Annotated in this window: 28 protein-coding genes (1 of these 28 cut by a window edge); 21 read left to right on the top strand and 7 right to left on the bottom strand. The window is 34.5% G+C overall.

Features of this window, described 5'->3' with window-relative positions; genetic code table 11:
• Nucleotides 1–540: 540 nt before the first annotated feature.
• The 3 genes from ACM55M_RS16185 to ACM55M_RS16175 all read left to right on the top strand — a co-directional run bounded on the left by ACM55M_RS16185 (nucleotide 541) and on the right by ACM55M_RS16175 (nucleotide 8,934).
• The gene (locus ACM55M_RS16185; RefSeq protein ID WP_416858723.1) at nucleotides 541–6,066 is read left to right on the top strand and encodes a T9SS type B sorting domain-containing protein; all 5,526 of its coding nucleotides are present in this window, start codon (nucleotides 541–543) and stop codon (nucleotides 6,064–6,066) included.
• Between the two features lie 63 nt (nucleotides 6,067–6,129).
• The gene (locus tag ACM55M_RS16180) at nucleotides 6,130–7,047 is read left to right on the top strand and encodes a PorP/SprF family type IX secretion system membrane protein (protein ID WP_416858722.1); all 918 of its coding nucleotides are present in this window, start codon (nucleotides 6,130–6,132) and stop codon (nucleotides 7,045–7,047) included.
• Between the two features lie 18 nt (nucleotides 7,048–7,065).
• Nucleotides 7,066–8,934 carry an OmpA family protein gene (locus ACM55M_RS16175; RefSeq protein WP_416858721.1) on the top strand — a complete coding sequence of 623 codons (1,869 nt, stop codon included), beginning with the start codon at nucleotides 7,066–7,068 and terminating at the stop codon, nucleotides 8,932–8,934.
• Between the two features lie 82 nt (nucleotides 8,935–9,016).
• Here the strand turns inward: ACM55M_RS16175 and ACM55M_RS16170 are convergent, their stop codons facing one another.
• Nucleotides 9,017–9,598 (bottom strand): MiaE family protein, encoded by a 582-nt coding sequence (locus ACM55M_RS16170; RefSeq protein WP_416858720.1) that lies wholly within the window; start codon nucleotides 9,596–9,598, stop codon nucleotides 9,017–9,019.
• 111 nt (nucleotides 9,599–9,709) lie between these two features.
• Between ACM55M_RS16170 and ACM55M_RS16165 the strand changes: the two genes are divergently transcribed.
• Nucleotides 9,710–10,951, top strand: a complete 1,242-nt coding sequence (locus ACM55M_RS16165) for a glycosyltransferase (RefSeq protein WP_416858719.1) — start codon at nucleotides 9,710–9,712, stop codon at nucleotides 10,949–10,951.
• A gap of 55 nt (nucleotides 10,952–11,006) precedes the next feature.
• On the opposite strand, the gene ACM55M_RS16160 is transcribed toward ACM55M_RS16165, so the two are convergent.
• From ACM55M_RS16160 to porU, 5 genes are all read right to left on the bottom strand, one after another.
• The gene (locus tag ACM55M_RS16160) at nucleotides 11,007–12,662 is read right to left on the bottom strand and encodes a pyruvate dehydrogenase complex dihydrolipoamide acetyltransferase (RefSeq protein WP_416858718.1); all 1,656 of its coding nucleotides are present in this window, start codon (nucleotides 12,660–12,662) and stop codon (nucleotides 11,007–11,009) included.
• 7 nt (nucleotides 12,663–12,669) lie between these two features.
• On the bottom strand, nucleotides 12,670–13,668 hold the full coding sequence (gene pdhA / locus ACM55M_RS16155) for a pyruvate dehydrogenase (acetyl-transferring) E1 component subunit alpha (protein ID WP_416851202.1): 999 nt from the start codon (nucleotides 13,666–13,668) through the stop codon (nucleotides 12,670–12,672).
• A 147-nt stretch (nucleotides 13,669–13,815) separates the two neighbouring features.
• A complete protein-coding gene (gene cdd / locus ACM55M_RS16150; RefSeq protein WP_416858717.1) occupies nucleotides 13,816–14,298 on the bottom strand; it encodes a cytidine deaminase in 483 nt (160 codons plus the stop codon).
• 88 nt (nucleotides 14,299–14,386) lie between these two features.
• Entirely contained in the window at nucleotides 14,387–15,556 is a 1,170-nt protein-coding gene (gene porV, locus ACM55M_RS16145) for a type IX secretion system outer membrane channel protein PorV (RefSeq protein ID WP_416858716.1), read from the bottom strand.
• 38 nt (nucleotides 15,557–15,594) lie between these two features.
• Nucleotides 15,595–19,425 carry a type IX secretion system sortase PorU gene (porU, locus tag ACM55M_RS16140; protein ID WP_416858715.1) on the bottom strand — a complete coding sequence of 1,277 codons (3,831 nt, stop codon included), beginning with the start codon at nucleotides 19,423–19,425 and terminating at the stop codon, nucleotides 15,595–15,597.
• A gap of 198 nt (nucleotides 19,426–19,623) precedes the next feature.
• On the opposite strand from porU, the gene gldJ reads away from it, so the two are divergent.
• Together gldJ and ACM55M_RS16130 are read left to right on the top strand one after the other, a co-directional pair.
• A complete protein-coding gene (gldJ, locus tag ACM55M_RS16135) occupies nucleotides 19,624–21,309 on the top strand; it encodes a gliding motility lipoprotein GldJ (RefSeq protein ID WP_416858714.1) in 1,686 nt (561 codons plus the stop codon).
• A gap of 65 nt (nucleotides 21,310–21,374) precedes the next feature.
• Nucleotides 21,375–22,652: a UDP-N-acetylmuramoyl-tripeptide--D-alanyl-D-alanine ligase gene (locus ACM55M_RS16130; protein ID WP_416858713.1), complete on the top strand. Its 1,278-nt coding sequence runs from the start codon at nucleotides 21,375–21,377 to the stop codon at nucleotides 22,650–22,652.
• Nucleotides 22,653–22,712: 60 nt separating this feature from the next.
• On the opposite strand, the gene ACM55M_RS16125 is transcribed toward ACM55M_RS16130, so the two are convergent.
• A complete protein-coding gene (locus tag ACM55M_RS16125; protein WP_416858712.1) occupies nucleotides 22,713–25,577 on the bottom strand; it encodes a triple tyrosine motif-containing protein in 2,865 nt (954 codons plus the stop codon).
• A 347-nt stretch (nucleotides 25,578–25,924) separates the two neighbouring features.
• Between ACM55M_RS16125 and ACM55M_RS16120 the strand changes: the two genes are divergently transcribed.
• The 15 genes from ACM55M_RS16120 to ACM55M_RS16050 all read left to right on the top strand — a co-directional run.
• Complete coding sequence (locus tag ACM55M_RS16120; protein ID WP_416858711.1) at nucleotides 25,925–29,035, top strand: SusC/RagA family TonB-linked outer membrane protein; 3,111 nt, start codon at nucleotides 25,925–25,927, stop codon at nucleotides 29,033–29,035.
• 14 nt (nucleotides 29,036–29,049) lie between these two features.
• A complete protein-coding gene (locus tag ACM55M_RS16115) occupies nucleotides 29,050–30,558 on the top strand; it encodes a RagB/SusD family nutrient uptake outer membrane protein (RefSeq protein WP_416858710.1) in 1,509 nt (502 codons plus the stop codon).
• A gap of 15 nt (nucleotides 30,559–30,573) precedes the next feature.
• Complete coding sequence (locus ACM55M_RS16110) at nucleotides 30,574–31,659, top strand: hypothetical protein (RefSeq protein ID WP_416858709.1); 1,086 nt, start codon at nucleotides 30,574–30,576, stop codon at nucleotides 31,657–31,659.
• A gap of 9 nt (nucleotides 31,660–31,668) precedes the next feature.
• A complete protein-coding gene (locus ACM55M_RS16105) occupies nucleotides 31,669–32,628 on the top strand; it encodes a hypothetical protein (protein WP_416858708.1) in 960 nt (319 codons plus the stop codon).
• A gap of 81 nt (nucleotides 32,629–32,709) precedes the next feature.
• Nucleotides 32,710–33,816: a glycoside hydrolase family 16 protein gene (locus tag ACM55M_RS16100; protein WP_416858707.1), complete on the top strand. Its 1,107-nt coding sequence runs from the start codon at nucleotides 32,710–32,712 to the stop codon at nucleotides 33,814–33,816.
• Between the two features lie 102 nt (nucleotides 33,817–33,918).
• Nucleotides 33,919–34,764, top strand: coding sequence for an endonuclease/exonuclease/phosphatase family protein (locus ACM55M_RS16095; protein ID WP_416858706.1), 846 nt, complete (start codon nucleotides 33,919–33,921; stop codon nucleotides 34,762–34,764).
• A 4-nt stretch (nucleotides 34,765–34,768) separates the two neighbouring features.
• Nucleotides 34,769–36,223, top strand: a complete 1,455-nt coding sequence (locus ACM55M_RS16090) for a glycoside hydrolase family 30 protein (protein ID WP_416858705.1) — start codon at nucleotides 34,769–34,771, stop codon at nucleotides 36,221–36,223.
• 24 nt (nucleotides 36,224–36,247) lie between these two features.
• On the top strand, nucleotides 36,248–37,705 hold the full coding sequence (locus tag ACM55M_RS16085; protein WP_416858704.1) for a glycoside hydrolase family 30 protein: 1,458 nt from the start codon (nucleotides 36,248–36,250) through the stop codon (nucleotides 37,703–37,705).
• A gap of 33 nt (nucleotides 37,706–37,738) precedes the next feature.
• Entirely contained in the window at nucleotides 37,739–39,478 is a 1,740-nt protein-coding gene (locus ACM55M_RS16080) for a cellulase family glycosylhydrolase (protein ID WP_416858703.1), read from the top strand.
• A gap of 69 nt (nucleotides 39,479–39,547) precedes the next feature.
• Nucleotides 39,548–41,773 carry a glycoside hydrolase family 3 N-terminal domain-containing protein gene (locus tag ACM55M_RS16075; RefSeq protein ID WP_416858702.1) on the top strand — a complete coding sequence of 742 codons (2,226 nt, stop codon included), beginning with the start codon at nucleotides 39,548–39,550 and terminating at the stop codon, nucleotides 41,771–41,773.
• A gap of 1,098 nt (nucleotides 41,774–42,871) precedes the next feature.
• Nucleotides 42,872–43,627, top strand: coding sequence for an NUDIX hydrolase (locus ACM55M_RS16070; protein WP_416858701.1), 756 nt, complete (start codon nucleotides 42,872–42,874; stop codon nucleotides 43,625–43,627).
• Between the two features lie 284 nt (nucleotides 43,628–43,911).
• A complete protein-coding gene (locus ACM55M_RS16065; RefSeq protein WP_416858700.1) occupies nucleotides 43,912–45,828 on the top strand; it encodes an amylosucrase in 1,917 nt (638 codons plus the stop codon).
• Between the two features lie 337 nt (nucleotides 45,829–46,165).
• Nucleotides 46,166–48,670: an L-rhamnose mutarotase gene (locus ACM55M_RS16060; protein ID WP_416858699.1), complete on the top strand. Its 2,505-nt coding sequence runs from the start codon at nucleotides 46,166–46,168 to the stop codon at nucleotides 48,668–48,670.
• Nucleotides 48,671–48,825: 155 nt separating this feature from the next.
• The gene (locus ACM55M_RS16055; RefSeq protein ID WP_416858698.1) at nucleotides 48,826–49,890 is read left to right on the top strand and encodes a Gfo/Idh/MocA family protein; all 1,065 of its coding nucleotides are present in this window, start codon (nucleotides 48,826–48,828) and stop codon (nucleotides 49,888–49,890) included.
• Nucleotides 49,887–49,919: the 5' portion of a sodium:solute symporter gene (locus tag ACM55M_RS16050; RefSeq protein ID WP_416858696.1), read on the top strand. It continues 1,548 nt past the right edge of the window; only the first 33 of its 1,581 coding nucleotides appear in the window; its start codon is at nucleotides 49,887–49,889; the stop codon falls past the right edge of the window. Before ACM55M_RS16055 ends, ACM55M_RS16050 begins: the two co-directional genes overlap by 4 nt.

The following is a 49,919-nucleotide window of genomic DNA, read 5'->3' as shown; positions in this document are numbered from 1 at the left end:
GCCCGCCTGCGCAGATGGTACTGCAGTTATGTGGGAGAGTATGTCGTCGCCTTTCTTTAATCTGAACCCGTTTCAGATTCTATTAAATCCTCATCATTAATTTGATGAGGATTTTTTGCGTTTTAACGGGATTATGATAGGTCATCTTCGCGCAACTCAAAAACAGATTTAGCATCAGTGTAATGTGATACGAAATACCTCAAATTTAAGGATTTTTTGATTTGTTTAACGAACCTAATTCGTATCAACTCTAACAGATAATATTTAGTAAATACATATTTTTTTATTAATCAAGTATTTTTTTGTTTTTAGATTTTTTTTAAATTAAACAAAATAAAAAATTATTGATTGATAATTAGTTAATTGTATTATAGAGATTTATCATATAATTATATTTTTCCTTGAAAAAATTTAGTTATAAATTGGCAACTTAGTTAAAGTTTTATTAAATTTTGATTCTCTCTCTCGAAATAAATACCTACTTTTATTTTTTAAATTATTAATCGTTTATTTATAACTATTAACAATAAAATTCATTTTATGAAAAATAAATTACTTTTATTTTTACTATTTCATTTGTTATTGGGTAATAAATTAATTGCAAAAAATTTGGTTGATGTTGTAAATACCTATAATGTAAATTTTGAATTAGTAACAACGATTTTTTCTTCAGATACAATAAAAAAATATAAGAAAACATCGAAGGTTTCAAGAACTATTGCTCTTTTATCTCCCCCTTCAACAACTGCAGGAAGTTCTTGCGGAGATGGTATTAGCCCAGTGCAAGTTAATGTTTATGCCTTCGGTAATAATAGTTCTGAAACTATTGAGTGGTTCATATCTCAAACATCAGTAAGTCCAGTTTATATAGGGACAGTTTATAGTCCAAGTATTATTACAACTAAAACGTACTACGTACGTAGCCGATCTGGAAGTGATGCCAGTACACGTGTACCGGTTGTAGCATCAGTTTATTTTGCACCTCCAGCAGTTACTTTAACAGCTTCTCCAGTAAATAATACTACAAGTCCATTGTGTTTAGGAACGTCTGTTACTTTTACAGCCTCCGGTGGAGCTGATTTGTTTGAATTCTCTGTTGATGGTGTTGTAATGCAGGGTATGTCTGCAAGTAAAACATTTATAACTAACACTTTAACTGACGGGCAAGTTGTAAGGGTGCGAACAAGATACGCGGTAAGTATGGATGGAGCCATTACTGAAAAGACATGGGGTACGGGAACTTTAGAAGATAATCTTCTTTCAGCACCATTATCAGCTGATGCGTCAACTGGATATATTAATTCACTAAAAATTAGTGCTTCTGAGGATAAAATGGTTTTAGGTGTTGCAGGTAAAGTTCTAAATAATAGAAGTTTATTGTTATTTCTTGACACAAAACCAGGGGGTTTTAATATTTCAAATTATGGTGATGAAGCAGGTTTAGATCCTCTAGTTAGGTCTTTTAATCTTTTTAATAATAATCCTAGTACATTCGATTCGTATTTTCAAGCGGATTATTGTCTAGTTATTTCGACAGATATTGGAGAAACTAATTATTATGCGAATGTTGTAGAATTAAAAACAGGAACTTCTATTAAAACCTATTTAGGAAGTGCTGCTACAGGATTTCCTTCATCTATAATGGGTGTTGATAAAAATAATATGGGTATTAATGATTATAACCTAGGTTTTGAAGTTGAAGTTTTAAAATCTCTAATTGGCTATACAACAGGTGATATTAAGTTTTTTGCATTAACTATGAATGATAAAGAAGACGGTAGTCAAACAGTTACCAATTCTTTTTTAAGTCCAGAAAGAACTAGTAATTTAAATTATGGGATAGGTTCAATAGATTATAATTTGAAAGATCCAAATCCGGTAGTAGTTTCTTCAGCTGCATTAACGCCTTGTTATTCAGAGACAAATATTATGATGAATTTTGTTTCTGTTCCAACAGCGGTTAGTGTAATACAGCCTACATGTGCTTTACAGTCGGGTACTATTATTGTAGCTATACAACCAGGTGTAGAGTATAGTATAGATGGTTTAGTTTATCAAGATTCTAATGAGTTTTCAGGACTGGCTCCAGGCAATTATACGTTGTACGTTAGAAATAAATTAGACAATACTTGTGTTGTTTTATCAACAACTACTATTTTAGTTAATCCAATTCCGACTCCTCCGATTGCTCCTACCACAGCGAGTGTTACCCAGCCGAGGTGTGCAACGCCATCAGGAAGTATTACGATAACTTCGCAAATAGGTATTGAATACAGTTTGGATGGTGTAACTTATCAGGTTTCAAATACATTCTCTGGATTGGCTCCAGCTAATTATACCTTGTATGTTAGAAATACTGGAGATGCTACTTGTGTAGCTTCATCCGCCTCAACCATAACAATTAATGTTATTCCGAATCCTCCAGTTGCTCCAACAACAGCTAGTGTGGTTCAGCCGACTTGTGGGATACCATCAGGAAGTATTGCAATAATTACACAAACAGGAGTAGAATACAGTTTGAATGGTACAACCTATCAGGCTTCTAATACTTTCCTAGGATTAGCGCCAAATAATTACACTTTGTATGTTAGAAGAACTGCTGATAATACTTGTGTAACTTCATCTGCGTCAGTAATAACAATTAATGCGATCCCAAATCCTCCGGTAGTTCCAACAACTGCAAGCGTGGTTCAGCCAACTTGTGGGACATCATCAGGAAGTATTGTAATAAGTACACAAACAGGCGTTGAATATAGTTTGAACGGCACAACCTATCAGGTTTCTAATACCTTCACGGGATTGGCCCCAAATAATTACACTTTGTATGTTAGAAAAACTGCTGATAATACTTGTGTAACTTCATCTTCGTCAGCCATAACAATTAATGCTATTCCGAATCCTCCAGTAATTCCAACAACAGCTAGCGTAGTTCAACCAACTTGTGGGGTACCATCAGGAAGTATTGTAATAACAACACAAACTGGAGTTGAATATAGTCTGAATGGCACAACTTATCAAGTTTCAAATACCTTCACGGGATTAGCACCAAATAATTACACATTGTATGTTAGAAAAACTTCTGATAATACTTGTATAACTTCATCGGCATCAGTAACAACAATTAATGCGTTACCAATTCCTCCAGTGGTTCCAACAACAGCAAGTGTGCTTCAACCGACTTGTGGAACACCATCAGGAAGTATTGCAATAACTACACAAACAGGAGTTGAATACAGTTTGAATGGTGCAACCTATCAGGCTTCTAATACTTTCCCAGGATTAGCACCAAATAATTATACTTTGTATGTTAGAAAAACTTCTGATAATACTTGTGTAACTTCATCGGCGTCAGTAATAACAATTAATGCGATCCCGAATCCTCCGGTAGTTCCAACAACTGCAAGCGTGGTTCAGCCAACTTGTGGGACACCATCAGGAAGTATTGTAATAAGTACACAAACAGGCGTTGAATATAGTTTGAACGGCACAACCTATCAGGTTTCTAATACCTTCACGGGATTGGCCCCAAATAATTATACTTTGTATGTTAGAAAAACTACTGATAATACTTGTGTAACTTCATCTGCGTCAGCCTTAACAATTAATGCTATTCCGAATCCTCCAGTTGCTCCAACAACAGCTAGCGTAGTTCAACCAACTTGTGGAGTGCCATCAGGAAGTATTGTAATAACAACACAAACTGGAGCAGAGTATAGTTTGAATGGTACAATATACCAGGCTTCAAATACCTTCACAGGATTGGCTCCAAATAATTATATTTTGTATGTTAGAAAAACTGCTGATAATACATGTGTAACTTCATCGGCATCAGTAACAACAATTAATACGTTGCCGATCCCTCCAATAGTTCCAACAACTGCAAGCGTGGTTCAGCCAACTTGTGGAACACCATCCGGAAGTATTACAATAACTACACAAACAGGAGTTGAATATAGTCTGAATGGCACAATCTATCAAACTTCAAACACTTTCCCAGGATTGGCTCCAAATAATTATACACTGTATGTTAGAAAGCTTTCGGATAATACTTGTATAACTTCATCTGGATCTGCAATAACAATTAATGCTTTACCAATTCCCCCAATAGTTCCAACAACAGCTGGTATAATTCAGCCAACTTGTGGGACACCATCGGGAAGCATTTCAATAACAACACAAACTGGAGTTGAATATAGTCTGAATGGTACAACTTATCAAGTTTCAAATACCTTCACGGGATTAGCACCAAATAATTACACATTGTATGTTAGAAAAACTTCTGATAATACTTGTATAACTTCATCGGCATCAGTAACAACAATTAATGCGTTACCAATTCCTCCAGTGGTTCCAACAACAGCAAGTGTGCTTCAACCGACTTGTGGAACACCATCAGGAAGTATTGCAATAACTATACAAACAGGAGTTGAATATAGTTTGAATGGTGCAACCTATCAAACTTCAAACACTTTCCCAGGATTAGCACCAAATAATTATACTTTGTATGTTAGAAAAATTTCTGATAATACTTGTGTAACTTCATCGGCGTCAGTAATAACAATTAATGCGATCCCGAATCCTCCGGTAGTTCCAACAACTGCAAGCGTGGTTCAGCCAACTTGTGGAACACCATCCGGAAGTATTGTAATAAGTACACAAACAGGCGTTGAATATAGTTTGAACGGCACAACCTATCAGGTTTCTAATACCTTCACGGGATTGGCCCCAAATAATTATACTTTGTATGTTAGAAAAACTGCTGATAATACTTGTGTGACTTCATCGGCATCAGCAACAACAATTAATGCAATAAGAGTAGTGCTAGTTCCAACAACGACGAGTGTCATTCAACCAAAGTGCTCAACACCATCAGGAAGTATTTCGATAACGACGCAATTAGGAATAGAATACAGTCTGAACGGTACAACATATCAAGTTTCTAATACCTTCACGGGATTGGCCCCAAATAATTATACATTGTATGTTAGAAATACAACAGATAATACTTGTGTGACTTCATCGGCATCAGCTATAACAATTAATCCAATACCAACTCCTCCTATTATTCCAACTATGGCGAATGTAGTTCAGCCAACCTGTGCAGCACCTTCCGGAACCATTGTAGTGGCTGCTCAATCAGGGGTGGAGTATAGCTTAACTGGTACAACCTATCAAACTTCAAATACATTTTCTGGATTAGCTCCAAACAATTATACCTTGTATGTTAGAAACATAACTGATACTACTTGTTCAGTGCAAAGTGTTGTAAGTGTAACAATTAATCCTCTTCCTCCATTGCCGGTAATCCCAACTTTAGCACAAATTACACAGCCAACTTGTCTAGAGCCTATGGGTAGAATTCAAATTACTGCACAAGCAAATGTTCAATACAGTTTAGGAAATGGATATCAAGATAATCCTGAATTTTTAAATTTAGCTCCTGGTAAGTATAGAATCAGTGTACGATTTACCAATAGTATTGCATGTATAACTATTGGTTCTGAAATAACGATAAACGCTATTCCTCCACAAATTCAATTCGAAATTTCAGGAGACTGTGAGTCTAAAGATTATGTTTTAACTGCTAGCTCAATAGCTGGTTCTTATGACCCTAATAATGTTGATTACCAATGGAAAGATAGTGCAGGTGATCCTGTTGGGACTAATTCTAGTGTTTTAAATGTATCAGATGTAATTGAATCTACATCAGGACAAGAAGTATTTCCCGTAAAGTATTCATTGACTATAAAATCAATTGCTACTGGTTGTGAAACAACAAATATTGCTACAGTAGAATCTATTTATTGTAATATACAAAAAGGGATTTCTCCTGATGGCAATGGTTCAAATGATTACTTCGATTTAAGAGTACTGGATGTCAAAAAACTAGAAATATTTAATAGATATGGAATTAAGGTTTATAATCAGTCTAATTATACAGATCAATGGAAGGGTCAGACTGATAAAGGAGATGAGTTGCCAAGCGCCACCTATTACTATGTGATAGAATTTAATAGTGGAGAAACAAAAACAGGTTGGATCTATCTAATCAGAGAAAAACAGTAATTAATTATATTTATTTAGTCTGTGAAATTTTCCATAGACTGCTAAATCGAAAAACATATAGATATGAACAAATTATTTTTGACGTCTCTTCTAGTTTTTATTGCCTTAATGGATGTGAAAGCGCAACAAAACCCACATTATACCCAATATATGTATAATATGAATGTTATTAATCCAGCCTATGCAGGTTCGAAAGAAAATATCTCTTTTGGTCTGTTATACAGAAAACAATGGGTAAATATTGAAGATGCGCCAACCTCTTTTACTTTTTCTGGGCATACTCCTACAGGTAATAATGTAGGTCTTGGTTTGTCTTTCATTTCAGATAAAATAGGGCCGGTTACAGAACAAAATGTATATGGAGATTTTTCGTACACATTAAAATTAAATGATACACATAGATTAGCTTTAGGTTTAAAGGCAGGCTTATCTTTCCATAAGGTCGGACTTAGAGATATACAATCTAGTTTGCCGGACCCCTCAGAAGGAATTTTTGGAGAAGATATAAATGATTCTTCATTGAATATGGGTGTAGGGGCTTTTTATTATACAGATAAATATTACGTTTCCTTGTCATTACCCAATATGTTAAAATCGGCGCATTTAGATTATAATGGAAGAGCATATGGTTCAGATATATCCCATTATTTTTTAACTGCAGGATATGTATTCGATATCAATTATGAATTAAAATTCAAACCTTCATTCATGTTGAAATCAGCATTTAATGTATCGCCTTCTTTGGATGTTTCTGCGAACTTTTTGTACTTGGAGAAATTGGAATTAGGCGCAACATATAGATTAGAAGACAGTTTTGGAGCAATGGTGAATTTTGCAATTACACCTGAATTGAGAATAGGTTATGCGTATGATCATGTTGTTTCAGATTTGAAAGTGACGGCGCCATCTTCACATGAATTCATAGTGTTATATGATTTATTTGTTCCTAAAAAAGTGTCTCGTTCCTCAAGATTTTTCTAATATTTAATTTTATAATTAATGAAAAAATATACTATACTATTGTTTTTTGTTTTAGTTAGCATTTCACTAGCAGCGCAAAATAAGGATACTAAGAATGCGGATAAATTATTTGACAGTTACGAATATGTTCAAGCTGTTAAAGAATATCTAGCTTTAGTTGAAAAAGGAAAGGGAGACGTTTATGTTTATAAACAACTGGCGGACAGTTATTATAATAGGCTTGATACTGCTGAAGCTGAAAAATGGTATGTAGAAACCTTGAAATCTAAACAAGATGCCGAAACGTATTATCGATATGCTCAGGTACTTAAGTCTAACGGAAAATATGCAGAATCTGATGTACAAATGAAAATATTTTCGACTATGTTACCTAATGATGAAAGAACTAAGGAATTTAATGAAAATCCCGATTATCTTTCAAGATTGAAGAAGAAAGCAAAACTATTTGATCTAAAAAAAATAAATATTAATTCTAAAAAATCTGATTTTGGAGGATCGCTTTATAATAATGTACTCTATTTTGCAAGTGCAAGAAATGAAAAGGGTAAAATTTATGGATGGAATGACGAACCGTTTTTAGATCTTTATCAATCGGTTTATAAAGAGGAAGATGGAAGTTATTCTGAGCCAACAGCAATTTCTGAATTAAATACAGTTTTCCATGAAGGTCCTTTGACGATGACTAAAGATGGTAATACAATTTATTTTTCCAGTGAAAGTTTTAATGAGAAATTATTCAAAAAAGATAAACCCAAAAAATTAAGATACGGTCAGGTAAGTTTATTTAAAGCAATTAAAGAAAACGGAAAATGGACTGCAGTGACACCACTTCCATTCAACAGTAAAAGTTATTCTACTGGAAATCCATCTATCGATAAAGATGGGAAGTTTTTGTATTTTGCCTCAAATATGCCTGGTTCAATTGGAGGAACTGACTTATGGAAAGTAGCAGTTAGTTCAGATGGAAGCTATGGGATACCTGAGAACATGGGCGATAAAATAAATACGCCAAGTGACGAGAATTTTCCTTTTGTATCAGATGATGCTGTTCTATATTTTTCTTCAAATGGTTTAACGGGATTTGGCGGTTTAGATGTTTTTTCTGTAGATTTAAATGAAATTAGCACGCCTAATAACTTAGGGGCACCAATTAATACAGAAAAAGATGATTTTGCTTTTACGTTCAATAAAGAAAAATATATAGGGTCTATATCCAGTAATAGGTCTGGTATAGATCATATTTATAGTGTAGTTCCAGTTTGTAAAGGACAGATTCAAGCAATAGTGAAAAACGCAAAAAACAATACTATTTTAGCTGATTCTAAAGTAATTATTTTAGATGCATATAATAACATTTTAGACACTAAAATGTCTAATAAAAAAGGGGAAGTGTCATATGAGGTTGATTGTCAAAAACCATATGTGTTAGAAGTTCACAAAGATGGATTTGTTACTAAATCATTTCCAGTTGCTAAAATCGAAGAAGAGGTGGTGAGTATAGATGCTGCCATTGATCCAATTGAAATTACAGTAACGGAAAAAGAAATTATATTGAAACCCATTTATTTCGAATTCAATAAAAGCGATATAACCAAACAAGGAGCTGCGGAACTCGATAAATTAGTTTATGTAATGTCACAAAATGATAAACTGGTTATTTATGTTAAGTCTCATACTGATTCAAGAGGTAGTGATGAATATAATTTAGATCTCTCCGATAGAAGAGTTAAGTCTACTATCCAATATATTGTTTCAAAAGGAATTAGTGCTGATAAAATATCAGGAAAAGGTTTTGGAGAATCTGAACTAAAAGTTACTTGTGGAGATTTATGCACAGATGAGGAGCATTCCTTGAACAGACGCTCAGAGTTTCTGATTATTAAATAAAATCATCACAATTATGACAAACAAAAAGAGGATGTTCAATTGAATATCCTCTTTATGTTTGTTGTTAAATTTTCATAGTTCATTAACCATGAATAGTTTCGTTTTTACCATAATTGGTAATGATGGATGTTTCAAATTCAATCCACGCAGCCCAACGTTTGTCCACATCAATATTATCAGCATATTTTCGTGCAAAGCCCAGGAAGGTAGTGTAATGTCCAGCTTCTGAAATCATGAGGTCTCTGTAAAAAGTAGCCAATTCAGGATCTTTTATGTTTTCGGATAATACTTTAAAGCGCTCGCAACTTCTGGCTTCAATCATGGCAGAAAATAATAATCGATCACAGAGCGCGTCTTTTCGACTTCCATCTTTTTTCATGAATTTGAAAAGTTCATTTACATAATGGTCTTTTCTTTCTCGACCTAAAGTTAAGCCTTTGCTTTTTATTAAATTATGAACCAATTGTAAATGGTCTAATTCTTCTTTAGCAATAATCAACATTTCGGTGACTAATTCCTCTAATTCTGAATTGTAAGTAACTAAACTTATTGCGTTTGATGCTGCTTTTTGTTCGCACCAAGCGTGGTCAGTCAAAATTTCTTCAATATTTGATTCGACTATATTTACCCAACGTGGGTCTGTGACTAATTTTAATCCTAACATTTTCTTGGAATTTATTTAGAGCAAAATTAGTGTTTTCTTACTGATTTTTCTTCGGAATGATGGGATTACCATCAAAATAGTATTATTTTGCAGGTATAACTTTATGTAAATATGAATCACGTGCAAAAACTTTTAATTATTGGTTTTGTTTGGCCAGAGCCCAATTCGTCAGCAGCAGGAGGAAGGATGATGCAATTGATTTCGCTTTTTAAAGAGCAAGGTTTTAGCATTACGTTTGCTAGTCCAGCTCAAGACAGTGATTTCATGGTCGATTTAGAAAGCTTCGGAGTTGATAAAAAAACAATTGAGCTAAATAATTATAGTTTTGATCTTTTTATAAATGAACTGAATCCTACGATTGTTTTGTTTGATCGATTTATGATGGAAGAACAATTTGGATGGCGTGTTGCCGAAAATTGTCCTGATGCATTACGACTTTTAGATACAGAGGATTTACACTGTTTACGTTTAGCACGACAAAAAGCATTTAAGGAAAAACGTTTGTTTAATGCAACTGATTTGTTTCTTGAAGACGTTGCAAAACGAGAGATCGCCAGTATTTTGAGATGTGATCTTTCTCTAATGATTTCTGAATTCGAAATGGAATTATTGGAATCCGTATTTAAAATTGATAAAGGGTTGTTGTATTATTTACCTTTTTTATTGGAACCAATCGAGATTGTTCAGCTTCAAGAATTACCTTTATTTGAAGAACGAAAAAACTTTATTTTTGTCGGAAATTTTCTTCATGAACCTAATTGGAATGCAGTTCAGTATCTTAAAGAAACGATTTGGCCTTTAATTAGAAAGCAACTGCCAGATGCTGTTTTGAATATTTATGGAGCGTATCCTTCGCAAAAAGTATTACAATTACACAATGTTAAAGAAGGTTTTTTAATTATGGGTCGTGCGAATGACGCTCAAGAAGTTGTAAAAAATGCCAGAGTAGTTTTGGCGCCCTTACGTTTTGGTGCCGGAATAAAAGGGAAATTATTGGAAGCTATGCAATGCGGAACACCAAGTGTTACGACAATTATTGGTGGTGAATCAATGCACGGTGATTTACCTTGGAATGGTTCTGTTACCGATGATATAACTGATTTTACAGATAAGGCAGTGCAATTGTATCAAGACAAATATATTTGGCTTAAAGCCCAACAAAACGGAATCGCAATTATCAATCAACGGTATTTTAAGGAATTATTCGAGGATGATTTTGCAAAAAAAGTTGGGATGCTACAAACTGATTTACAAAAACATCGTTTGACTAACTTTATGGGAGCGATGTTGCAACATCATACTTTAAAAAGCACAAAATACATGTCGCTTTGGATAGAAGCAAAGAATAAATGAAAAAATCCCGTCAAGTTCTAAAACAAGACGGGATTTGTATTTAAGAACCAGGTTATTATGCGAGCATCGTAACTGGATTTTCTATAAATTGTTTCAATGTCTGTAAAAATTGTGCTCCAGTTGCGCCATCAATTGTTCTGTGATCGCAAGCTAAAGATAACATCATTGTATTTCCTACTACAATCTGTCCGTTTTTTACAACTGGTTTTTCTACAATAGCTCCTACTGAAAGGATTGCAGAGTTCGGTTGGTTGATAATAGAGTTGAATTCGGTAATACCAAACATTCCAAGATTAGAAACTGTAAAAGTACTTCCTTCCATTTCTGTAGGTAATAATTTTTTGTTTTTAGCTCTTCCTGCAAGATCTCTTACGTTTCCGCCAATTTGAGATAAACTCATAGCATCTGTAAATCGTAATACAGGAACAACAAGTCCGTCTTCAACAGCTACGGCAACTCCAATATTCACGTGATGGTTGATGATGATAACATCTTCTTTCCACTGAGAATTTATTTTCGGATGTTTTTTCAATGCTAATGCACAAGCTTTTATCACCATGTCATTAAATGATACTTTAGTATCAGGAACACTGTTAATGATAACTCTTGATTTCATTGCTTCATCCATAGTTACTTCTATTACTAAGTTGTAATGTGGAGCTGTAAACAATGACTCTGCTAAACGTTTAGCAATGATTTTTCGCATTTGCGAATTCTTGATTTCTTCTGTAAAAACTTCTCCTGCTGGAACAAATGGTTTTGATGCAGCAACAGTTTCTGTTTTGGCTGGTGCGGAAGTTGTAGTAGCCGGTGCAGCAGCAGTTTTAGGTGTGAAGTTTTCAATATCGCTTTTTACGATACGTCCGTTTTCACCTGAACCTTTCACTTGAGTCAATTGAATCCCTTTGTCACTTGCAATTTTCTTTGCTAATGGTGATGCAAAAATTCGTTGTCCGTCAGTTGATGCTTCTTGTACAATTGGTTCTGCTGCTTTTTCAGCTGGTGCTGATTTTGCTTCTTCAGTTGCAATAGGAGTTTGTGGAGCTCCTCCAGTTTTATAATTTTCAGCAATACCGCTAATGTCAGTTCCTTCAGGTCCAATGATGGCTAAAAGACTATCAACAGGTGCAGTATTTCCTTCTTCAATTCCTATGTATAATAGAGTTCCTTCGTTGAAAGATTCAAATTCCATTGTTGCTTTATCGGTTTCGATTTCAGCAAGAATATCACCTTCGGTAATTTTATCACCTACTTTTTTCAACCAAGTAGCAACTGTACCTTCTGTCATGGTATCGCTCAATCGAGGCATCGTAACTACGATTACTCCTTCTGGTAAAGAAGCTGCAGGAGCAGGTGCTGCAGTTGTTTCTTCTTTTTTAGCTTCTGGAGCAGCTGCTGTTTCGGCAGCGGCAGGTTTAGCTTCTTCAGTTGCAGGAGCTACTTTTCCAGCTATTAAAGCTGAAACATCTTCACCTTCATTTCCTATTATTGCTAATAAAGAATCTACCGGTGCAGTTTCTCCTTCTGGGATACCAATATATAATAGAGTTCCTTCGTTGAAAGACTCAAATTCCATTGTTGCTTTATCGGTTTCAATTTCTGCAAGGATATCGCCTTCAACGATTTTGTCACCTACTTTTTTTAGCCAAGTCGCTACCGTTCCTTCCGTCATCGTATCGCTCAAACGAGGCATTGTTATTATTGTTGCCATAATTGATTTATAGTTTATGAGGTAAAAATGGATAGTTTTCTTGATCGTATACTACGTCGTATAATTGTTGAATTTCAGGATAAGGAGATTCTTCCGCAAATTTTACGCATTCTTCCACTAAACTTTTAACTCTTTGGTCAATTACTTCGATTTCTTCTTCAGTAGCGTATTTTTGATCTTTAATTACATCTAAAACTTGTGTAATTGGATCTATTTTTTTGTATTCTTCTACTTCTTCTTTCGAACGGTATAATTGTGCATCAGACATGGAGTGTCCTCTGTAACGGTATGTTTTCATTTCAAGAAAAGTTGGTCCGTCACCACGACGTGCTCTGTCAATCGCTTCTGTCATTGCTTCAGCAACTTTTACCGGATTCATTCCATCAACTGGTCCGCAAGGCATTTCGTACCCTAAACCTAGTTTCCAAATATCAGTATGATTTGCAGTTCTTTCTACAGAAGTTCCCATCGCATAACCGTTATTTTCAACGATAAATACTACTGGAAGTTTCCATAACATAGCCATGTTGAAAGCTTCGTGTAAAGAACCTTGACGAGCAGCACCATCACCAAAATAGGTCATAGTAACACCACCTGTTTCAAAATATTTATCTGCAAAAGCCAATCCGGCTCCTACAGGAATTTGTCCACCTACAATTCCGTGACCACCATAAAAACGGTGTTCTTTTGAGAAAATGTGCATAGAACCACCCATTCCTTTGGATGTTCCTGTAACTTTTCCCATTAGTTCAGCCATTACGCGTCTTGGATCTACACCCATTCCTATTGGTTGAACGTGATTTCTATAAGCGGTAATCATTTTGTCTTTTGTCAAGTCCATGGCGTGTAATGCACCTGCCAGAACGGCTTCTTGACCATTATATAAGTGTAGAAATCCTCTAACTTTTTGTTGTATGTATAATGCTGCAAGTTTGTCCTCAAACTTTCTCCAAAGCAGCATGTCTTCATACCACTTTAAATAAACTTCTTTTGTAACTTCTTTCATCTGAATTAATTCTTTTTGCTAAAGTGTTATTGTGTTATCAATTGGTACCTATAACGCAAAATGGTTTCCTCCAACAAATTTGCGAATCGCAAAAATAAGACATTCCAACTAAGAAGTAAAATTTATAAGCTAGTTTTTGTTTTTTTTTTACAAGAAGCTTTTGTTAAACAGGAAAGGGAGCAAGTTTTTTAGGGATGCTGATTTGTAAATAGCCCCTGTTTCTCCCATGAAGTAGATTTCAATGGGGGTCTCCTGTTTTATTTCATATTCTGCTATTGATTGTCTGCAAGAACCACAAGGCGGTATAGGTGTTGTTGTTTTATTCGTGTCTGAAGCAGCTGTTATTGCCATTTTTAAAATTTTAGCTTCAGGATAAATCGCTCCTGCTTGATAAATCGCTACGCGTTCAGCACAAAGGCCAGAAGGATATGCTGCGTTTTCTTGATTTGAGCCTAGTACAATCTTTCCGTTGTCTAAAAGAATTGCTGCGCCGACTCTAAATTTCGAATAAGGAGCGTACGCTTTCTTTCTTATAGCTATTGCCTGTTCCATTAAATTTAGAATGTCAATTGGTAAATCCTCAGTCGAATCAAAAACACTGAATTGTGTCGTAATAATAATTTCTTTCATTCTTTTTACAGGAAAAAAAATCCAAATTTCAATCCCGAAGCTTCGGGATGAAATTTGGATTTGTAGTTTATATTTAAAACAGTATTAATTAATATTCGTCATATTTATCGCCAAAATTAAATGTAAGTGAAAATCTAAGCGTATTCTCTAAAGGATTTTTTACTTTCGATGCGGAGAATAAATACGATACATCCACTTTTACAATAGTATATTTAAATCCTGCTCCAAGCGAGAAAAATTGTCTGGCTCCTTTTTCTGGGCTTTCATGGAAATATCCCAAACGCATGGCAAAGGAATCTTGGTATAAATATTCTACACCTGCGGCATACGTAAATTCTTTTAATTCTTCACTAAAACCATCTGGGGCATCTCCAAATGATTTAAATACTCCTGAAACCCATCCAATAGAGCGGTAATCCTGCTGGTTTTGCGCTCTTTCTTCGCTGGTTACTGTACCGTCTCCGTTTAAATCTGGATTTTGTGGCGTTGGTACTAATAATTTATTGAATTCTAAATTTAAAGCTACTTTATTGAAATCATCTAATATGAAATCAAATCCAGTTCCTACTTTTAAATTGGCTGGTAGAAAATTGTTGCTAAATTCATCATTATCATAACTTATTTTTGGTCCTAAATTTTGAATATTAAATCCCGCTCTCCATCTTCCGTTAAAATTGGTATAAGCTATTTCTTCTGACTGATAGAATCCTGCTATATCCACCGCAAATGAACTTGCGGGCGATGCATCGCCATTATCAGTTGCTACTTTTAGGCTGGAGTGAATGTAGCGTCCGGAAACTGCCATTGAAAATCGTTCGCTTAATTTTAAGGAATAGGAACCGTCTAGCGCAAATTCATTTGGAGAAACTATTCTTGGTACTTCATCAACATTACCCGTTTCGCGTAATTCAATTTCGCCTAAACCAAAATAGCGTAAGCTTCCGGCGAATGCACTTCGTTCGTTAAGTTTATTGTAATAAGTTAATTGTCCCAATGAAATATCATTTACTAGATCAGTAAGGTAAGGAGTGTAACTCACTGAAAAGCCTTGTTTATCTATTGCAAAAGCATATTTTGCTGGGTTCCATTGTTGTGAAAAAGCATCTGCAGATGATGCAACACCTATATCTGCCATACCTGCAGCTCTCGCGTCAGCAGATACTAATAAAAACGGAACTCCTGTAGTTATAACTCTATCTTGCGCCTTGGCAAGTGAAATAATAAATAAACAGATAAAAACCGATGTAATTTTTTTCATTATTGTAAGAATATTGATTAAACAAATATAGTATAATATTAAAGTATTACAAGTTTCTCAAACTTTTCAGTTTTTTTATTTGTCAAGTTTGATTTCACCGTGAGTTTATAAATATAGACTCCTTTCCCAATTTTACTTCCAAAATCATCTTTTCCATCCCAAGTGATTTCTTTTGATAAAAATCCTTCGGTTAAAATAATTTGGTTTTTCGTCCAAACTACTTTACCGGTTATCGTCATAACTTGAACCTGAACGTCTAATGCTTCGTAAGGTCTGTTATGGGTAAACCAAAACTCAGTGTAATTGACAAATGGGTTGGGGTAGTTTAATACATGTGTTAACGTTAAAGTTTCGTTACCAACTACTACAAACTGAATTTCGGTAATTATGGGATTGTTATAAACGTCCCAAGCTTTAAATGAAATAGTATGTAATCCTACTGATAAATTACGCAGCGGAAATCGAAGTGTTCCATTTGTGTAATCGTCTAATTTTGTTTGGTAATAATCGTTTAGAATGTAAGGATTATTCACATCGCCGTCTAAAATTGCAACAATGTCATGACCAATTCCACCGGCTGTATTTATACCATTTTCATCTTCAAGAAAAGCAAGTAGGAAAGGCGATTCATTAGTTGTGCCTCCCGAAACAAAAGTTTCGTCATTCATATATAACTTAACTCTTGGACTAATATTGTCCGCAATGGCATTTTCGTTAATTCCACCTACTTTTATACTAGTATTATAGCCAGTTTGGTTTTCTAATATTTGATCTTTTTTAGCATAAAAACTGATTCTTCCATTGGCTAGTGGGATTCTAATGTCTCTTGGGACAACAAAGCTAAACTCAAATTTGCCATTGGTAACGGATGCATTGCCTCTAAAAATAGTTTCACCCAAAACATTAAAATTTATGGGAGTGCTGTTTCCATCGTTATTGAATGTTGTTCTTGAAATAATTTTGTCAAAAACAGTGGTGGAAACTTCACCATTATAGTTTGTAAGCAGATTATTGTTTTCATCCGTAATTTCTCCGGACAATTTAATCTTGGCTAATGATTTAAAATCATCAATAGGCTGGGAAATTGAAACGTCATTTACTTTAGTAAGATTTATTTTTGGTTTGGGTATTGCTAAAATTAAGGCAGGATCGCCAATATAAAAAACTACATTAGTGGCTGAGTTTGGATTGCTGTTCTTTGAGATTCGAAGTGCTTCGGCAATAGAAGTGTATTGATTAGCCCCAAAGGATAATAAATTTTTAGAAAGAATATCATTGAAATTTTCAGCATTATACTGACCTATTGCTCGTGTTGTTGTAATCATTGCAATAGCTCCGCCTTTTGGATTCCAATAGGTATATTCTCCAGCGGTTGGTCTCGAAGGATTGTCAAAACGGGAGAATTCACAAGTTATGGTTATGAATAATGGATATTTGTATTGGTTACTTAAATTTTGACCGTCTGATTTTTCCCAAATGCGTTCACTGGATAAACCATCTTCTCCGCCATGTCCCAAATAATTAAACACTAAAGCTCCTTTTTCGAAAGCATTAAAAAAATCAGTTCTTGCCTTAGGGTATCTAAAACCTCCTGCTGAAGCTTCTTGAACGTAAGAATCTAATATTATTTTATTGACATTCAAAAATGGTTTTTCGGAAGCAATAACATCCGCTAAATTATTTTGTCTGTTTTGTAAACTTGCGTCCGAAGATTGATCGGAATCATCACAAATCAAGACAAAATTATTTCTCCAGCTTCCATATGATTTTAAATCATTGTATTCGATGACTTTGTTGACCATTTCATCAGCTTGCTTCGTGTCATTGACGAGCATTCTTCCAACGGCAATATCGATTCCTCCAAAATAAGAAACGATGTTCCCTTCAATAGCATCCATCAATCCGTAAAAATCATCAGAAGCAAAGGAAGCTTCCCCTGATGTATTACTTTTTAGGGAATGATAAATAGGAACAATATTAGTGTTGTTGATTATTCTGTTTTTAAAATCATAGGAAGCATCACCGAAAAGGTTCACATATTTTATTCTTTTATTAGCGGACGATGCGTTTTCATAGATGTATTTTATACAATTTCTGATGGCAGAGATATCCTGTTTTCCCGATGAGAACTCTTGATAAATAGTTTCAAGAGAAATTATTTTTACATTCAGATTAGAATTGGCACGATGAAAACTGGCTAATTTTTCGGCTTGCGCTGTTAAGAAACCCGGAGTTATAATTACGTAATCTATATCTTGAAATTGTCCTTGAGCGTTTTTAAAAAGTGTTCCTTTTAAGTTTTGATTAGCAATTTTTGGTTTACTATCTTTTAAAGGAGTAAAATAGTCTGCTGGATCAATGGCGATATATTTTCTGAGTTCGCCAAGATTTGCTTTAAAAGTAAATGAGCTTTGATTTGAATTTTCGACTTTGGTTACATTATATAAATCGGTTACATCCCAAATTTGAGAAATGCCAGTTGCATTAGAAATCGAATAACTTACAATACCAAGGCTTGAATTGGATAAGTCGTATTGAAAAGCAAATTGCTTTCCGTAGCCTTGAAGTTTTCTTTTGGCAATAAGTCGAATATTATCCAAATATCCTTTCGAGCCTGGAACACCGTTGTTGTTGTAGGTTAATTTTATTTTTACATTTTCAGAACTGTTAAAAGAGATGTTATTGGGTAAAGAACCCAGGTTAAATTCCGTGTCTGAATTGGTGTTCAAAGAGGGAAAAGATATGTTGCCAATTTCTTGGCCATTTGCTGCTACTTTGAAAGAAGTAGGTGTATAAGCCGCAGAAGCAGTTGTCGCCATGATTTTTATTGGCGTTGTTGCGTCGTAGTTTGGAAAATTAAACTCAAACTCCTGTTCCTGGGTGATGTCAAAGGATTCTCCAAACCATTGACGACCAAGATGGGCGATATTTACAAGATCTAATTCATGGTATTGATGGTCATCAAACGTGTTTAATGTTACAGAGGTATTTCCGCTAGGCTGCGTCATTTGTGGGATTCTTTTTCCATTATCTCCTTGAACTGTTATGTAATAATAGGATTTTGTATCATATAAATTATTGAAGGTTTGACTCTCTTGGTTCCAAGTGTCAAGTCCTTCGGCATAAAACAAAATAGAATCGTCATTGTCAAAAACACCGTCGCTTTCGCCAATAATTTGAACAGGGTTTTCAGTTAAATCTTGAGGATAATAAATGCTGTTTGATAAAGGCAACATTTTACCGCCATTACCATAAATTTTTATTTTTTTTGGGTCGGTGTTGCTTATGTTGAGTCCTAATTGTTGTAAAAAACTTTTGGATATTTTGTAAACACCGGATTTTTCGATATAAAAACGGTACCAATCTCCGGAAGCCAAAATAGAATTAGAAACTATATTTGTGCTTTTATTGGATTCTGAAATTCTTGAAGAACTGCTTTTTATGTTGTAAGAAAATGATTTGATTCGTTTGTATCCAAAGTCATCTTTTACGATTGGCGATAAGGAAAAAAAAGCCTGTCTTAAATCTCTGGAAGTTGTAATTCTTAAGGAAGCATTTGGGTCTCGGGGTATGTTTTCCAAGGCCAAGTCGCCAAGTTCAGAAGTTAGAACTGATTCGTATACTATATTCGTGATTTGAAGATCATTTTCATTAAATGAAGCGGATTCTGATAGGTTAGAAGTGTAAAATAGTGCTTTTTTTGAAATGTCATAATAATAGCTATTCCCAGAAAATTGAGGAATATTTATTTTGAAATCACCAAAAGGCATTTCCTTTTTTTCTAACCATTCAATGGTCACATCGCCTTTAATTTGAGCAAAAGAGACAAAAGAAATTAAGCATAAATAGACCAGGAGTGTTTTTCTCATTATTTTTTTTAACGGGATAGATAGGCAAATATTATTAATGAGTAAAAATAAATCATTTAGTATGATAGTAAATAATAAATATTATAAATTTGCGTTTTTATTGTATTATTTTCTGATAAAATTTATTAAAAAAGGATGTTGCAGGTTAATGGTTAATTATTTATATTGCGGCACCTAAATTATTACCTACTAAAGAGTATGAAACTAAACAAAATTATGACCTTACGATTGATGCTATCTATGATATTGATTGTGGGTTTAGCGAGTTGTAGCAAAAAGTCTAGCTCAAAAAATGCATCGAGAGCGACTGGCTGGAATGTAGACGGAAAAAAAGCATCAGGAGCTAAAAAGCAAATAGCTGGACCAGGTCTTGTTTTTGTTGAAGGCGGGACATTTACAATGGGTAAAGTTGAAGATGACGTGATGCATGATTGGAATAATACTCCGACACAACAGCATGTTCAGTCCTTTTATATGGATGAGACTGAAGTTACAAATTTTATGTACTTAGAATATTTAGATTGGTTAAAAAGTGTCTTTCCACCAACTGAAGAAAATTACAAAAATATTTATGAAGGTGCATCTCCCGATACATTAGTTTGGAGAAATAGATTGGGTTATAATGAAACAATGACTAACAATTATTTGAGACATCCATCTTATGCAAATTATCCTGTTGTTGGTGTAAATTGGATTCAGGCAGTTGAATTCAGTAAATGGAGAACTGACCGCGTAAATGAAGCAGTTTTAGAAAAAAATGGATATCTTAAGAAAAATGCTAAAACGCAAGATGTAACTGCTGAAAGTTCTTTTAGTACTGAAACCTATTTGAATAGTCCTACTTTAACTTATGGTGGAAATGAAGAAATCGTTTTAAAAGGTGGTAGAGGTGGTAAAAAAGCACCAAAAGCTGGAAAAGACGGTAAGGTTACAGAAGCAAAAAATGTATATGCACAACGTTCTTCGGGGATTATACTTCCAGAATACAGACTTCCTACCGAAGCGGAATGGGAGTATGCAGCGGCAGCTGATGTTGGTCAAAGAGAGTATAATGTTTATAAAGGTCAGAAAAAATATCCTTGGTCAGGAACGTATACTCGTTCTGGAAAAAGACAAAGTAAAGGGGATCAATTGGCCAATTTCAAACAAGGAAATGGAGATTATGGAGGTATAGCAGGTTGGTCTGATGATGGAGCTGATATTACTAACGCTGTGAAAAGTTATCCAGCAAATGATTTTGGATTGTATGATATGGCTGGAAATGTAGCCGAGTGGGTACAAGATGTTTACAGGCCAATTATTGATAATGAATCAAATGATTTCAATTATTTTAGAGGGAATCAATACACTAAAAATAAAATTGGAGCAGACGGTAAAGTTGAAATCGTTACTGCAGCCAACATGAAATATGATACGTTGAGTAACGGAAGAATAGTTGCCAGAAATTTTCCAGGTCAAATTGCTCAAGTTCCTGTTGATGAACAAGAAACTTATTTGAGACAAAATTTTGATAAAAGTGATAATATCAATTATAGAGATGGGGACAAACAATCTACAAGATATTATAATTTTGGTTCTTCTGAGTCGGAAAATGAAAAACAAAAACAAGAGAAAATCATGTACAATTCTCCTAAACATAATGTCACCACAGACAGTTTAGGAAAAATGGTAAGGAAGTACGATAAATCAAGCAAGAGAACTACTTTGATAAATGATGACGTAAGAGTTTACAAAGGAGGATCTTGGAGAGACAGGGCGTACTGGTTAGATCCAGCACAAAGAAGGTATTTTCCTCAAGATATGGCAACTGATTATATTGGATTTAGATGTGCTATGTCGAGAGTTGGTGCTAAAGCAGATAAGAGAAAATCAGCAAGAAATTAATTTTAATATAAAATTGTAAATAAAAGCCCTTTGATTAGGGCTTTTATTTTTTAAATCGTTTTTAGATGGATATCAATTACATTCATAGTTTGTTTTTAAAATGTAAATCGGTTTCAATAGATACTCGTAAAATTGAACCAAATTCATTATTTGTTGCCATAAAAGGAGACCGTTTTGATGCCAATACATTTGCGATAGAAGCATTAGAAAAAGGGGCTTCCTATATTATTATCGATAACAGAGAATATTTTATTGACCAAAGAACTATTTTGGTTGAAGACAGTTTAATGGCTTTACAAGAATTAGCAAAATTCCATAGAGCCTATTTAAAATTACCTATAATTGCTCTTACCGGAAGCAATGGGAAGACAACAACAAAAGAGCTCATTAATGTTGTTCTTTCAAAAAAGTATAAGACTAAAGCAACAATTGGAAATTTAAATAACCATATTGGGGTACCATTGACCTTGCTTTCTTTTAATTCGGAAACTGAAATTGGGATTGTGGAAATGGGTGCTAATCACAAAAAGGAAATTGAATTTCTTTGTGAATTAGCTAAACCGGATTATGGTTATATAACTAATTTTGGTAAAGCACATTTGGAAGGCTTTGGCGGAGTTGAAGGGGTTATTGAAGGAAAAAGTGAGATGTATCACTATCTTTTAGAAAATGATAAACTAGCTTTTATAAATCTGGAAGACCCTATTCAGGTGGAAAAAGCAAAAATATTGAGATCATTTTCTTTTGGCATAAATAAAGAAAATGCTAATGTGAATATAACGACAGTAAAGGCTAATCCATTTGTAGAAATAAGTTATTCTAATGGTACAATCGCATCTCATTTAATTGGATTGTACAACGCCAATAATATTAATGCGGCACTTGCTGTAGGAAAATATTTTGAAGTTGAGGATAATGCTATTAAAGAGGCTTTAGAAGGTTATATTCCTGAGAATAATAGATCGCAGCTATTAACCAAAGGAACGAACCAAATTATTCTGGATGCCTATAATGCAAATCCGAGTAGTATGAGTGTTGCTATTGATAATTTCATACAATTGGATAATTTAAATAAGATTATGATATTGGGGGATATGTTTGAGTTGGGTCATGAGAGTCAACAAGAGCATAAAGCAATTATAACAATGCTTTCTAACGAAAAAAATGTAACCTGTTACTTTATTGGTAAAGCATTTTATGATAACAGAATAGATGAAGATAATTTCTATGATACTTTTGAGGCTTTTGCAAGTCATTTAAAAGAAACAAAAATTGAGAATAGTACGATTCTAATAAAAGGTTCCAGGGGAATGGCTTTAGAGCGAACTTTGGATTTTTTGTAGGAAACTAAATTTTATAATTTAAAAGCCATCATCTAATTCATGATGGCTTTTTTGAGCCAATTAAATACTCATTAAAAATCCGATGAGGTTTTCTTTTTTATTAAGTTCTAATTTTTTTCTTAACCGATAGCGTGCTAATTCAACACCTCCATTTGAAATATTCATGATTTCGGCAATTTCTTTTGTTGACATATTCATTAATAAATAGGTAGATAAATCCAATTCTCTTGGAGAAATCGTTGGATATTTTTCTTTCAATCTTTTTAGAAAATCGAAATGAACATTCTTGATATGTTTCTCTAAATCTTTCCAGCTTTTATCAGCATTTACCTCTTTTGTAATGCTTTTGTTTAGTTTCGTAAATTGGAATTTGGTTGATTCATCAAAGGATTCTACATTAATATCTTTTAGTTTATAAATAATTCCGTTTAGAATTTTATTTTTCTTTACTACTTGTAAAGAATTGTTTACTAGTTCCTTGTCTTTTGCTAAAATTTTAATTTGAAGCTTATCATTTTTTAATTTTTCTATTTCTTTCTCCAATTCATATTGTTCCTGTCTGATTTTTGATTCTTTCTCTAGATAAAGCCTTCTTTGTTCTATAGTTTCGTAGTATTTGTTTTTTCGTATTTTCGTTTTTATTCGTTTTCGAATAAAAACTACTGATGTAACAATAAGCAAAATATAAAATAAATAGACCAAAAAATGCCTGTACCAAGGAGGAGAAATACTGAAATCCAATTTTGTTTGCTCGGATTGTTTGCCATAATTAGTTCTGGCTTTTAACTTCATGGTATAATCGCCTTCTCTTAGATTGGTATATTCTTTAATGATATTTGTAGACCAATTACTCCATTGGTTATCAAAACCTTCCAATTGATATGAAAATTCAAGATTTTCAAGATTTTCATATGAAGGGGATGAAAAAGTAAATTTCACATGATTTGAAGTATAGGGGATTTTGTAATTGTTCAATGCTTTTTGACCATTTCCTAAAATAATGGTATCTCCAGGAAACGAAAAGCATCTTATGTAGGCTTTAGGTTTTGCTTCATAATCGTTGAGTAAATGGGAGTCATAATGCGCTAATCCATCTGTTAAACCAATAAAAGTATCATTGGGGCCAATTGTGTTTATTGATAAATTATTGTATACTATATTACCGGTAAGTTTTGAAAAGGGAGCCACAACATTTTTATAATGATTCGTTTTAGTTTTCATTAAAACACCTAATGATTCTTCAAAAATGTACCAAATGTTTCCATATTTATCTTGAGTTAAAGTGTTTATTTTTGGAATCTTGGTAAATAAATTACTCATTTTTTTATCTTCAAAAAATAGATTTTGCTCATAAGAATAGTTGTAAAAGTGATTATTTGTTTGAAAATAAATCTTGTTTTCCAACTGTTGTATATTTCCAATTCCTTTTGCTGTTTTCGCCAAATTTTGATGCGTTTTGATAGATTCAAACCTTTTTAGGTCGTCACTTATTATCATTCTATAGGCTAAATTGTCTTTTTTTATCCAAATATTTTTCCCTTCCATTTCAAATGATCCGGATGACTTGGAAAAACCTTCTACTCTATTTTTAAATTGCCAGCCGCTTGACTTTTTTTCAAAGATTGAAAAGCCATTGTAATTGGAGCCAATTAAATAATTTGGATGATTGGGAATTTGCATGAATTTCCAATAGCCTATGTTGTCCAATATTTTTATAGTTTTTTCGCCAGCTATCAATAGCGCACCTGTGTTGTGTGAACAAAATAATTGATCGTTAATCACTTGTATGTTCCATGCTTGTCCGGTTGTTCCTTCTACGAGTTTAAAAACCTCTTCTTTGGTTGAATTATTCCAAGAATGATAAAAGACACCCTGATTAGTGGCTACGTAAAGATTTCCTTTGTACAATGCGGTACCATAAACAGTACTTAGATTGTAACTAAATCCAAAATATGTAAAAGGAGAATTTTCATTTACAAAGGTGATTCCGTTATCAAGCCCTAACCAAAGATTGTTTTTACTGTCAACAAAAGAAGTTAGAACGGTATTGTTTTGCAATCCTTTTGTGCGGTTAATATGCTGAATAATTTTTCCGTTTAAATCACATACAATAATCCCGTCTAAAACTGAATTGAGTATAATGAATTTATCTTTTATAGCTACACCGCCAAGCGAACTATTCTTTCTAATGAAAATATTCGCTTCGGTATCCCAAGGAATTATTTTTTCATTGTCATAAATAAAAAGACCTTTATTTAAAGTAGCGATTAGCAGCTTGTTTTCAGCCAAAGGGAATATGCCCCAGATTTCTGTATTGTTTAAAACGGTAGAGTTTTTTAATTGCAATAGTTTGCCGTTTTTGTACTCCAATAATCCCATTGCAATATCTTGTATGTAAAGGTGGTTTTTTACTTGAAATGAGAACTGGAATCTTTTAGGAGGCTCGAGGATTTTGATTTTTTTGTTTTTAAAGATGTACGTTCTTTCAAATGATTGAAATATGACTTCATCATTATGAATGTGTATTTTCCAGATAAAGTCTATTAGTTTGGAAGTGGACTTGTTTATCATTTTTGATAAAGAAAAATAAACCAGTTTCCCTTTTGAATTGGATTTAAAATAGCCAAATTCACTGTAACCTCCCACGAAAATTTTCCCAGAATTGTCAATTTTTACACATCGTACAGCTGCAGAGTTTGGGATATTATACTTCCTCCAGGAAGAGCCGTCAAATTGAAAAAGACCGCTATTATTAGCAAAATATAAATTCCCGTTTTTGTCTTGGTCAATATCCCAATTTTGAGTACCTCCTCTATAATCGGACCGTTTGTAATTTTGAATATTTGGAAGACCAATGTTTTTAACCTGACCACAGAGTGTTGAGGTTACTAATAAAATTAGAAGATGGAATTTTGTAAATCTCATGATAAACTCTAAATGTAATGAATTGATTATTATTTAAAAAGACTTCGGTTTCTACTCCTAAACAATAAGAAGAAGTAATTGTTTTAGTCAGATTTTGATAAAAAAAGGGAAGTATACATATATTCTATAAATGTAGTGGTTTTTTTTAAAATTAACATTTGTATAACACTATAAAATAAAATTTAAATAATTTATAATTAGGGACTTATGCTAATTTTGATGTGTTTTTGTCAAGTAATAAAAATGCCTTTGATGTGTTTTTGTAAGGAAATATAAATGTGAATATAGAAAAAATAGATATAATATTGCTGGAAATTACTAATTAATTAACCAAAATTTTTAGAAATATGAAATTTACAAAATTGTTTATTTTTTGTTTTTTATCTATTCTATTCTCAGTTTACGCACAAGCACAAGATGTTACTGTAAACGGAAAAGTTTATGACGAAAACGGACTTCCCATCCCAGGAGTATCCATTTTAATTAAAGGAACTTCCAAAGCTACGGCTACGGATTTTGATGGAAATTATCAAATAAAGACCATGTCAAAAGGGACTTTAGTATTTAGTTATTTAGGGTACACTACAGCTCAGGAACCTATTAACGGAAGAAATCGAATTGATGTTAAACTTAATCCTTCATCAGAATCCTTACAGGAAGTTGTTGTTGTAGGATATGGTACTCAAAAGAAAAGTGTTGTTACCGGTGCAATATCCAGTGTTAAAGCTAAAGATCTTGAGAAAGTTCCTAATGGTCGTATTGAGCAAGCTTTACAAGGTAGGGTTTCAGGAGTTACCATAGCAGCGAGTTCTGGTCAACCAGGTTCGTCGTCTACTATTCGGATTAGAGGGGTGACTACTTTTGGTGAAGGTGGAAATGATCCTCTTTGGGTGGTTGATGGTGTTGTTGTTGATGCAGGTGGAATAGGATTTCTTAATCAATCTGATATTGAATCTATAGAGGTACTTAAAGATGCTGCTTCTGCTGCAATTTACGGAACACGTGCTGCAACGGGAGTTATTTTGGTTACAACCAAAAAAGGAAAATCTGGAAAAATCACTGTGAACTATAATGGGTTTTTAGGTGTTTCATCCCCAGAAAAAACGTTGCATTTGTTAAACGCAACCCAATATGGTGCTTTATTAAATGAAAAATCGACTGCTGCCGGAGGTCCCGTTATATTTTCTAATTTGTCCGCTTTAGGTGTTGGAACGGATTGGCAAAAAGCAATTTTTAATACCAACGCTTTTCGTTATTCCCATGAATTGAGTATTAGTGGAGGAAGTGATGTTTCTAATTTTTATGCTTCTTTTGGAATTCAAGATCAAGAAGGAATTGTTTCTACTGAAATTTCGAATTATACCAAAAAGAATTTCCGTTTGAACTCGACTCATAAAATATCTAAAGTATTTACTTTCGGACAGACTTTTGGATTTTCGAGACAAAAGACCGTTGGAATTGGGAATACGAACAGTGAATTTGGTGGACCATTGAGTTCTGCAATAAACTTGGACCCAACCACTCCAATTATTGAAACAGATCCTGTTAAAGCGAATGGCGCTCCATATAGTACAAATCCTGTCATTAGAGATTCAAATGGGAATCCTTATGGAATTTCAAGTTTGGTGGGTCAGGAGATGACTAATCCTTTGGCGTATGCCAAAACAAGATTAGGAGGGTATGGCATGTCTGATGATTTAGTTGGAAATGCGTATTTAGAAGCTGCAATAACGAAACATATCAAAGTGAGATCAACTCTTGGTGGAAAATTGTCTACCTGGGGAGGTCAAGGTTTTACCCCAGTTTTTTACTTAAGTGCGACTTCAAATGTGCTTAAAAATAATTATAGTAAAAATGATAATAAAAGTTTTGCATGGAATATTGAAAACATTGTTACGTATGCAAATGAATTCGGTAACCATAATTTAACCGTATTGTTGGGACAAGGTTCTTATGTGGATAATATTGGAGGAGGTGCTGGATCTACCATGTTTGGATTGCCTATTACAGATTATCGTGATGCGTCTTTCAACTTTGATATACCACAATCAGACAGAAGTAGTTATACATTCGATTTGACAGAACATAAATTGACTTCTTTGTTCGCCCGTGTGAATTATGATTATAAAGAAAAGTACTTGTTTACAGGGATTATTCGTCGTGATGGTTCCAGTCGTTTTGGAGCCAATAATAAATTTGGTGTATTTCCATCGTTTAATTTAGGATGGGTGCTTACCAAAGAAGATTTTTGGAAAGAAAACAATGTGCTTAATACTTTGAAAATCAGAGGTGGATATGGGGTTGTAGGAAATGATGCAATTCCAAATTTCAGATATCTTTCCTTAGTTGAAGGAGGTTACAATTATTCTTTTGGAAACACAGGAGCAATAACTACTGGTTATGCTAACCTAACATTAGACAATCCTGATTTGAGATGGGAAGAAACTTCTCAAACAAATATTGGTTTTGAATCTAGATTCTTCAATGATTTTAATCTTACGGTAGATTTATATAAGAAAACAACTAATGGAATTTTACGTCCAATCAATATTCCAGGTTACGTTGGGGTAGCTTCAAATCCTACAGGAAACGTGGCGGATATGGATAATAAAGGTATTGAGGTTGAATTGGGTTACAGAAAGAAATTTGGGGAAGTTAATTTCTCTGTTAATGGAAACGTTGCTTATTTAGAAAACAAAGTTACTTATGTAGCTACAGATTCAAATTATATTTCAGGTGACGCTTCTTTTCAATCGATGGGGCCAGTAACCAGAACACAAGTTGGCCAATCCTATAACTCATTTTACGGATTAAAAACTGCAGGAATTTTTCAAAATCAGGCTGAAATCGCTGCTTATACAAATAGTTCAGGTGGTTTAATTCAACCAAATGCACGTCCAGGAGATTTCCGTTGGGTTGATACCGATGGGAATGGTTCTATAGGTGATGATGACAAACAGTTTTTAGGAAGTAATATTCCAAAATATACCTTTGGTTTAACCTTGAATTTAGAGTATAAAAATTTCGATTTTATGGCTTTTGCCCAAGGAGCTGCAGGAAATAAAATTTTCCAAGGGTTGCGTAGATTGGATGTTGGTAATGCTAACTATCAAACTATTGCATTAAGCAGATGGACTGGTGATGGAACATCAAATGACTATCCTAGACTTACAAATGATGATACGAATGGCAATTTTGGTAAAATGTCGAATTTCTATTTAGAAAAAGGAGATTATCTGAGATTAAAATTAGTTCAGTTAGGGTATTCATTACCAAGTGATGTGATTCGTAAAATAGGAGCCAGTAAAGTGCGCTTGTATTTAACCGCTGAAAATCTATTTACATTAACCAAATATACGGGATATGATCCTGAAATTGGTGGAGGTGTATTTGGAATAGACAAAGGAATCTATCCACAAGCGAGAACATTTATGTTTGGAGCCAATTTACAATTTTAATAAAATCAAGAATTATGAAAACGATAAAATTTAAATATTTATTTATAGCAGCAGCAATGGTTTCCTTAGGTTCTTGTTCTGAGGAGTTTGTTAATGTTACACCAAAGGGTTCCTTTCTTTCGGATAATTATTATGCCAATGAAGGGCAGGCAACTTCGGCTCTTGTTGGAGTTTATGACCCAATCAGAAAAAATTCTGGCGGTTTTGAAAATATAATTTCCATGATGAACGCAGGTTCAGATGACTTCTATGCAGGTGGTGGTGGTTCTACAGATGGAGCAGGAATTCAAGGTTTCTCTACACATACGCTTACTTCTACAAATGTGCCTGGCAGCTTTTGGAATGATCATTATCAAGGGATTTTTAGAGCAAATACCTTGCTTTTAAAATTGCCGGATGTTGCTATGGCTGATAATCTAAAAACCAGATTTACCGCAGAGTCGAAAGCGTTGCGAGCAATCTATTATTTTAATTTGGTTAGAATGTTTAAAAACGTACCATTATTATTAGATCCATTGACCGCGACTAATATGTATGAGGCAGAGCAAGCGGCTCCTGAAGCCGTTTATGCCCAAATAGAAAAAGATTTGTCAGAAGCAATCTATGGTTTACCAACAACGGCTCCAGCTGCAACAGAATCTGGACGTCTTACAAAAGGTGCTGCTCAAGCAATGCTTGGAAAAGTATATTTGTATGAAGGTAAAAAAACGGAGGCAGCTGCTGTTTTGGCTCAAGTAAATGGTACACCGGGCGCAACGAATCAATACGGTAATAAATTGTTGTCTAACTTTAGTGATTTATGGGTTGTTGCCAATAAATTTAACACAGAATCAATTATAGAAGTGTCCCACACTAGTGCCGGTAATTCTGATTGGGGATTCTGGGGAAGTGGTAGAGACGAGGGGAATTCATTAAATGTTATGGTAGGTCCTAGAAGTTACTCAAGACCATCAAGTTCTACAGCTGCAGATTTGCCATCAGGGTGGAGTTTCAATGTTATTACACAAGATTTATATGATGCCATTAAACTGGACCCAAGATTTGGAGCTACTGTATTTGATCTAAAAGCTCTAAAAGCGGCAGGTCAGGCAGATTATATTGGTGGCTATCAAGATACAGGATATTTCTTGAATAAATTCCTTCCAAGAAAAACAGATGTTCGTACTGGTGGTGGAGCAGCAGAGCTAAATTACAGACAGAATACGTATGTAATTAGACTTGCAGATACGTATTTGATGGAAGCTGAAGCATTAGGTTCAGGAACAAGAGCGCAAGCATTGCTTGATGCTGTAAGAGCAAGAGTTGGTTTGCCATCCGTTCCGGTTACACTTGCAGCCATTAAAAATGAAAGAAGAATGGAACTTGCAGGAGAAGGACATAGATTCTTTGATTTAGTGAGATGGGGCGATGCTGCGTCTAAATTATCAAGTAGAGGTTTCGTAGCAGGTAAAGATGAGATTTTTCCATTACCAACCAGAGAGCTTCAGGGAACTAAATTGAAACAAAATCCTGGGTATAATTAATTAAAAGATACAATTATGAAAAAGATAAAATTTATTTTCAGCTTTGTAATGCTACTGGCTGTTACTATAAGTTGTACTGTTGAGGGAATTAATAATGACACCGCTCTTTTGGGTACTGATTCGTCAGCGAATGTCAATAAAATATTTGATATCAGTACGGATAATTCTGGAAAAGTAAAGATAACTCCAACGGCTGATGGTGCAAGTTCGTTTCAAGTCGTTTATGGACAAGGTACAGGATCGCCAGCGACAGTTGCTCCAGGAGCAAGTACAACTCACGTTTATCCAGAAGGGAAATATACGGTAAAAATTATCGCCACTTCTGTTTCTGGTGCTAAAACAGAACAAACATTTCCATTAGATGTTGTTTATAGAGCTCCTGAAAGTTTAATCATTTCTACCTCTGGAGAAATGAGAGTAAAAGCGACCGCCTTATATACTAAATCATTTTTAGTCTATTATGGTGATGTAGCAAATGAAGTGGGTACACCAATGGCTATAGACCAAGAATTACCAGCTCATGTTTATCCAGCAACTGGAGGACCTTTTGTTTTAAAGGTAACAGCTCAAAGCGGAGGTGCTGCAACTATCCAAGGAACTAAAACATTGTTTGCATTCCCAATTGATTTTGAAAATGCAGCAGTAAATTACTTTTTTGGGACTTTTGGTGACGTGACTTTTTCTAAAGTGGCAAATCCAAACGCTACAGGTTTAAATACCAGTGCAACAGTGGGTAAATATACCAAGCCAACTGGAGTCGCTTCATGGAGCGGAACGTATAGCCCATTAAATATTCCTGTTAATTTTTCTTATGGAAAAAAAATCAAAGTTTTGGCTTACAATCCTAGCCCTGCCAATATTGGTAAAAAATTAAATGTTGAATTAGAATGGTCTGTTGGAGGAACTCCAGTTAATGGTGTTGCAGTAGTAAAAGCGCCATTTACTACATCTGGTGCTTGGGAAGAAATTGTATTTGATTACAGTGCTATTTCAGGAATACCAGTAGGGGCTAAATTTACACAACTTGTTTTGCGATACAATGATTCAGATTCAGGAATTGGGGAAGTTATTTATGTGGATAACATTAGATTAACAAATTAAAATAAAACTATGAAAACAAATATAAAATTCATTTTTGGAGTTTTCTTGGTGTTACTTCTAATATTAAGTAGTTGTACACAAGAAGACTATACGTTAGGAGACTTAACAGCTCCGTCTAACATTGTTGTCAATACTCAAGTTGTGGGGCAAGATGCAACGCATCCAAATGGTGATGGCTCAGGAAGTGTGAAAATTGTTATAACAGGTGACAATGCGCTTTCATATAAAATAGATTATGATGCCAGTACAGCAGTGGATTTAGTTAATTTGCCAAATGGTACTGTTACTAAAAAATACACAGCTCTTGGGATAAATACCTATAGAATTACTGTTGTTGCTTATGGCAAGGGTGGGTCTTCAACTAATGTTACTAAGGAAGTTACAGTAAGAAGCGATTTTAATGTTGCGCCTGCAATCGTTACGGCTTTAACAAACGACGCGTCAAAAAAATGGGTTGTTGATAAAAGTGTAGCGGGTCAGCTTGGTGTTGGTCCATGGAATGTAGATTCTATAAATCCAGAATGGTGGGCTGCAGGAGTTAATGAAAAAGTCGCTACTGCAAATGGTTTTTACACAGCCACTTTTACTTTTGCTAAAGTTGCCGGTACAGGAACGTATTCTTTACAAGTTGCTACTCCAGATGGGGCATTTACAAAAACAGGATCGTTAACAACTCTTCCGGGTATTCCAGCATCAGGTGATGAAGGATGTTATCCTTATGCAGGAGGAACTTCTACTTTTAGTTTTATACCAGCATCATCAGGAGCGCCAGCTGTTGCATCTAAACCTGCAAATTCCCCTTCTACTCAGACAAGTATTTTATTATCAGGAGTTAATACCTTTATAGGATATGGTGCTCTTCAGAAAGAATATGAGATTTTGGTGGTAACATCAACTTATCTGTATATTAGAGTACAAGGAACTGAAACGGGAAATGCTTGGTACTTAAAATTGAAACCGGCACTCTAATAAATTGAAATGGATGAAAGCTCAGAACTACATAGAATAGTTCTGAGCTTTATTTTAGCAATAGTTTTAAAAAAATAAAAAATGATGAAAAATAATATGTTGATTCAATTTTCAAAAAACAATAATTATCGATTTTCAAAGTGTTTGTTTTTCATCGCTTTAGCTAATTTTTTTGTATTGTTTTCTTGTAGTGGAAATAATAATGAAGGAGATGTAGCGATAATAGTGCCTTCAAATCTTGCAATTTCGGCAACAGTAGTTGGAGTAAGTGCACAAAATCCGAACGGAAATGGTAGCGGAACAGTAAATTTTAGTTTAAGCGCAACTAATGCAACTTCCTATAAAATTTTACTTGGGAATGGAGAAACTAAAGAGGTAACAAATGGGGATTTTACTTATACCTATACAACATCAGGGATAAATACCTATGTTATATATGTGTCTGCATACAATTCAGGACAGTTTGTTTCTTCGACACTTTCAGTAACAATTTTCGTGGGATCTTCTTTAGTATGGTCTGACGAATTTAATACTGATGGTCCACCTGATGCCTCCAAATGGAATTTTCAAATATGGGATCCAGGTTATGTTAACAATGAACTTCAATCGTATACCAATCGTTCAGAAAATACAATTGTTGAAGGAGGTGTTTTGAAAATAAAAGCCATAAGAGAAAAATATGGAAAAGGGGACTTCACGTCTGGAAGATTAGAATCCAATGGGAAATTTGATTTCACTTATGGAAAAATAGTAATCAGGGCAAAAGTGCCTACTGGATTTGGGACGTGGCCTGCAGTTTGGATGCTGGGTAGTAATATTGGTAGTGTGGGATGGCCAAAATGTGGCGAGATAGATATTTTAGAGTCAGTTGGAAAAAATTTGGATCAGAATCATTCTTCTTTACATTCAGAAGGACGTTCTGGAGCTACTCCTGATACGGGTATTATAAAAGTGCCGAATAGCAGTACAGAATTTCATATCTATACAGCGGATTGGACGGCTACTTCTATAAAGTTTTATGTTGATGATATTTTGTATTATACTTTTGCAAATTCAGATAAATTTCCATTCAACAAAAACTTTTTCTTAATTATAAATTTTGCAATGGGAGGTGTTTGGGGAGGTCCTGTAGATCCTAATTTTACTTCTTCAACTTTTGAAATAGATTATGTTAGAGTGTATAATTAATTCCATATGTTTTGTTTAGTTAGTACGTTCTTCATTGTGAGCTTCTACTTGTAAGTTGGATAGGAGCTTCGGTGGAGAATAATAATTTTTAAAAATAAAGAAATGAATCAGTCAAAAAAAATAATCTGTTCGGTATTTTTTCTTCTAATGAGTTTGTTTTCTTATGGGCAAACATTAAAAGTAATGACGTATAATATTCGTTTGGATGTTGCGAGTGATGGAGAAAATGATTGGAACCATCGAAAAGATTATTTTACATCGCAAATTCAATTTTACGAACCGGATATTTTTGGAGTTCAAGAAGCAAGACCCAATCAGGTTATTGATATTACAACGGCGCTATTGCACTATGATAATGTTGGTAATGGAAGAGAAGGAATTGTGAAAGGAGAATCTTCAAATATTTTTTATAAAAAAGAAAGATTTAGAGTGAAGGAAAGCAACACTTTTTGGCTTTCTGAAACACCAAATGAAATTTCCAAAGGATGGGATGCGGCTTATAACAGAGTTTGTACTTACGCACTGTTCAAAGATTTAAAAACAAAACAACTATTTTGGGTTTTTAATACACATCTGGACCATATTGGAGAAGACGCAAGAACCAAAGGAATACAACTCATTCTTTCGAAAATAAAGGAACTGAATACTAAAAAATATCCTGTAATTTTTATGGGTGATTTTAATTCAGAACCCAATGAAGATAGGATAATTGGACTAAAAAAAATAATGAATGATTGCAAAGAAGTTTCAGTAGAGAAGCCTTTTGGTCCTTCAGGAACATTTAATAATTTTATACATAACGAGCCAGTGACTAAATTGATAGACTATATTTTTATTTCTAAAAATAGTATTTTTAAAGTACAAAAATATGCAGTTTTAAGTGATTCAAAAAATGTAAGATATCCGTCAGACCATTTGCCGGTTTATGTTGAAATAAACTTGAAATAAAAATATGAACACTATAAAATACACCATGAAAATCTTCATTTTACTAGCCCTTTCAGTCATGCTGTCAAAATGTTCTCCGGCAGGTGATACTGTTAATCCTACACCAACTCCAGTTCCGCCGGTAGCTGTAAATGAAGTTGACTTTTGGCTGACCAAAGGCAATCAAACTGTAAACCTTCAAAAGCAAACATCAGTTTTAGCATTCGGGACAGCCTATAATAATTATGCCGCTATTGAAGTTGATGATTCCCAAACTTTTCAAAGTATTGATGGATTTGGATATACCTTAACAGGGGGAAGTGCCCAAGTCATTAACCTATTAAATGCCCAAAAAAGACAAGAGTTATTGCAAGAGTTATTTGGTGCCAATGAAAATTCAATTGCTATAAGTTATTTAAGAATCAGTATTGGTGCCTCAGATATGAATGCAACGCCATTTACTTATGATGATTTGCCAAGTGGACAAACAGATGTGAATTTGGATAACTTTAGTTTGGCTCCGGATAAAACGGATTTAATTCCCATGCTAAAAGAAATAGTGACAATCAATCCAAAGATTAAAATAATGGCAACGCCATGGTCTCCACCGGTATGGATGAAAGACAATAATAATTTTGTTGGAGGAAGTTTGAAACCCCAGTATTACGGAGTTTATGCGCAGTATTTTGTGAAATACATTCAAAAAATGAAAGCCGAAGGAATTACTATTGATGCCATTACGCCACAAAATGAGCCGTTGCATCCCGGAAATAATCCTAGTATGCTGATGCTTGCTTTGCAACAGGCTGATTTTATAAAAAATCATTTAGGCCCTGCTTTTCAGACGGCAAATTTGACAACTAAAATTGTAGTGTATGACCATAATTGCAACAAACCAGAATACCCAATAGCAGTGTTAAGCGACGCTTCGGCTTATCCTTTTATTGATGGTTCAGCATTCCACTTGTACGAAGGAGATATAAGCGCTTTGTCAACAGTTCACAGTGCTTTTCCCAATAAAAACTTATATTTTACGGAACAATATACATCTTCCACCGGGAGCTTTGAAGGGGATTTGAAATGGCATGTAAAAAATGTAATTATCGGTTCTATGCGAAATTGGAGCAAAACAGCATTGGAATGGAACTTAGCCAATAATGCTTCTTTTGGACCTAATACTCCAGGGGGTTGTACAACCTGTAAAGGCGCAATAACGATAAACAGTAGTGATAATTTTACCAGAAATGTAGGGTATTATATCATTGCGCATGCTTCTAAATTTGTGCCTGCAGGTTCCGTTAGAATTGTAAGTAGTTTTAGTGGTAATTTAAATAATGTAGCTTTTAAAACTCCAAGTGGTAAAAAAGTTTTAATTGTTGAAAATGATGGAAATGCCGCCGAAATTTTCAATATTAAATACAATGGGAATTGGGTTACAACTTCTTTAGATGCAGGTTCAGTAGGAACATATAGTTGGTAAAATAACATACATAAAATTTATAGAATGAAAAAAATAACTACAGTAGCACTTTTAATAGTGTCTTTTTTAGCTCTTGCTCAGCAAAAAAGTAAAATACAATTGAAGCCTTTTTCAACAAAAGACAAAACAGTTACCGTTTACACTACAGCAGACGGAACGGATTTAAGATTAACAAAAACAGATAATCTGCAATTCACGGACTTAAAACAGCCTTTAGAAACGCAACTGTGTGTTTTTGTGAATCCCAGTAAAACTTTTCAGACATTTTTGGGTATTGGAGGAGCTATAACGGATGCGAGTGCTGAGGTTTTTGCGAAATTAACTAATGAAAATCAGAAAGAATTCTTAGAAGCTTATTATGATAAAGAAAAAGGAATTGGGTATTCAATAATAAGAACGAATATTCATAGTTGTGATTTTAGTTCAGGAAGTTATACTTATGTTGATGAAGGTGACGCAGCACTAAAGAGTTTCAATATTGAGCATGACAAAGAATTTAAAATTCCATTAATCAAAAAGGCAATTGCTGCAGCGGGAGGTAAGGCTACATTGTATGTAACTCCATGGAGTCCGCCTGCTTTTATGAAGGACACTAAAAACATGTTGAGAGGTGGTCGATTATTACCTGAATTTTATCAGTCTTGGGCTAATTATTACGTGAAATTTATTAATAGCTACCAAAAAGAAGGAATTCCGGTTTGGGGATTGACAATTCAAAATGAGCCAATGGCCAGACAAACATGGGAATCTTGTATTTACACTGCTGAAGAAGAACGTGATTTCCTGAAGAATTATTTGGGGCCAACATTGAAAAAAGCGGGACTAGGGGATAAAAAAATTACGGTTTGGGATCACAACAGAGATTTATTGGCACAAAGGGCGAGTACAATTCTTGATGACCCGGAAGCGAATAAATATGTTTGGGGAATTGGTTTTCATTGGTATGAAAACTGGAGCGGAGGAGATTCCATGTTTGAAAATGTTGGAAAAGTGCACGAAATGTATCCTGACAAAAACTTAATGTTCACGGAAGGTTGTGTAGAAAGATTTGATTTTAAAAAATTACAACTTTGGGCAAATGGGGAACGATATGGAGAATCTATGATTCATGACTTCAATAACGGAACAGTAGGTTGGACAGACTGGAATATCCTTTTGGATGAAAATGGAGGGCCAAATCATGTAGGTAATTTTTGCTTTTCGCCCATACATGGTAGTACAAAAACAGGGGAATTAATCTATACGCCTTCCTATTATTTTATTGGTCATTTTTCTAAATTTATTGGTAAAAGTGCAAAAAGGATAAGTAGTGTTTCCAGTCAAAGCTATTTAATGACTACTTCTTTTTTAAATCAGGATGGTAAAGCAGTAACGGTAGTTATGAATAAAACCGACAAGAAGCTGAAGTATAATTTGTGTATTGGAACAAAAGCTACCGAAATTTATATATTGCCTCATGCTATTCAAACATTAGTTTATTAAATGCCAAAAACGATTTGTTTTAAAATCTTCTTTATGAAAAAAATAGTTCTATTATTACTTATTTCTTTATCAGTTTCCTCCTTCGGACAAGGATTTTTACATAGAAATGGACAAAAAATTGTAGATGGAGAAGGACAAAACGTTGTATTGCGCGGTTTGGGATTAGGCGGATGGATGGTTCAGGAAGGATATATGCTTCAAACCGGTTCGTTTGCGGGGCCTCAACATGTGATCAAGCAAAAGATTACGGATTTAATTGGTGATAAAAACACGGAGAAGTTTTATGATGCCTATAAAGCAAACGGAATTACCAAAAGAGATATAGATTCATTGACGGTTTGGGGTTTCAACTCCATTCGATTGCCCATGCATTACAACTTGTATACATTGCCTACTGAAAAAGAAGCGGTTTTAGGTCAGAATACGTGGTTGGAAGAAGGTTTTAAAATGACAGATGATGTATTGAAATGGTGTGCTGCCAATAAAATATATTTGATTTTAGATTTACATGCAACTCCCGGAGGTCAGGGAAAAGATGCCAATATCTCAGATTATGATGATTCAAAACCATCACTTTGGGAAAGTACTGCAAATCAGGATAAAATGGTGGCACTTTGGAAAAAGTTAGCGTTGCGGTACAAAGACAATCCTTGGATTGGAGCCTATGATATTATCAATGAACCCAATTGGAATTTCACGGGGACGAATCAAAACGGATGTGATGAAAAGTCTAATGCACCTTTAAGAGCATTGCAACTCAGAATCACAAAAACCATAAGAGAAGTGGATACCAATCATTTAATTTTTATAGAAGGAAATTGCTGGGGAAATAATTACAATGGGATGTTTCCGCTTTGGGACGATAATATGGCGTTGAGTTTTCACAAATACTGGAACGATAATGATGTGGCTTCCATCCAAAACATGTTGAATTTTAGAACCCAATACAATGTCCCAATTTGGTTGGGTGAAAGTGGTGAAAACTCAAATGTTTGGTTTAAGGAAGCAATCGCTTTAATGGAATCAAATACTATTGGCTGGGCTTTTTGGCCGATGAAAAAAATTGAAAATTTAGCGGGAGTTACTTCGGTTACAAAAATTCCGGAATACGAGCAATTACTGCAATATTGGGCAACCGGAGGAAAAAAGCCAACGGTAGCTTTTGCAAAAAAAGCGTTGATGAAAATTGCCGAAAACTACAAAATGAAAAATCTGACTATCAGATACGATGTGATTGATGCGATGTTCAGACAAGTGCAAACAACCGATACTAAAAAATATAAAAACCATCCGTTGCCCGGAAAAGTATTTGCTACTGAATATGATTTAGGCCAAAACGGATTTGCTTATTTTGATAAAGATGTCGCCAATTATGACGGGACTAAATTTACCAAATGGAACAAAGGTGGCGTCATGAGAAATGATGGTGTAGACATTGAATCTTGTCCGGATAAAAGTACGAATGGATTCCATGTTGCATTTATTGAAAATGGCGAATGGTTGCAATACACGGTTGAGGTAAAAACCAAAACTACTTTTGATGTTGCTATTCGGTATTCGAGTGATGTAGCCGGAGGGAAGCTTTTTCTTCAAGATGAAAACGGGCAACTTTCTGAAACTATTACCATTCCATCTTCTGGAGGAATAAATAATTGGCAAACGGTGACTTTAAAAAATGTGGTTTTAAAACAAGGAACGAATAAAATCAGAGTCTATTTCGAAAAAGGAAATTTCAATCTGAACTTTTTAGAATTTAAAAAACCAAGCGAGTAAAAAACTATTTCCTAATCTTTGGATTATGGAATAAATGAATTTGATTATAAAATAACACAACACTTAAAAATGAAAAAAATAGTAACTACAACACTTTTATTGACCTGCTTTATAACTTTTTCTCAACAAAAAACGATTGGCCAAAAAGTGGATGCTTTGCTAAATCGAATGACTCTTGAAGAGAAGATAGGACAACTTAATCAATATACTGGTGACAATGCTGCGACTGGACCAATAACCATAAATCCGAATAAACAATCTGAGATTAAAACAGGTTTAATTGGTTCTATGTTGAATGTTTTGGGAACGCAACACACGAGACAATACCAAGAATTAGCGATGCAATCGAGATTGAAAATTCCGTTGTTATTTGGCCAAGATGTTATACATGGGTATAAAACTACTTTTCCAATTCCTTTGGCGGAAGCCGCAAGTTGGGATTTAGATGCGATGGAACTTTCGGCAAGAATTGCTGCGACCGAAGCGGCTGCAAGTGGAATTCATTGGACATTTGCGCCAATGGTGGATATTGCGCGTGATCCACGCTGGGGTCGTGTAATGGAAGGTGCCGGAGAAGATACTTATTTGGGTTCAAGAATTGCTTATGCGAGAGTGAAAGGGTTTCAAGGGAAATTAGGGGATGTCAATTCCGTGATGGCTTGCGTGAAACATTTTGCTGCTTATGGCGCTGCAATTGGTGGGAGAGATTATAACTCGGTTGATATGAGTGAAAGAATGCTTTGGGAAACCTATTTGCCACCTTTCAAAGCCGCTTTGGATGCAGGTGCCGCAACCTTTATGAATTCGTTCAATGACCTTAACGGAATTCCGGCAACAGGAAATAAATATTTGCAAAGAGACATCTTGAAAGGGAAATGGAATTTTCAGGGTTTTGTAGTTTCTGATTGGGGTTCAATAGGCGAAATGATCAATCACGGATATGTAAAAGACAGTAAAGAAGCTGCATTAGCCGCGATAACTGCAGGAAGCGATATGGACATGGAAAGCAATGCGTACCGCTATAATTTGGCACAATTAGTACAGGAGAAAAAAGTTCCAATTGCGTTAATTGATGATGCCGTGAAAAGAATTTTACGCAAGAAATTTGAATTGGGATTATTCGAAGATCCTTATAAATACTCCAATCCGGAAAGAGAGCAAGCGGCGTTGAACAATCCGGAACATAGAAAAGCAGCGAGAGAAGTTGCAGCAAAAAGTATCGTATTGTTGAAGAATGAGAAAAACATTTTGCCAATTTCAAAACAAACAAAAACAATTGCTTTTATTGGTCCTTTGGTTAAAGAGCACAAGCAAAATATGGGTTTTTGGTCTGTAGAATTGCCAGAAGTGGATTATGAAAAACATGTTATTTCACAATGGGAAGGTTTGCAAACTAAGGTTGAGAATACCGCTAAATTGCTTTACGCCAAAGGTTGTGAAATTGAAGGCGATAACAAAGATGGTTTTGCCGAAGCAATCGCTGTTGCGAATCAAGCTGATGTTGTGATTTTAAGTATTGGGGAAAGAAGAGATATGAGCGGTGAAGCTAAAAGTCGCAGCAATCTTCGTTTGCCGGGCGTTCAGGAAGATTTGATAAAAGCGATTCAAGCGACTGGAAAACCGGTTGTAGTTTTAATCAACGCAGGAAGACCGCTTATTTTTAATTGGACGGCTGATAATATCCCTGCAATTTTGTATATCTGGTGGTTAGGAAGCGAGACAGGAAATGCTATTGCCGATGTTTTGTTTGGCGATTACAATCCTTCGGGGAAATTACCAATTTCTTTTCCAAGAGAAGAAGGACAAATTCCTATCTATTACAATCATTTTAATACAGGAAGACCAGCTCCAAACGAAACGGCAAGCAATTATGTTTCGGCATATACAGACTTAAAAAACAGTCCTAAATTTCCTTTTGGATACGGTTTGAGTTATACTACTTTCGAATATTCGAATTTGAAATTGTCTAAAAACAAAATTAAAAGTACTGAGAGTATTGAAGTTTCTTTAAATGTAACCAATTCAGGTAAAGTGTCAGGAGAAGAAGTAGTTCAATTGTATTTAAGAGACAAAGTAGGGTCAGTAGTGCGGCCAATTATTGAACTGAAAGATTTTCAAAAGATAAAACTGAATGCTGGGGAAACTAAAACAGTAAAATTTAGTATTGACAAAGAAAAATTATCTTTTTATAATGCAGCATTAAAATGGAGTGTTGAGCCAGGAGATTTTGATTTAATGATTGGATCTTCATCTGCGGACATTCGTTTGAAAAACACTTTTGAAGTGGTGAAATAATAATTATTAGGAAAAGGAATATCTAATTTAGAAAGTTCTTTTTGAAAAGAAATAAGAATGAAAAAAGGAGAATGTTGTTTGTAAAACCATTGTCCTTGCTGAGAAATCCGAAGACTTGAATTTATTTATTTATTTTAAAGCCTGTGCTACTTATGTTAATATATGGAAATTCCTTTTATATTTTAATAAAGCTAAAGGCTTTATAACTGAAAATTAATATATTTGATGCGGTATTTTTTAATTTATTTATATATGCCAGGATGTTGAAATTGATGTAAATAAAAATAAAAAAGTATTGACTCTAAATCAATTCTCCTAATCGAACTTGTAGTTATAGTATTAAATAAGGAAATAAATTTGATAAAGAGGGAGTTTAAAAAAGAGGTTTGTCTTACGATATAACCTCTTTTAAATTCTGTTTCAATACTTTTTTAACAACAATTAATTAACAATTTTTGTAAATACTTTTTTAATTTTGGTTTACTGCTTTTAATTTATATCAAGATTTTCTTCTGTAAATTTTCCTCCTGATGATAAAAGACATTTATTTATTGGCATGTCTACTTATATCGCTTCTAAAAAATTTAGCTGCTTTTTTCTCGTCTTTAGTTTGTGATGTTTCCTCCCTAAACTAAACAGATAGAAGCTTTTTCTTCCAATTCTTAGTTTTGCAACTAAGATTTTGCTTTTCCCTATAATTTACACTTTGGGCATACTATTGGGCTGAAAGCGTAATCCCTAAGAGTAGTAAAAACTATTTTTTATAATCCTTACTTTGGTTTTTTTTGGTAATTATTTACTGAGTTTAAAATGGTTTGTGTTATTTTGACGCAAAGTACATATTTTTTTGATTCGCAATGCATTTCGCGTGAAATTTTTATATTTTTTATGAATTATTTTTTTAGTTAAATTTTTTGGAAATATGGTTTATTATTGAATAGGTTTGTTTTCTTTGTTTCAATCATTTTTTTACTTTTAAACTGTAGGCAATCGCAGATGAATTTTGAAAATAGGTTGTTCATTATATTTTCTTTAAAAAAATGAGCTAAATTGCGCCGTAAAAACAATTAAAAATTTAATTACTAGAAAAAGAATCACATGTTAAAAAATATTTTAGATAACAGGGATGAATATCAGCCAGGTTTATCAATAGATTGTGTGATTTTCGGATTTCATGATAATCAGCTCAAAGTATTATTGATAAAAACAAATTACAGTGATAAATGGGCTTTGCCTGGTGGGTTTATACCTGTTCATGAAGATATAGATCAGGCAGCAGTTACCATTTTACATGGCCGAACAGGATTAGAAGGGATTTTTCTGAGACAGTTTTCGACTTTTGGTACTGTCAAAAGAAATGAAAATCATTTTAGTAACCGAGTTTTAGATTTTTACGGAATACCTTCGGAAGAAGGGAAGTGGTATACGAATCGTTTTGTAACAGTGGGCTATTATGCTTTAGTTGATTTTTTACAAGCAGTTCCTCAACCGGAAGGTAAAAATGAAATTGTAGAGTGGATTGACCATAATGCGGTACCGGATTTGATTTTAGATCATAAGGAAATTTTGGATAAAGCATTAGAGACGCTGCGTATGGAGTTAAATCTAATGCCGGTAGGATATAATTTGCTTCCTGAAAAATTTACTATTCCTCAGCTACAAAAATTATATGAAACCATATTGGGCAGAAAGCTCGACCGCAGAAATTTTCTTCGCAAAATAACGGCTATCGGAATACTGATAAAACTTGATGAAAAGAAAAGTAATGTGGCTCATAAAGCGCCCAACTTATATAGTTTTGATAAAGATAAATACGAAGAAGTGGTAAAGAATGGCTTGACTCAGGGCTGGTAATTTTTCTTCATTCCATAATTCAGCAGAATTGGTTATAGAATGAAAAGTGTTCACGAACTAATTTTAAAAATAATAAAAAAGGAAGGCTGTCCACTAGGGTGGCCTTTATAGTTACAAAAAATAATGCATGATGTGTCATTATTTTTTTGTAATTATTATGTTCTTAAGGTAATTTTTTTTCAGCATTCATTTTTTTATTATATTTAAAATCGTTTTATATTTAGGTAGGACTACCTGTTATTTTAGAATTAATAATAATGAATTGGTAAAAAAATTATAAAAACATGCAACAGGCCGAAAAGTTATCGAAATTGAATTTTTTCTTGGATGACGTAAAAGTCAATGACAAGAATTTCCATTTAAGATTGGGAGCAAATTTTCCAATTATTAGTGACATATATCAAAAATTATATGCGTATAGTCCTCATAAAGAGGAAGCATTTGAATTGTTGATGCTGTCTTTGGTCAAGAATTTTGAAGAGCGTTCTGCTTTACAAAAGAAACGTGATTTGACACGTGTTGCTAATCCAAACTGGTATTCCAGCGAGAAAATTGTTGGAATGATGTTGTATGTGGATCTGTTTGATACTGATTTCAATGGATTGAAAGAGAAAATTCCTTACCTCCGGAATTTAGGAATTAATACTGTGCATTTGATGCCTTTTTTGGATGTGCCGGAATTTGAAAACGACGGTGGTTATGCAGTCCGAAATTATCGCGAAGTCAATCCTAAATTTGGAACCATGAAGGATTTTGAAGCTTTAGTAAAAGAGTTTCAAAAAAACGACATGAATTTGATTATGGATTTTGTACTGAATCATTGTGCAGACCAGCATCAATGGGCTGTTGAGGCTCGTAAAGGAAATCCTAAATACAAAGATTTTTTCTATTTTTTTCCAGACCGAAATTTACCGAATGCGTATGAACGGACAATGATTGAAATCTTTCCGGATACTTCACCTGGAAATTTCACTTACTTGCCGGAGAGTGATCAATGGGTCATGACTTTGTTTTATGGCTATCAATGGGATTTGAATTATAAGAATCCAATGGTTTTGGTCGAAATGATCGACACTATGTTATTTTGGTCCAATAAAGGAATAGATATTTTTCGGTTAGATGCAGTGGCTTTCATGTGGAAGGAAATAGGGAAGTTTAGTCAAAACCTGCCAGAAGTTCATCTTTTGTTACAACTCTTTAAATTGTGTGGTCAAATTGTAGCTCCGGGTGTGGGTTATATTGCTGAAGCGATTGTCGCTCCTGAAGAAATTATAAAATATTTTGGCGAAGGATTAGCTCAAGGAGATGAATGCGACATTGCTTATAATGCTAATTTTATGGCATTGAGTTGGGAAGCTTTGGCTACAGGAAACACTAATTTGCTAAAAAAATCGATGAATGCGGTTCCTAAGAAACCAAGAAATACAACATGGATAAATTATGCCCGTTGTCATGATGACATCGGATTGGGATTTGATGACAAATTGGTTACTGAACTTGGATTGGATAGTTTGCAACATCGGTTGTATATTTTAAAGCATTATTGTGATGGGTTTAATGGCAGTTTTGCACTTGGACAACGCTTTATGATAGAGCATGAAACGGGTAATGCGCGTATTTCAGGTTCCATGGCGGCATTATGTGGTTTTGAAAAAGCAATGAAAGAAAATAATGAAAATGAATTTCAATTAGCGATAAAACGAATCAATTTACAGCATGCCGTTATTTTGTCTTTAGGTGGTTTGCCAATGATTTATAGCGGAGATGAGGTTGCCTTGCCAAATAATTATGATTACTTAAATGATGAAAGCAAAAAGTATGATAACCGTTGGTTGCACCGTTCTAAAATGAATTGGAGTTTGGTCGAAAACATAAAAGATACTCCATCAGCGGAAGCTCTGGTCTACAAAAGATTAAAACAGTTAATTGAAATAAGGAAACAAACACCTGCTTTTGCCGATTCTAATGATTTAGAATATATTGATTATGAAAATACGCATTTGTTAGTGTATAAAAAAACGGATAATAAAGATGTCGTTTATGTTATTGCAAATTTCTCTGGATTTGATACTTTTTTCGAAAGTAGCTTATTTGCCAATTTGAACGGAAATAAATTATTCAATTTACTGACGGAAAGCGAAATGGAGATTAACGAAAAAAACTTTATAAGTGCTTATGATGTATTATGGCTTAGAGAATAAAAAAGAAAGTTTAAGAACTCCGTTAGGAATAATGGAGTTTTTTTATGATCCGACATAAGGCTTTGTTGGAGAACTAATTACCATACGATTCGAGTGGAAATTGAATTTAAGATAACAGGGGTGGTTTTGGTTAAATAGTTCATTATTTAAAATAAAAAAGGAATAATTAAGAAGTGCGGATTTTAACTTAAAGCAACTATTTTGTTATTTAAGTGCAATATTCTCAAAAATTAGTTACTATTTTTTGAGGACTCAAAAAAAATCTAAATATATTGATGCTTAGTGTATAGAAAAAATTATATTTGTCAATTAAACAATTAATGTTTTAAAATACAAAATGAATCAGAAACAAGTACGCAGAATATTTTTAGTTTTTTTCATAATAGGAATGCTGTTTTCAGCAAACGCTGCCGAAATTTGGGTTTCTGTACACGGAAATGATACAAACGTAGGAACAAAATCAAGTCCTTTGGCTACCGTGCAAATGGCACTTAGAAAAGCGAGAGAAATGCGTCGCTTAAAGGATTCGTCAATAAAAGGAGGTATCCATATCATAGTAATGAATGGTACTTACTATTTAGGGGAGCCTTTATTTGTAAGACCTGAAGATTCAGGAACCGCTGAAAGTCCCACTACTATTGAAGCTGATGTAAATGCAAAACCCATACTAAGTGGCGGTTTGGAAATCAAAAAGTGGAAAAAATCTACAATTGCAATAAATGGTTTAAAAAAAGGTATTGCTTGGGTAGCCGATGCGCCTGAAAAAGCTGGAGAAATCATCAATTATCGACAGTTATGGGTAAACGGAAAAAAAGCAGTTAGAGCCAAAAGCACTGCCGGAAATCAAATGGACCGCATTTTATCTTGGGATGCAGCTTCGCAAACCTGTTGGGTTCCTTTAAAAAATAAATTCGTTAAGTTCGAACCTGGAATGGAAATGTTTATTGTGCAATGGTGGGCTATCGCCAATCTGCGTATAAAAAATATCGAAGTAAAAAAAGACAGCGCCAGACTTTCATTTGAGCAACCTGAGAGTCGTATTCAAAGCGAACATCCGTGGCCAGCACCCTGGATTTCAAAAAATAATGGAAATTCAGCATTCTATATAAACAATGGAATTTCGATGTTAAACGAACCCGGAGAATGGTATTTGGACAGAAAAAAAGCTAAAATCTATTATATTCCAAGAGCGGGAGAGGATATGAATTCTGCAAAAGTTACGGTGCCGGTTCTGGAAAATTTAGTAAAAATTGAAGGCACTTTGGATACTCCAGTCCATCATTTTAATTTCAAGGGAATTTCGTTTCAGTACAGCAATTGGCTTCGTCCTTCGCAGCAAGGTCACGTTCCGTTGCAGGCGGGAATGTATTTATTGGATGCTTATAAATTAAAAACACCCGGAACACCCAATCAGGCAAGTTTAGAAAATCAGGGTTGGATAGGCCGACCAAGAGCTGCCGTTGAGGTAAATTATGCCAATAATACTCAATTCGAAAGCTGTAGTTTTGAGCACTTGTCATCCACGGGCTTGGATTTGCATAGAGGAACGAATCATAATATTGTCAAAGGAAATCTATTTAAGGACATTGGCGGAAACGGTATAAATCTGGGAGTTTTCTCCGAGGAACCTTTCGAGGCGCATTTGCCTTATACCGTAAAAGACGAAAGAGTGGTTTGTTCGGATGAATTAATTGCGGATAATTTGATTACTAACGTTGCCAACGAAGATTGGGGATGTTTAGGCATTGCAGCCGGTTTTATAAAGAATCTTACCATCGAACACAACGAAATTTCGGATGTAGCGTACAGTGGAATTTCAATGGGTTGGGGCTGGACACACACCGAAAACGTGATGCGAAACAATAAAATTCTAGCCAACAAAATCCATCATTATGCCAAGCATTTACACGATGTAGCCGGAATTTACACGCTTTCATCGCAACCAGACAGCAGAATAGAAGAGAATTATATTGATAAAGTTTACAACAGTCCTTTTGCGCACGACCCATTTTTGTGGTTGTATTTGTATACAGATGAAGGAAGTCAGTATTTTACCATTAAAAACAACTGGATTCCGATTCAGAAAATCCTGAAAAACCAAAATGGTCCTGCCGGAAATATTTGGCAGGATAATTATGCTTTTGTAGATCCTAAAATCAAGGAAAATGCAGGAATTAGAAAACCATACAGCGATTTAACAAAAGAAATTGTAATTGATGAAGCTTGGGGTTTGCAAGAAATGCCCAAATCGGTGGCTATCGAATTAATCGGAAAGGATTTTGATATCGAAAAAATCAAATCCACTATAAAAGGTTTCCGAATCGTTGGCGAAGAATTGTACCAATGGGAAAATCATTTGGTGATTTATGGCAAAATGAATCAGCCAGAAAGAACTAAAAGAAAATTGGCTTTGGCTTTTCCTGCTTTGGAAATTAAAATCTACGAAAACCCAGTTTATGATTTTCGAAATTTTGAAAGATGTAAGGATTCTAAACCGGCATCCGAATGGGAGAATATCGTGTTGACGGCAAATTTAGTTGAAGATGTCAAAATGCAAAAAGAATACGTTGAGTATCACACTACCCAATTCGAAAAATGGCCAGAAATCGCCAAAGGATTCTGCAACGCCGATTTTCAGCAATTGCAGGTTTTCAAAAATGGAAGACAATTGATGCTAGTTATCAGTATTCCAAAAGGAGAAAATTTGGATAAACTGAATCCTAAAACAACACAAAATAATCCACGTGTAGACGATTGGAACGCATTAATGAAAAAATATCAAACCGGAATTGAAGGAACGAAACCCGGAGAAACTTGGATGTTTTTAAATAAATTGAATTAAAAAAAATTAGCCACAGATTTAAAAAAAAATTATACAGATTTTTCCAATAAATCTGATTCACTTTTTTTAAATCTGGGGGAATCTTTTTGATCTTTGGCAAAAGTAAAGTTAGTCCGCTTGGGGACAATTATAAATTGAAAAATAAACCTGAATAAATGTTAAAAATAGCTATTCTTGGTCTCGGAGAGGGACGCAGCACGATGTCGGCAGCTTTGAAAAGTTCAAAGTTAGAGTTGGTAAAAATATGTGATAGAAATGAGGAATTGTGCAAGAAAAGAGCACAGGAATTCGATTTTCATTCTTATACAACAAATTATGATGATTTATTAAATGATAGCGCAATCGATATCATCGCTATTTATACGCCAGATCATTTGCATTCCCAGCACATAAAACAAGCTTTATTGCACGGAAAACACGTGGTTTGTACCAAGCCTTTTATTGACGATCTTTCGGATGCCAAAGATTTATTGGAACTGAGCGAGAAAACAGGGAAAAAGGTTTTCATCGGTCAAAGTTCTCGATTTTTTGAACCGGCGAAAAGACAAAGAGCCGATTTTGAAGCGGGCTTAATTGGCGATTTAATTACCATTGAGGCGCATTATCATGCTGATCACCGTTGGTTTTTGGAAAAAGACTGGTCGTTACTACAATCCTTCAAATGGCTTTACGGCGGATTAAGCCATCCAGTTGATTTCATTAGATGGTATTTGCCTAATATCGAAGAAGTAATGGGATACGGAATGATCAGCAGCAACGGAAAAGTTGCAGGTCTAAAAAATGAAGATACAATGCACTTTATTTTCAAGGCAACCGACGGAAGAATTGCCCGAGTGAGTGGCGTTTATACTTCTCCAACACAACCTGCGCAAAGAGATAGTGGAATGAGTACCATTTTGAGAGCAACAGAAGGTGCAAGTCAGGCGGATTATCACGAACTTCGTTATTCGGCTACGACAAAAGATGGGGAGCAAAAAATAGTTACTTGGGGCGATGATACTTTAAAACATTATTTCCGTTTTGAGGGACAAAGTCACCATGCCGGTGAATACCAAAATTATCTGGAATATTTTGTAGATAGTATTGAACAAGATTTCGAGGCGTATCCAAACATGGAAGAAGGTATTGGAACAGTTGCATTATTGCAAGCTATGGATAAATCTTTACAAACCGGAATGCCAGTTAAAATTGCTGCTGTTCTAAACGAATACGGACTATGAACAGTATCTACGATAAGTTAACTACATTA

This window comes from Flavobacterium galactosi, assembly GCF_048158585.1.
Classification (GTDB): Bacteria; Bacteroidota; Bacteroidia; order Flavobacteriales; family Flavobacteriaceae; genus Flavobacterium; species Flavobacterium galactosi.
Note: the sequence above shows the minus strand (reverse complement) of the source record. Positions and strands in the feature narration are given on the sequence as shown.

Bases quoted from the DNA above. Each gene is read 5' to 3' on its own strand.
- ACM55M_RS16185 (WP_416858723.1), top strand. From the start codon at position 541: ATGAAAAATAAATTACTTTTATTTTTACTATTTCATTTGTTATTGGGT.
- ACM55M_RS16180 (WP_416858722.1), top strand. From the start codon at position 6,130: ATGAACAAATTATTTTTGACGTCTCTTCTAGTTTTTATTGCCTTAATG.
- ACM55M_RS16175 (WP_416858721.1), top strand. From the start codon at position 7,066: ATGAAAAAATATACTATACTATTGTTTTTTGTTTTAGTTAGCATTTCA.
- ACM55M_RS16170 (WP_416858720.1), bottom strand. From the start codon at position 9,598: ATGTTAGGATTAAAATTAGTCACAGACCCACGTTGGGTAAATATAGTC.
- ACM55M_RS16165 (WP_416858719.1), top strand. From the start codon at position 9,710: ATGAATCACGTGCAAAAACTTTTAATTATTGGTTTTGTTTGGCCAGAG.
- ACM55M_RS16160 (WP_416858718.1), bottom strand. From the start codon at position 12,662: ATGGCAACAATAATAACAATGCCTCGTTTGAGCGATACGATGACGGAA.
- pdhA (WP_416851202.1), bottom strand. From the start codon at position 13,668: ATGAAAGAAGTTACAAAAGAAGTTTATTTAAAGTGGTATGAAGACATG.
- cdd (WP_416858717.1), bottom strand. From the start codon at position 14,298: ATGAAAGAAATTATTATTACGACACAATTCAGTGTTTTTGATTCGACT.
- porV (WP_416858716.1), bottom strand. From the start codon at position 15,556: ATGAAAAAAATTACATCGGTTTTTATCTGTTTATTTATTATTTCACTT.
- porU (WP_416858715.1), bottom strand. From the start codon at position 19,425: ATGAGAAAAACACTCCTGGTCTATTTATGCTTAATTTCTTTTGTCTCT.
- gldJ (WP_416858714.1), top strand. From the start codon at position 19,624: ATGAAACTAAACAAAATTATGACCTTACGATTGATGCTATCTATGATA.
- ACM55M_RS16130 (WP_416858713.1), top strand. From the start codon at position 21,375: ATGGATATCAATTACATTCATAGTTTGTTTTTAAAATGTAAATCGGTT.
- ACM55M_RS16125 (WP_416858712.1), bottom strand. From the start codon at position 25,577: ATGAGATTTACAAAATTCCATCTTCTAATTTTATTAGTAACCTCAACA.
- ACM55M_RS16120 (WP_416858711.1), top strand. From the start codon at position 25,925: ATGAAATTTACAAAATTGTTTATTTTTTGTTTTTTATCTATTCTATTC.
- ACM55M_RS16115 (WP_416858710.1), top strand. From the start codon at position 29,050: ATGAAAACGATAAAATTTAAATATTTATTTATAGCAGCAGCAATGGTT.
- ACM55M_RS16110 (WP_416858709.1), top strand. From the start codon at position 30,574: ATGAAAAAGATAAAATTTATTTTCAGCTTTGTAATGCTACTGGCTGTT.
- ACM55M_RS16105 (WP_416858708.1), top strand. From the start codon at position 31,669: ATGAAAACAAATATAAAATTCATTTTTGGAGTTTTCTTGGTGTTACTT.
- ACM55M_RS16100 (WP_416858707.1), top strand. From the start codon at position 32,710: ATGATGAAAAATAATATGTTGATTCAATTTTCAAAAAACAATAATTAT.
- ACM55M_RS16095 (WP_416858706.1), top strand. From the start codon at position 33,919: ATGAATCAGTCAAAAAAAATAATCTGTTCGGTATTTTTTCTTCTAATG.
- ACM55M_RS16090 (WP_416858705.1), top strand. From the start codon at position 34,769: ATGAACACTATAAAATACACCATGAAAATCTTCATTTTACTAGCCCTT.
- ACM55M_RS16085 (WP_416858704.1), top strand. From the start codon at position 36,248: ATGAAAAAAATAACTACAGTAGCACTTTTAATAGTGTCTTTTTTAGCT.
- ACM55M_RS16080 (WP_416858703.1), top strand. From the start codon at position 37,739: ATGAAAAAAATAGTTCTATTATTACTTATTTCTTTATCAGTTTCCTCC.
- ACM55M_RS16075 (WP_416858702.1), top strand. From the start codon at position 39,548: ATGAAAAAAATAGTAACTACAACACTTTTATTGACCTGCTTTATAACT.
- ACM55M_RS16070 (WP_416858701.1), top strand. From the start codon at position 42,872: ATGTTAAAAAATATTTTAGATAACAGGGATGAATATCAGCCAGGTTTA.
- ACM55M_RS16065 (WP_416858700.1), top strand. From the start codon at position 43,912: ATGCAACAGGCCGAAAAGTTATCGAAATTGAATTTTTTCTTGGATGAC.
- ACM55M_RS16060 (WP_416858699.1), top strand. From the start codon at position 46,166: ATGAATCAGAAACAAGTACGCAGAATATTTTTAGTTTTTTTCATAATA.
- ACM55M_RS16055 (WP_416858698.1), top strand. From the start codon at position 48,826: ATGTTAAAAATAGCTATTCTTGGTCTCGGAGAGGGACGCAGCACGATG.